Annotated in this window: 53 protein-coding genes (1 of these 53 running past the window's edge); 17 read left to right on the forward strand and 36 right to left on the reverse strand. The window is 71.3% G+C overall.

Annotation, left to right across the window (positions count from 1 at the left end; all coding sequences use genetic code 11):
- The first annotated feature begins 49 nt into the window (after positions 1-49).
- Positions 50-370 (forward strand): hypothetical protein, encoded by a 321-nt coding sequence (locus ACIPY5_RS19265; RefSeq protein WP_400973688.1) that lies wholly within the window; start codon positions 50-52, stop codon positions 368-370.
- A 30-nt stretch (positions 371-400) separates the two neighbouring features.
- Here the strand turns inward: ACIPY5_RS19265 and ACIPY5_RS19270 are convergent, their stop codons facing one another.
- Positions 401-1693, reverse strand: coding sequence for a cation:proton antiporter (locus ACIPY5_RS19270; RefSeq protein ID WP_400973691.1), 1293 nt, complete (start codon positions 1691-1693; stop codon positions 401-403).
- A gap of 31 nt (positions 1694-1724) precedes the next feature.
- Positions 1725-2696, reverse strand: a complete 972-nt coding sequence (locus tag ACIPY5_RS19275; protein ID WP_400973694.1) for a LysR family transcriptional regulator — start codon at positions 2694-2696, stop codon at positions 1725-1727.
- Positions 2697-2766: 70 nt separating this feature from the next.
- On the opposite strand from ACIPY5_RS19275, the gene ACIPY5_RS19280 reads away from it, so the two are divergent.
- A complete protein-coding gene (locus ACIPY5_RS19280; protein ID WP_400973696.1) occupies positions 2767-3807 on the forward strand; it encodes a YeiH family protein in 1041 nt (346 codons plus the stop codon).
- A 6-nt stretch (positions 3808-3813) separates the two neighbouring features.
- Here the strand turns inward: ACIPY5_RS19280 and ACIPY5_RS19285 are convergent, their stop codons facing one another.
- From ACIPY5_RS19285 to ACIPY5_RS19310, 6 genes are all read right to left on the reverse strand, one after another.
- Positions 3814-4830: a magnesium and cobalt transport protein CorA gene (locus ACIPY5_RS19285; RefSeq protein ID WP_309340078.1), complete on the reverse strand. Its 1017-nt coding sequence runs from the start codon at positions 4828-4830 to the stop codon at positions 3814-3816.
- A 76-nt stretch (positions 4831-4906) separates the two neighbouring features.
- Positions 4907-6187, reverse strand: a complete 1281-nt coding sequence (locus ACIPY5_RS19290; RefSeq protein WP_400973699.1) for a serine hydrolase domain-containing protein — start codon at positions 6185-6187, stop codon at positions 4907-4909.
- 120 nt (positions 6188-6307) lie between these two features.
- Positions 6308-7042 carry a response regulator gene (locus ACIPY5_RS19295; RefSeq protein ID WP_400973702.1) on the reverse strand — a complete coding sequence of 245 codons (735 nt, stop codon included), beginning with the start codon at positions 7040-7042 and terminating at the stop codon, positions 6308-6310.
- Complete coding sequence (locus ACIPY5_RS19300) at positions 7039-8322, reverse strand: sensor histidine kinase (protein WP_400973705.1); 1284 nt, start codon at positions 8320-8322, stop codon at positions 7039-7041. The genes ACIPY5_RS19295 and ACIPY5_RS19300 overlap by 4 nt, the downstream gene beginning before the upstream one ends.
- Positions 8319-8894: a hypothetical protein gene (locus ACIPY5_RS19305; RefSeq protein WP_309340083.1), complete on the reverse strand. Its 576-nt coding sequence runs from the start codon at positions 8892-8894 to the stop codon at positions 8319-8321. Before ACIPY5_RS19305 ends, ACIPY5_RS19300 begins: the two co-directional genes overlap by 4 nt.
- Positions 8794-10482, reverse strand: a complete 1689-nt coding sequence (locus tag ACIPY5_RS19310) for a DUF222 domain-containing protein (protein ID WP_400973709.1) — start codon at positions 10480-10482, stop codon at positions 8794-8796. Before ACIPY5_RS19310 ends, ACIPY5_RS19305 begins: the two co-directional genes overlap by 101 nt.
- Positions 10483-10733: 251 nt before the next feature.
- Between ACIPY5_RS19310 and ACIPY5_RS19315 the strand changes: the two genes are divergently transcribed.
- Both ACIPY5_RS19315 and ACIPY5_RS19320 read left to right on the forward strand, forming a co-directional pair.
- Positions 10734-10940, forward strand: a complete 207-nt coding sequence (locus ACIPY5_RS19315) for a ribbon-helix-helix protein, CopG family (RefSeq protein WP_045271475.1) — start codon at positions 10734-10736, stop codon at positions 10938-10940.
- Positions 10937-11308 carry a type II toxin-antitoxin system death-on-curing family toxin gene (locus ACIPY5_RS19320; protein ID WP_309340087.1) on the forward strand — a complete coding sequence of 124 codons (372 nt, stop codon included), beginning with the start codon at positions 10937-10939 and terminating at the stop codon, positions 11306-11308. Before ACIPY5_RS19315 ends, ACIPY5_RS19320 begins: the two co-directional genes overlap by 4 nt.
- A 10-nt stretch (positions 11309-11318) precedes the next feature.
- Here the strand turns inward: ACIPY5_RS19320 and ACIPY5_RS19325 are convergent, their stop codons facing one another.
- Positions 11319-12365 carry an endonuclease/exonuclease/phosphatase family protein gene (locus tag ACIPY5_RS19325; RefSeq protein WP_400973714.1) on the reverse strand — a complete coding sequence of 349 codons (1047 nt, stop codon included), beginning with the start codon at positions 12363-12365 and terminating at the stop codon, positions 11319-11321.
- Between the two features lie 46 nt (positions 12366-12411).
- Positions 12412-13794, reverse strand: a complete 1383-nt coding sequence (locus tag ACIPY5_RS19330; protein WP_309340091.1) for an AAA family ATPase — start codon at positions 13792-13794, stop codon at positions 12412-12414.
- A 187-nt stretch (positions 13795-13981) separates the two neighbouring features.
- On the opposite strand from ACIPY5_RS19330, the gene ACIPY5_RS19335 reads away from it, so the two are divergent.
- Entirely contained in the window at positions 13982-15100 is a 1119-nt protein-coding gene (locus ACIPY5_RS19335; RefSeq protein ID WP_400973718.1) for a hypothetical protein, read from the forward strand.
- A 116-nt stretch (positions 15101-15216) separates the two neighbouring features.
- Here ACIPY5_RS19335 and ACIPY5_RS19340 read toward each other — a convergent pair whose 3' ends face one another.
- The 12 genes from ACIPY5_RS19340 to ACIPY5_RS19395 all read right to left on the reverse strand — a co-directional run bounded on the left by ACIPY5_RS19340 (position 15217) and on the right by ACIPY5_RS19395 (position 26148).
- Positions 15217-17271, reverse strand: a complete 2055-nt coding sequence (locus tag ACIPY5_RS19340; protein WP_400973859.1) for a cytochrome c oxidase assembly protein — start codon at positions 17269-17271, stop codon at positions 15217-15219.
- 357 nt (positions 17272-17628) lie between these two features.
- Positions 17629-17916: an HU family DNA-binding protein gene (locus tag ACIPY5_RS19345; RefSeq protein ID WP_045250850.1), complete on the reverse strand. Its 288-nt coding sequence runs from the start codon at positions 17914-17916 to the stop codon at positions 17629-17631.
- A 311-nt stretch (positions 17917-18227) separates the two neighbouring features.
- The gene (rpsN, locus tag ACIPY5_RS19350) at positions 18228-18533 is read right to left on the reverse strand and encodes a 30S ribosomal protein S14 (RefSeq protein WP_045250847.1); all 306 of its coding nucleotides are present in this window, start codon (positions 18531-18533) and stop codon (positions 18228-18230) included.
- Between the two features lie 3 nt (positions 18534-18536).
- Complete coding sequence (rpmG, locus tag ACIPY5_RS19355; protein ID WP_045250846.1) at positions 18537-18707, reverse strand: 50S ribosomal protein L33; 171 nt, start codon at positions 18705-18707, stop codon at positions 18537-18539.
- Positions 18707-18943 (reverse strand): 50S ribosomal protein L28, encoded by a 237-nt coding sequence (gene rpmB / locus ACIPY5_RS19360; protein WP_045271470.1) that lies wholly within the window; start codon positions 18941-18943, stop codon positions 18707-18709. Before rpmB ends, rpmG begins: the two co-directional genes overlap by 1 nt.
- Before the next feature lie 136 nt (positions 18944-19079).
- Entirely contained in the window at positions 19080-19841 is a 762-nt protein-coding gene (locus ACIPY5_RS19365) for a DNA-3-methyladenine glycosylase (RefSeq protein ID WP_309340215.1), read from the reverse strand.
- Positions 19841-21613 (reverse strand): hypothetical protein, encoded by a 1773-nt coding sequence (locus tag ACIPY5_RS19370; protein ID WP_400973722.1) that lies wholly within the window; start codon positions 21611-21613, stop codon positions 19841-19843. Before ACIPY5_RS19370 ends, ACIPY5_RS19365 begins: the two co-directional genes overlap by 1 nt.
- Complete coding sequence (locus ACIPY5_RS19375) at positions 21603-22421, reverse strand: TIGR03943 family putative permease subunit (protein WP_400973725.1); 819 nt, start codon at positions 22419-22421, stop codon at positions 21603-21605. The genes ACIPY5_RS19370 and ACIPY5_RS19375 overlap by 11 nt, the downstream gene beginning before the upstream one ends.
- The gene (locus tag ACIPY5_RS19380) at positions 22414-23355 is read right to left on the reverse strand and encodes a permease (protein ID WP_400973862.1); all 942 of its coding nucleotides are present in this window, start codon (positions 23353-23355) and stop codon (positions 22414-22416) included. The genes ACIPY5_RS19375 and ACIPY5_RS19380 overlap by 8 nt, the downstream gene beginning before the upstream one ends.
- A 139-nt stretch (positions 23356-23494) precedes the next feature.
- Positions 23495-23896 carry a transcriptional repressor gene (locus ACIPY5_RS19385; protein ID WP_309340103.1) on the reverse strand — a complete coding sequence of 134 codons (402 nt, stop codon included), beginning with the start codon at positions 23894-23896 and terminating at the stop codon, positions 23495-23497.
- A 115-nt stretch (positions 23897-24011) separates the two neighbouring features.
- Positions 24012-25313 carry a cell division initiation protein gene (locus tag ACIPY5_RS19390; RefSeq protein WP_400973728.1) on the reverse strand — a complete coding sequence of 434 codons (1302 nt, stop codon included), beginning with the start codon at positions 25311-25313 and terminating at the stop codon, positions 24012-24014.
- A gap of 253 nt (positions 25314-25566) precedes the next feature.
- On the reverse strand, positions 25567-26148 hold the full coding sequence (locus tag ACIPY5_RS19395) for a TetR/AcrR family transcriptional regulator (RefSeq protein WP_400973731.1): 582 nt from the start codon (positions 26146-26148) through the stop codon (positions 25567-25569).
- 117 nt (positions 26149-26265) lie between these two features.
- On the opposite strand from ACIPY5_RS19395, the gene ACIPY5_RS19400 reads away from it, so the two are divergent.
- Positions 26266-26952, forward strand: coding sequence for a DUF899 family protein (locus ACIPY5_RS19400; protein WP_400973733.1), 687 nt, complete (start codon positions 26266-26268; stop codon positions 26950-26952).
- A 32-nt stretch (positions 26953-26984) separates the two neighbouring features.
- Here ACIPY5_RS19400 and ACIPY5_RS19405 read toward each other — a convergent pair whose 3' ends face one another.
- The 4 genes from ACIPY5_RS19405 to ACIPY5_RS19420 are packed head-to-tail and all read right to left on the reverse strand — an operon-like array spanning position 26985 to position 30116.
- The gene (locus tag ACIPY5_RS19405) at positions 26985-27443 is read right to left on the reverse strand and encodes a GNAT family N-acetyltransferase (protein WP_400973736.1); all 459 of its coding nucleotides are present in this window, start codon (positions 27441-27443) and stop codon (positions 26985-26987) included.
- On the reverse strand, positions 27440-28324 hold the full coding sequence (locus ACIPY5_RS19410; protein WP_400973739.1) for a metal ABC transporter permease: 885 nt from the start codon (positions 28322-28324) through the stop codon (positions 27440-27442). Before ACIPY5_RS19410 ends, ACIPY5_RS19405 begins: the two co-directional genes overlap by 4 nt.
- A complete protein-coding gene (locus ACIPY5_RS19415; RefSeq protein ID WP_309340113.1) occupies positions 28321-29187 on the reverse strand; it encodes a metal ABC transporter ATP-binding protein in 867 nt (288 codons plus the stop codon). Before ACIPY5_RS19415 ends, ACIPY5_RS19410 begins: the two co-directional genes overlap by 4 nt.
- A complete protein-coding gene (locus tag ACIPY5_RS19420) occupies positions 29184-30116 on the reverse strand; it encodes a metal ABC transporter solute-binding protein, Zn/Mn family (protein ID WP_400973743.1) in 933 nt (310 codons plus the stop codon). Before ACIPY5_RS19420 ends, ACIPY5_RS19415 begins: the two co-directional genes overlap by 4 nt.
- Positions 30117-30270: 154 nt before the next feature.
- On the opposite strand from ACIPY5_RS19420, the gene mshB reads away from it, so the two are divergent.
- From mshB to ACIPY5_RS19460, 8 genes are all read left to right on the forward strand, one after another.
- Positions 30271-31155 carry an N-acetyl-1-D-myo-inositol-2-amino-2-deoxy-alpha-D-glucopyranoside deacetylase gene (gene mshB / locus ACIPY5_RS19425; RefSeq protein WP_400973745.1) on the forward strand — a complete coding sequence of 295 codons (885 nt, stop codon included), beginning with the start codon at positions 30271-30273 and terminating at the stop codon, positions 31153-31155.
- Positions 31155-32273 (forward strand): ROK family transcriptional regulator, encoded by a 1119-nt coding sequence (locus tag ACIPY5_RS19430; protein ID WP_400973748.1) that lies wholly within the window; start codon positions 31155-31157, stop codon positions 32271-32273. The genes mshB and ACIPY5_RS19430 overlap by 1 nt, the downstream gene beginning before the upstream one ends.
- Before the next feature lie 71 nt (positions 32274-32344).
- On the forward strand, positions 32345-33442 hold the full coding sequence (locus ACIPY5_RS19435; RefSeq protein WP_400973750.1) for an extracellular solute-binding protein: 1098 nt from the start codon (positions 32345-32347) through the stop codon (positions 33440-33442).
- 8 nt (positions 33443-33450) lie between these two features.
- Positions 33451-34536 carry an ABC transporter ATP-binding protein gene (locus ACIPY5_RS19440; protein ID WP_400973752.1) on the forward strand — a complete coding sequence of 362 codons (1086 nt, stop codon included), beginning with the start codon at positions 33451-33453 and terminating at the stop codon, positions 34534-34536.
- Entirely contained in the window at positions 34536-36278 is a 1743-nt protein-coding gene (locus ACIPY5_RS19445) for an iron ABC transporter permease (protein ID WP_309340125.1), read from the forward strand. The genes ACIPY5_RS19440 and ACIPY5_RS19445 overlap by 1 nt, the downstream gene beginning before the upstream one ends.
- 35 nt (positions 36279-36313) lie before the next feature.
- Positions 36314-37819, forward strand: coding sequence for an argininosuccinate lyase (gene argH / locus ACIPY5_RS19450; protein WP_400973755.1), 1506 nt, complete (start codon positions 36314-36316; stop codon positions 37817-37819).
- A gap of 20 nt (positions 37820-37839) precedes the next feature.
- Positions 37840-38721, forward strand: a complete 882-nt coding sequence (locus ACIPY5_RS19455; RefSeq protein WP_400973758.1) for an ROK family protein — start codon at positions 37840-37842, stop codon at positions 38719-38721.
- A 183-nt stretch (positions 38722-38904) separates the two neighbouring features.
- Complete coding sequence (locus tag ACIPY5_RS19460) at positions 38905-41697, forward strand: PIG-L family deacetylase (protein ID WP_400973761.1); 2793 nt, start codon at positions 38905-38907, stop codon at positions 41695-41697.
- A gap of 116 nt (positions 41698-41813) precedes the next feature.
- On the opposite strand, the gene ACIPY5_RS19465 is transcribed toward ACIPY5_RS19460, so the two are convergent.
- The 4 genes from ACIPY5_RS19465 to ACIPY5_RS19480 are packed head-to-tail and all read right to left on the reverse strand — an operon-like array spanning position 41814 to position 46667.
- The gene (locus tag ACIPY5_RS19465; RefSeq protein ID WP_400973763.1) at positions 41814-43493 is read right to left on the reverse strand and encodes a glycoside hydrolase family 13 protein; all 1680 of its coding nucleotides are present in this window, start codon (positions 43491-43493) and stop codon (positions 41814-41816) included.
- Between the two features lie 50 nt (positions 43494-43543).
- A complete protein-coding gene (locus tag ACIPY5_RS19470; RefSeq protein ID WP_309340133.1) occupies positions 43544-44455 on the reverse strand; it encodes a carbohydrate ABC transporter permease in 912 nt (303 codons plus the stop codon).
- Entirely contained in the window at positions 44455-45366 is a 912-nt protein-coding gene (locus tag ACIPY5_RS19475) for a carbohydrate ABC transporter permease (protein ID WP_400973767.1), read from the reverse strand. Before ACIPY5_RS19475 ends, ACIPY5_RS19470 begins: the two co-directional genes overlap by 1 nt.
- On the reverse strand, positions 45363-46667 hold the full coding sequence (locus ACIPY5_RS19480) for an ABC transporter substrate-binding protein (protein WP_400973770.1): 1305 nt from the start codon (positions 46665-46667) through the stop codon (positions 45363-45365). Before ACIPY5_RS19480 ends, ACIPY5_RS19475 begins: the two co-directional genes overlap by 4 nt.
- A gap of 146 nt (positions 46668-46813) precedes the next feature.
- Here ACIPY5_RS19480 and ACIPY5_RS19485 point away from each other — a divergent pair, with 146 nt between their 5' ends.
- Positions 46814-48025 (forward strand): ROK family protein, encoded by a 1212-nt coding sequence (locus ACIPY5_RS19485; RefSeq protein ID WP_400973773.1) that lies wholly within the window; start codon positions 46814-46816, stop codon positions 48023-48025.
- 104 nt (positions 48026-48129) lie between these two features.
- Here the strand turns inward: ACIPY5_RS19485 and ACIPY5_RS19490 are convergent, their stop codons facing one another.
- The 4 genes from ACIPY5_RS19490 to ACIPY5_RS19505 all read right to left on the reverse strand — a co-directional run bounded on the left by ACIPY5_RS19490 (position 48130) and on the right by ACIPY5_RS19505 (position 53122).
- Positions 48130-49473 (reverse strand): dihydrolipoamide acetyltransferase family protein, encoded by a 1344-nt coding sequence (locus tag ACIPY5_RS19490; protein ID WP_400973775.1) that lies wholly within the window; start codon positions 49471-49473, stop codon positions 48130-48132.
- A gap of 127 nt (positions 49474-49600) precedes the next feature.
- Positions 49601-50605: an alpha-ketoacid dehydrogenase subunit beta gene (locus ACIPY5_RS19495; RefSeq protein ID WP_400973777.1), complete on the reverse strand. Its 1005-nt coding sequence runs from the start codon at positions 50603-50605 to the stop codon at positions 49601-49603.
- Positions 50602-51729, reverse strand: a complete 1128-nt coding sequence (locus tag ACIPY5_RS19500; protein WP_309340142.1) for a thiamine pyrophosphate-dependent enzyme — start codon at positions 51727-51729, stop codon at positions 50602-50604. Before ACIPY5_RS19500 ends, ACIPY5_RS19495 begins: the two co-directional genes overlap by 4 nt.
- Positions 51730-52051: 322 nt before the next feature.
- Positions 52052-53122 (reverse strand): histidinol-phosphate transaminase, encoded by a 1071-nt coding sequence (locus ACIPY5_RS19505; RefSeq protein WP_400973781.1) that lies wholly within the window; start codon positions 53120-53122, stop codon positions 52052-52054.
- A 123-nt stretch (positions 53123-53245) separates the two neighbouring features.
- Between ACIPY5_RS19505 and ACIPY5_RS19510 the strand changes: the two genes are divergently transcribed.
- Positions 53246-53647: a phage holin family protein gene (locus tag ACIPY5_RS19510; protein ID WP_400973783.1), complete on the forward strand. Its 402-nt coding sequence runs from the start codon at positions 53246-53248 to the stop codon at positions 53645-53647.
- Between the two features lie 21 nt (positions 53648-53668).
- Here the strand turns inward: ACIPY5_RS19510 and ACIPY5_RS19515 are convergent, their stop codons facing one another.
- Positions 53669-55069: a hypothetical protein gene (locus tag ACIPY5_RS19515; RefSeq protein WP_400973785.1), complete on the reverse strand. Its 1401-nt coding sequence runs from the start codon at positions 55067-55069 to the stop codon at positions 53669-53671.
- A gap of 6 nt (positions 55070-55075) precedes the next feature.
- Positions 55076-55321 (reverse strand): hypothetical protein, encoded by a 246-nt coding sequence (locus ACIPY5_RS19520; RefSeq protein ID WP_400973787.1) that lies wholly within the window; start codon positions 55319-55321, stop codon positions 55076-55078.
- Between the two features lie 173 nt (positions 55322-55494).
- Between ACIPY5_RS19520 and ACIPY5_RS19525 the strand changes: the two genes are divergently transcribed.
- Positions 55495-55522, forward strand: the 5' end (the start) of a protein-coding gene (locus ACIPY5_RS19525; protein ID WP_292717695.1) for a low molecular weight protein-tyrosine-phosphatase. 476 nt of this gene lie beyond the right edge of the window; 28 of the gene's 504 nt are visible here — the first part of the coding sequence; it begins with the start codon at positions 55495-55497; its stop codon lies beyond the right edge, outside the window.

Consider the following 55522-nt stretch of genomic DNA (forward strand, 5'->3'; position numbering starts at 1 on the left):
GCCCGCACACGACGCCCACCGGCGCACCCCCGCGGACTAGAGTCACGGCATGACCGTCGCAGCGCCCGCACCCGCTTCCGGATTGGCGACCGCGGCGTGCATCCTCGGAGCCTTCGCCTGCACCGTCGCGGTCCTCACGGTGGCACTCTTCACGGTGCCGTCGATGGGGATGGCGCTGCTCAGCACGACGCTGCTGGGAGGGCTCGCCGTCGGGGCGCTCGCGATCGTCGCGATCGTCCTGAGCGTCGTGGCTCTCCTCCGCGGCAGCCGCAAGCGCTGGGCCGTCGCCGGCATGGCGCTCAGCCTGATCGCCGTCGGAGTGGCGGTCGCCGGCTACCTGCAGGTCTTCGGTTTCGGCGGGCTCACCTGACGACCATCAGCCGAAACCTCGCCCCGCCGCTCAGGCGCGCGCCACGCGCCTGTTCTCGAGCGCGCGGAGAGCGAAGGGGGCGGCGACGCCATGCAGCAGGATGCTGCCGACGACGGTCACCACCATGATCGTGAGCACGAGGTAGCCGTCCTCCTCGGGGAGCGCGTTGTAGGCGAGCAGGCCGAAGACGATCGTGGCGGTGCCGCGCGGGCCGAGGAGTCCGATCTTGACACGGTCGACGCGGGACACCGAGCTGCGCATGAGCGACAGGTACACCGGTCCGAGGCGGAACAGGGTGAGGGCCAGAAGCACGATCACCGCGACCTGCCAGTCGAACGGCGTCGTGAAGACGAGGAGCGCCGCGCCGCCGAGCATGAACCACACGAAGCTCGCGGTGAGGGTGCCGACCTCCTCCACGAGCAGCAACTCGGCGTGCGGGATCACGCGCTCCTCCATGCCGCGCGTGCGGGTGACGCGGTAGATGAGCCCCGCGACGAACGCCGCCACGAAGCCGTTCGCCTCGAGCACCGGGATCGTCGCGATGCCGTAGGCGATGAGCGGCAGCAGCACCATGACGAAGCGCGCCCCGCCCTCGTCCGCGATTCCTCGACGGCGCGCGGCGCGCAGGGCGAGCCCGACCAGCCCCCCGAGCACCACCCCGATCGCCACGGCCACGAGCGTCGCGGGGACCGCGTTGAAGAACGCCTCGAGGAACTTCTCCTCGCTGTGCCCGAGGTCCTTGTCCTGGATCGTGAGCGTGTCGGATCCCGTCGCGGCGAACTGACGGATGATGGGCGAGAGCACGACGGCGATCGGGAGCGCCATGCCGAAGATCGGCGAGACGAGACCGTCGTTGTAGCCGCTCTCCACGTTCAGGATCGCCCGGATGCGTTCGGGGAGCAGCCTCGAGCGCAGGAGCCGGGTCGCGGGCGCGAAGTCCGTCGGCATGATCACGCAGGCGATCACGCCGATCACGGCGAACGACTCCGGCATGAGCACGCCGCTGGCGATCGCGATGAGGATGAGGGACAGCGGCAGTGCGATCAGCACGAGGCGCGCGGTGACCCGCCCCTCGCCGCCGAAGATCCCGCCGCGCACCTCGGTCGCATCGGCGAAGAGCAGGATCGCGAGAATGATCTCGACGACCTTCTCCGTGATCGGGGAGTCGAGCGTCGTCTGGTAGGCGTTCAGATTCCAGAAGGTCGATGCCGCTCCGAGCACCAGGAGCATCGCCGGTCCTGCCACGCCCCAGCGCTCGAAGCGATGCGAGACGAGCGACCACAGAAGCACGGCGACGAGGCCGAAGAGCAGGAGCGAGGGCATCCCTTTTCCTTCCGGGAGTGACGAGGCGAGACTACCGCGCCGGGCGGCCCCGTCTCACCGCCTGTTCCTGCGCGGTCGTCACGGCCACCTCGATCAGCTCCCGGCCGGCGGCGGAGAGGTCCCGCGCTCCCCCGCGCCAGAGCGCCGTGATCGGGCGGATGACCGGCTCCCCGGTCGTGCGCACCGCGCGGAGCCGGCCGAGCCGGATGTCGTCGGCCGCTTCGCGGCGGGACATCATGGCGGCGCCCAGCCCGCCCGCCACCGCCGAGCGCACCGCGGCCGAGGTCGGCAGCACCACCGCGGGCTCCGCCGCATCCCTGCCGAGCCTGCGGCGCACCTCGTCCTCCCAGGCGCGCCGGGTGCCGCTGCCCTGCTCGCGCGCGACGAGCGCCTCGTCCGCGGCCTCCGCGAAGGTCACAGGACCCTCCAGCCCCCATGCCCGTTCCGGTGCCACGACGAGCACGAGCTCGTCGTGGTCGACGGTCGTGGCACCGAGATCCGCGGGCACCTCCGACGACTCGATGAACGCGAGATCGGCCTGCCCGTCGCGCACGAGCGCTGCGGCATCCGTGCTGTTGCCGGACAGCAGCTGCACCGCCGTCGGGGTGCGTCCCGCCTCGACCTGGCGACGGCGCAGCGCGACCAGCCACAGCGGCAGCAGTCGGGCGGACACCGTCTGGCTCGCGGCGACCGTGAGCCGTGCCGTGCTCTCGCCGCGCAGTGTGCGGGTCGCCGCGCGGAACCTTCCCACCGCCGCCAGGACATCGTCGGCCCAGGAGGCGACGACCTCGCCCTCGAGCGTGGGCCTGGTGCCCGAGGGCGTGCGGTGGAACAGCGACAGGCCTAGTTGGCGCTCGACCGCACGAAGCCGTGCGGACGCCGATTGCTGGGTCACGCCGATCTCCCGTGCCGCACCCGAGATCGAGCCGGTGCGCACGACCGCGACCAGCAGCTCGAGCGATCCGATGTCCGGCATCGTCCCGTCTGTCACCGCATTCGTCACAGTCCATGACTGTACCCCTATCGGGTCCCGCGGGATACCGCGGAGCCCGAGGCCGGGCGAGTCTGGATCCATGATGTTCCGCCCGGCCCGCACGCTCCCGCTCCGCCTCGCTCTGCGAGGGGCGGACGTGCTGCCGGGGCTCGCGCTCACGGTGCCGATCGCCGTCGTCGCGACCCTGATCGGCGCGGCGGTGCCCGTGCTCGGATCCGCTCTGCCCGCGATCGTGATCGGTGTGGCGGCCGCCGTGATCCGCGGACCCGGAGCGCGCTTCCAGCCCGGGGTGGAGTACTCGGGGAAGTTCCTGCTGCAGGTCGCGGTGGTGCTCCTGGGCGCCCAGCTCTCGCTCGACGCGATCCTGCGCGTGGGCGCGGAGTCGCTGCCCGTGATGCTGTCGACCCTCACCGTCTGTCTGCTCGGCACGTGGATCATCGGCCGCGCACTGCGGGTGCCGCAGCGCCTGCGCACCCTGATCGGCGTCGGCACCGGCATCTGCGGCGCCTCCGCGATCGCTGCGGTCTCCCCCGTGATCGGCGCGCTGAGCGCCGAGGTCTCGTACGCGGTCTCGACGATCTTCGTCTTCAACATCCTCGCCGTGGTGCTCTTCCCGCTGCTCGGCCACGCCCTGGGCATGGATCCGCACACCTTCGGACTGCTGGCCGGCACCGCCGTGAACGACACGAGCTCGGTCGTCGCGGCGGCCGGGGTCTTCGGCGCGGCGGCGCTCGGCTACGCGGTCGTGGTCAAGCTCGTGCGCACCCTCATGATCATCCCGATCTCGATCGGGCTCTCCGTGATCGAGTCGCGCCGTGCCGCCGAGGGGCGGCGGATGACGCTGCGCGGCGTGGTCGGGCTCGTGCCCTGGTTCCTCGTCGGATTCCTCCTCGTCGCGGTGGTCGGATCCTTCGGGGTGATCCCCGCGGGTCCCCGTGCGGCGATGGTGCACGTCAGCGGGTTCCTCATCGCGACCGCGATGGCCGGTATCGGCCTGTCCACCGATGTCGCGGCGCTGCGCCGCGCCGGCTGGCGGCCGCTCCTGCTCGGTGCCATCCTGTGGATCCTGGTCACGGCCACCGCCCTCACCGTGATCGCGCTGACGGGCTTCGGACGATGACGCCCCCTACAGCCAGCCGCGCTTCTTGAACACCAGGTACAGCACGAACGCGCCGCCGACCATGAGGCCGATCGCCATCGGATAGCCGGCGGCCCACTTCAGCTCCGGCATGGCCTCGAAGTTCATGCCGTAGATCCCGGCCACGATCGTCGGTGCGAAGAAGATGGCCGCCCAGCTGGAGATCTTCTTGACCTCCTCGCCCTGGCGGATGCTCTCCTGCGTCATCCGGCGCATCTCCTCGTTCTGGCGCCGGGCGACGATCGTCGCCTCCACGGTCAGTGCGTTGTCGAGGTTCGCACGGAAGGTCGAGACCCGCTCGGAGAGGGTCAGGATGTGGTCCAGCACGTCGCGCAGATAGCGCTGCAGCTCCAGGTCGACGGAGTACTTGGCGGATCCGCGCAGCAGGTTCTCCAGCATCGGCTGCAGCGGCTGGGTCGCCTTCTGGAAGTCGATCACCTCGCTGGAGAGCTCGTAGATGCGCTGGGTCACGTCGGACTCCTCGAGGAACAGCTGCGCCTCGATCTCGTCGATGTCGTTCTCGAGCCCCGCGAGCACCGGCGAGTACTCGTCGACGAGCTCGTCGAGGATCGCGTACAGCACGGCCTCAGGGCCGCGGGCCAGCAGCTCGGGGTCCTGCTCCATGCGCCCGCGCACCCGGCTCAGGCTCGGCGTCTCGGCGTGCCTGATGGTGACGACGAAGTTGGGGCCCACGAACACGTGCAGCTCGCCGAACTCGACCTCCTCCGCGACATCGAGATAGCGGGCGGGGCGCAGGACGATGAAGAGGGTCTCCCCGTAGCGCTCGAGCTTGGAGCGCTGATGACCGGTCAGGGCATCCTCGACCGCGAGCTCGTGCAGCCCGAACTCCGCAGCGACCTGACGCACCTCCTCCTCGCTGGGTCGGTACAGGCCGATCCAGCCCATGCCCCCACGGGCGTGCATGAGCTGGAAGGTCTCATCCAGCGTGTGCGGGGTGTCGGTGCGGACGCCGTCCACATAGATGCCGTTGTCGACGATCGCCATGGCTGCTCCTCGGGTCGTGCGCGTGCATGGGCCTCTGCAGGCCCGCCGAAGCGCGGGGAGGCGTCGAGCGGGCCGGTCAGCCCTGCGGCAGCGGGCAGATGGCCGCGCCGTCGACCGCCTTAGCGTAGTCGTCCGACGTGAACGGCAGCGCGAACTCCGGTGCTTTCGCGCCCTTGGCGGCGGGCGCCTTGGAAGCGAGCGCCGCGAGCTCGAACGCGAGGTCGCCGATGAACGCGTCGCCGGCCGTGGAGTCGTTCAGCACCACGGCGACGGTGAATCCGGTGGCCGGGTCGGCGTAGGCCGCCGTCAGATAGCCGGGCGTGCTGCCGTGCTGCCCGATCATGGATCCGACCAGTTTCGCCCCGCCCGTGGTCTGGTACCAGCTCGGTGCGCCTTCGGCGACCTGCAGCGGCGCGCCGAAGCGCTTCGGCGTCTTCTTCAGTCGCAGCGCCTGCGCGGCCTCCGCCTGCATGTACCGGCCGAGATCCTCGATCGTGGAGACCGCTCCGGAGTCCGTGTAGCCGTTGCTCGACGAGCTCACCGTGATGTCGGTGGGCTTCGCGCACTGGTAGGCGCCGTCGACCTGGGGCGTGTAGAACCCCTTCAGTGCGGGGGACGGGGTGGGAGCCGCGGCGGCGGACCCGGGCAGCGACGTCGAGTTCAGCCCGAGCGGCGCGGTCACGTACTGACGGATGAGCTGCGCGGCGGTCTGGCCCGAGGCGCGCTCGAGCGCCTGGCCGAGCAGCAGGTAGCCCGCGTCGGAATCGCGGTAGCCGGTGCGCGGAGGGGTGCGGTTCTGCGCGAGGCCGTAGGACGCGAGCTCCTTCGGATCCCACTCGCGCGCGGGGTTGCCCAGGAGCATCGGCATCACCGTGGACTGGGAGGAACCGATCCCTCCGGTGCCGTTGCAGAGGTCGAGGAGGGTGACGTCCTGCAGATCCGGCACGCCGGAGACGTATTCGGTGATCGAGGCGTCGAGCTTGACCTTGTCCGCGTCGGCCATCGCATACAGCACGTCGCAGGTCATCAGCCGGGTGACGTCGCCGATGCGGAACGACATGTCGGTGCTCACCGGCGTCTTGTCCTCGACGGAGACCGTGCCGAGGCCGGCGACGTAGGACCCGCCCCACGGCGCCCACACGCCGACGATCGCACCGCTCGAGCCGCTCTGCGCCATGGCGCGCGTGACGGCCGCCTTGATCTGGTCCTTCATCTCGGACGGCAGCTCGCCCTGCACCTGCGGCTTCGGGGTGTACGAAGGGGTCTCCGCGCCGCCCGAGCAGCCGCTCAGCGCCAGCGTCGCCGCAACGACACCGGCGACCAGCGCCCCCACTCGACGCCCTGTGATCCCACGCATTCGCCCCCCTGACATTCCTCACGATTGTAAGCGGCCCGTCTCAGGGTGCCGTCATCCCGAAGGATGATCCCTGAGATCGGGTGAAGATCGTGATGTGCGGATCCGCGGGCGCACGACGCCTCAGGCGCGCCCCAGCCCCTTCGCGATCGCCTGCGCGCGGTCGCGGACGCCGAGCTTCGCGAAGAGCGCGTTGACGTGCGTCTTCACCGTGGCGACCCCGACGAAGAGCGTCTGGGCGATCTCCCCGTTCGAGCGCCCCTGCAGGATGAGGGCGTAGACCTCGCGCTCGCGCGCGGTGAGCGCAGGGAAGCGTGTGGCGAGGGCCTCGGGCGAGGCCGGATCCGCAACGGGCTCCGCGCCTGTCCCTCCCGGTTTCGCGTCGGATGCCGCAGCCGGGCGGGATCCTGCGGCGCCCGCCGTCCCGGCCGGGGCGTCGAGCCGTCCCAGCAGCACGTCGCGCACCGGTGCGGAGAACGTGGACTGCCCTGCCGAGACCGCGCGGATCGCGGCGGCGAGCTCCGCACGGCCGGCGTCCTTCGTGAGGTAGCCGCGGGCGCCGGCCCGCAGCGCGGAGACGATGTCGGCGTCGTCGGCGAAGGTCGTGAGCACCAGCACGGCGGTCTCCGGCGTCTCGGCGGTCACCCGCCGGGTGGCGGCCGCGCCGTCCAGCACCGGCATCCGCAGGTCCATGAGGGCGACATCGGGGCGCTCCGCGGCGATGAGCGCGACGGCCTCTGCCCCGTCGGCGGCGGTGCCGACGACCTCGAAGTCCTCCACGAGACTCAGCACCGTCTCGAGACCGTCGCGGATGATCGCCTGATCGTCGGCGAGCACGATGCGGATCCGCGCGGTCATGCGGGAGCCTCCGCCCGCAGCACGAAGCGGTCTGCGTCGTTCTCGGGCGCGCTCCCGACGGCGGTCGCGACACCTGGCACCACGCCCGCCTGCACGGTTCCGCCGAGCACGGCGAAGCGCTCGCGCACACCCCGCAGCCCGTAGCCGCCGCCCGTCGCGGCGAGCGCCCCGTCCTGCGTCGGCGTCGCGGAGACGGGGTTCTCGATCGTGCACTCCACACGGTCAGGATGCCAGACGAGGCCGACCCGCACCGCGGCACCCGGCGCGTGCTTGCGCGCATTGCTGAGCCCCTCCTGCACCGTGCGGACCAGCGCCTCGGCGAGCGCGCCCGACACCGGATGCGCGACACCGGCGACGTCGAGCCGGACGCCCTGCTCCGCGGCGATGAGCGGGCGGATCCGCGTCTCGACGGCCGCCGCCGCGACCGGATCCGCGGAGCCGGATCCGCGCTCGGACTCCGGTTCGCGCAGCGCCCGCACCGCCTCTCGGGCCTCGCCCAGGCCCTCGACCGCGAGCCCCCGCGCCGCGGCCACACGGGCGGCCGCCCTCTCGGTGTCTCCCGCGTCGAGCAGGGCCTCGACCGCGTCCAGCTGCACCACGAGGCCGCCCAGGCTGTGCGCGAGCACGTCGTGCAGGTCGCGCGCGATCGCGATGCGGTGGGCCGCGACCTGCGCCCGCAGCGCCTCGGCGCTCGCGCGCTCCCGCTCCGCGAGCAGCACGCGCTGCGCGCGTCGTCCGAACCCGGCGACCACCGAGAGCACCAGCCCGGCGATCACCGCGAGCAGGCCGAGCACGTTCACCTCGCCGGATCCGCCGAGCCCCACGAGCGCGAGCACCGTACCGACGGCGATCCCGAGCGCTCCGGCGAGCACCACGACGCCCCAGACCAGGGGTGAGGAGGCGGGATCGCTCGTCACCACGAGCACGGCGACGACGAGGAGCGCGACGCCGAGCCCCTGCGTGGGGACCGCGGTCAGCGCGCCCGCGATCACCATCACCGCGAGCAGGGCCGCTCCGAGCACGCGCCCGTCGGGGCTCGTCCGTGACGCGACGGCGGACGGCGGGGCGGAGGCTTCACCCGCCCGCGCACCCCACCGCGTCGCGAGCAGGGTGTGCGCGACCCAGGCGACGAGCCCTGCGGCCACCGCCACGACCACCCACGGTGCGAAGTGCGGGGCGCCGCGCCACAGCCCGTAGGCCACGGCGAGAGCGCCGGCGAGGTTGATGCCGGCGCTCCACGGGGTCGTCGCCGCGAGGGGCGGCAGGCGGAACGAGCTCACGAGACCATGATGCGCGCTGATGCGCCCTGCGCGTCGGTGCGGCGCAGCCCCTCCACCCTGTTGTGCAGCACGAGGATCCGCGCGGCACGGTTCGCCGCGAGCACCAGGAGGATCATCCCGGTCGAGACGCCGAGGTGGGATCCGAGGCTCTCGAAGGCGAAGGTCAGGCCCACCCGCACGCCGATCAGCACGATCCAGAGGGCGAGTCCCCACGGCCCCGTCCTGGTCTCGAACTCGGCGAGCGCCCTCGCGGCGGCCTTCCCGGACAGGGCCGACGCGTCCGCCGCGTATCCGGCAGGACGGGCGATCGGGCGGATGTGGGCGATGGCGCCCATCCCGAGACCGACGCCGAGGGCGATCGCGACCTCGACGAGGAAGGCGACGACGTCGATCACACCGAGCGCACGGCCGTTCAGGGACTGCAGGAGCAGCGCGGCCCCGACCACGGCGGCGAGGCCGGGGAACGTCCAGTCACGCCCGCCGAGCACGGGTCGCCAGGTCATCTGCCGCACGGCGATCACGCCGACGGCGACCAGGATCAGCAGGACGTTGGAGACGATCGAGAGGTTCATGTCCTCGATGCTCCTCGGATCCCGGATCCGCCGGCACCACCCCCGGGTGGAGATCCCCGGGTGGCCGGGTGGAGATCTCACCCCCGCCGCTTCCGGGTGGCGCGACGGCGCCCGCCAAGATACGGCGACGGTCGTACGGGGTGCCGCCGCGGGATCTCGGTCGATGCCAACCGCTGTAGGCGTCCCACCAGTGCGGTCCGCGGATCTCAGGGACCCCGCCGCTCATGCGGATCCGCCACCCCGACGACTCCAGCGTGCGATGGTGATGCCAGCAGAGCGCGACGCCGTTGCTCGTGTGCGTCGTTCCGCCCTGCGCCCATTCGCGGACATGGTGGATCTCGCACCATGTCGCCGGGATCCGGCAACCCGGGATCACGCACTCCCGATCGCGGAGCACGATCGCGCGACGCTGCACCGCGTTGAACAGTCGGGCACTGGTGCCGATGGATACGATCTGCCCCCGATCATCGAACAGCACCCGCTGGACCCCGCCCGCGCAGGCGGTGTGGCGGGCCACCCCGATCGACGTGTCCCATTCCGTACCCTCGATGTGCGACCGTCCCGTGCCGCGCGCGTAGTCCTCGGCCGTGACCGAGACGACGAGGGTCGGCGCAGCACCGCCCAGCTCGGGAAACCCGTCCGAGGCGGCGGCGACGTTCACGATCATCGCGAACGCATCGTGCCGCTTCTGCGCCGGCGTCCGGTCGTCGGGAGGATCCGGCTGCGCCGGCGCGTCCGGGAGATCGCTCGACCCCCGATCGGCCCCGTCTTCGGGCGCGAACGCCACCCGTCCCACCGCCGGCGGCGGCGCATCGGATGCGGCCGGATTGTTCAGCGCGTCGATCAGACGCTGCACCGCGCCCGCGACCTCGGGCAGCAACCCGCCCGACACCGGCACCACGCCGTCCCTCAGCCGCCCCAGCGTGAACCCCCGACGCCGGTTCGCCGTCACGTCATCGGGTTCCTTGCCGTCGGGATCCACCGCGAGCGCGAGCGCCGCCGCGAAGTCCGCCAATTCGTCGGTCGTCGGCGCCGGGCCCGGCCGCCCCTGCGCGTCGGGAAGATCCCGCCCACGGGCCATGTCAGCCAGCAGACGATCGATCGCCGCCCGTTCCTCGTGCCCGATCCTGTTGCCGCTCTTCGCCAGCGGCGCCGTCGCCGCAAGGAGCCCCGACACCGACACGACCCCGTCCCGCAGCGTCGCCCCGAGCTCTTCGAACTCAGACGGAAGCAGCTCTCCCGAAGACGGCGACCGGTCGCGGTGGATGAGCCGCGCCGCGTGCACGAACCGTCGCGCCGTGCCCACGTCGACCCGCAGGGCGCGGCGCAGCAGCTCGGTCGCATCCCTGCAGCCCGCACCGGGCGAGACACGATCATCCGCCGGGCGGCCATCGCGCTCGTCCACGGTGCCGGTGGCCGTCGTGATGATCGCGTCGAGCCGGCGCTGCACGCGCCCCGCCGCCTGCAGCACCTCGGTCAGGTCTGCCGCCGACAGCGCCTCGAGCTGCGCCTCGATCTCGTCCGACGCGCACACCGCGTGGAGCAGCCGGTCGAGCTGCTCCAGTACGTGCGCCGTGGTCGATGTCATACCTCGATCCAACACCGTGCCACCGACATTCGAACTCCCGATCACACGGGATTTTCAGAACTGTGCACAACTCCTCGGATCGGGCGCCTGGGGAGGAGGATCCAGCCCGGCCGGCCGCCCGAATCCAGCCCGGCCGACCTACCGGAACCCACTCGACGGGCTCGCAGGGCCGCGAACGAACAGGTACTGCCCCCGTGCCATCAGAACCGGGCGAGAGGGCCGGGGCCACGGGCCGGTGATACCATTCTGGTATGGCCATGACGGTGCGGATCCCGGCAGAACTCGACGCGCAGCTGAGTGAGCTGGCCGCGCAGCGGCACACCTCCAAGCACGCGCTGCTCATCGAGGCGGCCGACAGGTTCGTGCGCGAAGAGGTCACGACCACGGAGGCCGTGTCGATCGCGCTCGGCGTCGCCGACCGCTACGCCGAGCTGATCACCAAGCTCGAGGACGCGTGATCCGGTACGTCGAGCTGCCCCAGGCCGTGGGGATCCTCGACGCACTGGGTCTGAAGATCCGCGACATCGGGCTGCTGTCCTCCGCCCTCGCACGTCCCGCGAGCTCGATGTTCGGCGTCGAGGCGTACCCGGAGATCGAGGTCAAGGCCGCCGCGCTGATGTCCTCTCTGGCGCAGAACCATCCGCTCCACGACGGCAACAAGCGGTTCTCCTGGATCCTCACGCTGACATTCCTCGAGCTCAACGGCATCCGGATCGACATGGACACCGACACCGCATTCGACCTCGTGCTCGGGACGGCGCAGAGCCGCCTGGATCTCCTCGAGATCGCGGAGATCCTCGCCGTGCACGTCAGGGCCCGCGGCTGAGCCCTCGATCTCAGCCCTTCGCCAGCACCGCGACGAGCGCACGATGGTCGGTGCCCCCGGTCGCGTCTATCACCCGGACCTCGCGGACGGTCCACGCCGGACCGACCAGCACATGATCGATCGGCGCCGCCAGCCAGGCCGGCGCCGATGACGGCCAGGTGCCGGTCGCCGCCGCGCGCGCCTCGACAGCCGCGTCCCGGCAGGCGCCGAGATCCAGGTGGTCGACCGTGGCGTTGAGGTCCCCGGCCAGGATCAGATCCGGGTGCGGCGTGCGGCACTGGGCGCGCACCCAGTCGAGCCCCGCGCGCCAGTCGTCCATGCCGTCGGTCAGCGGTGCCGCGGGGTGGGCCGCGATGATCGTCGGCCCCGTGCCGTGCACCGGACGCCAGACGCCGCTCGGCAGCCCCCGGGTCGTGCCAGCGGAGCCGTCGAGCCGGTAGGCGCCCAGGCGATCGGCGACGAGCAGCGAGGTCGGGATCCACGACGGCGTCGACGTCTCCGCGACGGCTCTGGTCGTCGCCGCCGTCATGCGGACTCCGCGGACGCCCACGAGCCTCGCGACCTCGGCGGAGGCGTCGTCGTCCATCTCGGGCAGGCTGACGACGTCGGCCCCGGTGGCGAGCACGAGCTCCGCGACCTCGGCGGGCGATGTCGCCCCGCCCTGGGTGTTCCAGACGAGCACGGTGAGATCGCCGTCGCGCAGCCCCACCGCCCCGGTCTCCGCCGGGCCGCGAGCCAGGAGCACGGCGAGGTTCCCGCCCGCGGCGACCGCGACGACGATCGCGAACACCCCGAGCACGCGTCGCACCCGTGCCGCACGTCGGCGTAGCAGCAGCACGACGGATCCGACCACGATCGCGACGAGCGCCAGCCCGAGCGCGAGTGGTGCGCGGAACGCGATGAGCTGCGCGACGCCGACGATGCGCTGGGCCCCGAGCGCCCGGGGCCAGACCAGCAGGGCAGCGACCAGCACGCCGATCGCGATCGCGAGCCCGAGTGCAAGCGCGACGCCGAGTGCGCCCCCGCCGCGGCCACGTTCCCGTGGGCGATCGGTCATGACTGCCCCCTTCGACGACGCGGATCCCGTCCGTCCCTCAGCGACGCTACGGCAGCTGCGGCGTGGAATCGCCCTGACGGGCCTCCCATGCGGCCCGCATGAAGCGGCGAACGTCCTCGTCGACGCGGATGTCGCGGGGGCGCAGCGGGCGGGACAGATACAGGCCCTCGAGCGAGGTCAGCCGGGAGAGCGCGACGTAGGTCTGCCCGGGGGCGAACGCCCCGGATCCGAGATCCACGACCGCCCGCTCGTAGGTCTTGCCCTGGGACTTGTGGATCGTGACCGCCCAGGCCAGCCGCAGCGGGAACTGGGTGAACTCGGCGACCACCTCGCGCGAGAGCGTCTTCGTGCCGGGGTTGTAGATGTAGCGGTAGCGCTCCCAGACCGCCGGCTCGACGTCGACCTCCTCGCCGTCGATCTCCACGCGCACGGCGTCGCCGAGGATGCGCACGACCGTCCCGATCGTGCCGTTCACCCAGCGCGGCGGATCCGGCATCGCAGAGATGTCGTTGCGCAGGAACATCACCTGCGCACCCTCCTTGAGCTGCAGCTCCTGGTCGGCCGGATAGTTCGCCTCACCCCGGCCGAAGTCGCCGGAGATGTCCGCCCGCGCCTTCTGCACCTTGCCGGGCAGGGCCGCGAGATGGCGGGCGTTGATGCCGTTCACGATGTCGTTGCGCGTCGCGAGCGTGATCATCGGGATCTCGCCGGGGGCCGGATCCGGGGGCGTCCGCGCACCCGCGTCGTTGAGCGCCCCGGCGATCTCCGCGGTGACCCGCCCGTAGCGCACCGCGTTCAGCATCGCCTTGAACCCGGCGTCGGACTGCCGGTGGATGTGCACGAGCTCTCGCACGTGCAGCGTCGCGCCGTGCGTGCCGATGTCCAGCAGCCCGTCCGTGGCCTCGCCGCCGGTCCAGACCTTCGCGTCGAAGAACCAGAACGAGCGGTAGTGGTCCTGGATGTAGCGCAGCTCGTCGCCGCGGGGAGGGACGGGCGCGAGCTGATACGGATCCCCGAACATCACGACCTGCACGCCGCCGAACGCCTCGGCCCTGCGCCCTCGCGCCTGGCGCAGCGACCGGTCGATCGCGTCCATCAGATCCGCGTTGACCATCGAGACCTCGTCGATCACGAGCGTGTCGATCGCGTTCAGGATCTTGCGGGTCGCATCCGACTGGTCGATCTCGCTGTCGGCGATGAGGCCGATCGGCAGGCGGAACAGCGAATGGATCGTCTGCCCCTCGACGTTCAGCGCCGCGACTCCGGTCGGCGCGCAGACGGCGATCTGCTTCTGCGTGTTGTAGGCGAAGTGCTGCAGCAGCGTCGACTTTCCCGTGCCGGCGCGGCCGGTGATGAACACGTGCTCGCGGGTGTCCTCGATCAGCCGGAACAGTTCTTCCTGTTCAGCGGAGAGTGTCGGCGTGCTCACGGTCTACGGAGTCTACCGCGACCGCTTCCCCGCCCCCCCTCTCTGACCGCGAGACTCCAACTGGGCGACGAGACTGCGGTCATGGCGCGCAGTCTCGTCGCCCAGTTGAAGTCTCGCGGGTAAGGAGTGACGAGGGGCGCGCGGGGCACTCGGGGTTCCTGCAGGCGGCTCTTCGTAGACTTGCGCCATGGTGCAGTCGGCGGGGGTGCAGGCGCCAGGCGCGCGGTCGCGCCGGGCCCGGACTGCGCGACGCCGCGCCCCGCTCTGGTCCGATCTCGCCCTGCTCGCCGTCGTGGGCGCCGTGCTGGTCGCCGCACTCGCGGCCGGCGGGCTCACCGCTTACCGCGAGTTCTACAGTCCCTCCGCGTTCGTGACCCGCTACCTGACGCTGCTCAGCGAGGGACGCGCGGCCGACGCCCTGCGGCTGCCGGGCGTCGCGCTCTCGCACGGCGATCTCGACAGCGACACCTTCCGCTCCGCCTCCGATGCGCTGCTGCGCCGCGACGCCCTCGGCGCGCTCACCGACATCACCGTGACCGACGAGCACCCCGACGGCGACGTCACCTCGGTCACCGTGCAGTACAAGGCCGGGGGCCACCTCGGATCCTCCACGTTCCGCATCGCCCAGGACGGCTGGATCGGCGTCGCCCCCGCGTGGGAGTTCGCGCAGAGCCCGCTCGCCGTCATCTCGCTGACCGTGCGCGGATCCGACCGGTTCTCCGTGAACGGCTTCGACCTCGACCGCCGTCAGGTGGCGGCGCAGGGCGCGGAGTCCTCGCCGCTCGACGCGGTGCCGATGCTCGTGTTCTCCCCCGGGCTCTACTCGGTGTCGGTGAAGACGTCGACGGCGACCGCGAAGGGCTTGGGCGTGCTCGCCGACAAGCCGCTCGCCGACGTGCCGCTGGATGTGCAGGCCACGCCCACCGAGGGCTTCGTCAAGGTCGTCCAGCAGCGCGTCAACGAGTTCCTCAGCCAGTGCACGACGCAGCACGTTCTGCAGCCCACCGGCTGCCCGTTCGGCTACGCGGTGCCGAACCGGGTCGTCGACGGTCCGACCTGGAGCATGGTCGAGAACCCCGACATCACGCTGCAGCCGGACGGCGAGGGCTGGAAGATCTCCCCCACCCCTGCCACCGCGCACATACAGCTCGAGGTGAAGTCGCTGTACGACGGATCCGTGTCTCACGTCGACCAGGACGTGCCGTTCGACGTGGACGGCACGATCCGGTTCCTGCCCGACGGATCCGCGTCGATCAGCATCACCTCGCCCGAGCAGTCGTCGCCGCCGCCCGGCGCCGAGGGCTGATCCGCGCGTTCAGCGCCATCCCCGAGCCCGAGCCCTGCATCAGGCCGCGGGCCGAAACCCGCGGGCCGATGTCCGCGGGCCCGCGGATCCCGGACGGTCGTGCGTGATCCGGCCTCTCAGCGGCCGCGGGCGGCGGTGCGGCGGTCCTTCTCGGCGAGCTCGGCGAGCCTCGCGTTGTACTCCTCGAGCTCGGCGTCTCCCGAGCGATCGGCGGCGCGGTCCTGCCGCTTCTGCACCTTCGCGTCGCTGCGGCTCCACTGGATCGCGACCGTGATCGCGAGGATCAGGGTCGGGATCTCCCCCACCGACCATGCCACGCCTCCGCCGACGTACTGATCCTCGAGCGGCGTCGCACCCCACGTGCGGCCCATCGCGCCGAACCACTCGGCGACCATCAGCCCCGACTGCATCATGATCGCCATGCCGAAGAACGCGTGCGTGGCCATCACGGCGATGAGCGTGATGAGCCGGCCCGCGTACGGCAGCCGCCGCGGAACCGGATCCGCCCCGACCAGGGACAGCACGAACAGGTACCCGGAGATGAGGAAGTGCATCGTCATCCACTCGTGCCCGATGTGATCGGTCATCGCCCAGCGCACGAGGTCGGTGAAGTAGAACGCCCACAGCGACAGCACGAAGATCGCCGCCGCCACGAACGGGTTGGTGACCACGCGCGAGAACGGCGAGTGCACGGCCCACAGGATCCACTCGCGACCGCCGCGGGTGCCGTCGTCGCGCTTGTCGATCGCGCGCAGGGCGAGGGTGACCGGGGCGCCGGCGACGAGCAGCAGCGGGATCGCCATCGACAGCATCATGTGCCCGAGCATGTGCACGCTGAACAGGGTCTCCTGGTACGCGTTGATCGCGCCGCCGGTGACCCACACCAGACCCAGCAGTCCGAGGATCCAGAAGATCGTGCGATGGATCGGCCAGGAGTCGCCGCGCTTGCGCAGCCGCAGCACGCCGACCGCGTACAGCACGATGCCGAACACCGCGGCGGTCGCCCAGATGAGGTCGATGTTCCACGCCGTGATCCAGCGGATCGGGGTGAGCTCCGGCGGCAGCGCGGATCCGGTCAGGATCTCGGCCGGCGTCCGCACGGTCGCGACCTCGAGCCCGGTGGGCGGGGCGGTGCGCGAGAGCGCGGCGGCGAGCCCCGAGGCGATGCCCATGAGCGCGAGTTCCAGCAGCACCAGGGTCCAGAACGGGCCGGATCCGCCCGTCTCGAGCTTCGGGATCAGGCGGGTGCGGTAGCGGGCGCCGAGCGCGCCTAGCAGGATCAGCACGACCGCCTTCGCGATGATGAGACCGCCGTACGGCGTGAGCATGCCGGCCCAGTCGCCCACGGCGACGATCGAGCGGGCGATGCCCGACACGGCGACCACGACATAGGCGGCGAGGGCGAGGGAGGAGTAGCGGCGCACGACATCGGCGAACCCGATGGCGCCCTTCGTCTTCTTCGCGGGCTTCGGGGACTTGGCGGGCTTCGAGGACTTCGGCTGCTTCGCTGCGGGGTCCGCGGCCTTCACGGTGTTCGCGGCCGTGCGCGCGCGGCCGGGGTCGGCGAGTTCGCTGCGGGATCCGCGCAGCACGATCAGCAGCACGAGGCCGCCGATCCACACGGCAGCGCCGATGGTGTGCAGCAGCAGCGAGTTCACCGCGGCGTCGTGGCCGCTGAGCTCGCCCGCGTGGCCCTGGGTGGCGAGCGGGATGAACGAGGCGGCGGCGAGGATCGCGGTGAGCAGCGTGGCGGTCCAGCCGCGGAAGGCGAAGGCGGCGATGGTGATGACGGCGCCGGCCAGCACGGTCATCAGCCAGGCCTGGCCGAGCGGGAGTTCGAGGAGGAAGCGTCCCAGCTGTGCGCCGAACTCGGGTCCGGCGCTGAGCTTCACGCCCAGGGTCTGCAGGAACGTGAACAGGCCCGCCACGGCGCTCGCGACCGTGTAGACCGCGGCTCCGATCGAGGCGGTGTCCAGCGCGATCTCGAACGAGCGCGCCCCGCTGCGCAGCGAGAAGAGCGCCAGCACGAGGGATCCGAGCATCGCCGCCGCGCCCAGGTTGCTGATGGTCTTCACGACGGGCAGGCCCCAGCGCACGACCGGACCGGGGTCGAGCAGCAGGTTCGGCGCCGCGCCCCCTCCGAACGCGAGGCCGGCGACCACCGCGAGCATGGCGGCCCCGACGAGGATCACGGGTCCGGCGATGCGCAGGGTCGGGGATCCGGCGGGCAGGGCGGAGCGGGCGGCATCCGACCCGGTCTCGGGGCGGACCCCGGTGGCGGGGCGATTCACCCCTCCAGCCTATTCCGGTGCGGCTCGGGGTCTGCCGGGAGCCGGCTCGCCCGGCGCTCGCACCCCGGTTTCGGGGCGCATCCCCTCGTTTTGGGGCGCCGCACGCCGCGTTCCACGGTCCTCACGCGCCCCAAAACGGAGAAGTACGCCCCAAACCCGGGAAGTGCACCAAACGGATCCGGGGGACGCGAAAGGCCGCCCCTCCGGAGAGGGACGGCCTTGCGAGGCGGAGCCGAATTACTTGACGGCGGCCTTGAGCTTGGAACCAGCGGTCACCTTGACGCGCTTGCCGGCCGGGATCTTGATCTCGGCGCCGGTCTGCGGGTTGCGGCCCGTGCGGGCGGCGGTCGCGACCTGCTCGAAGGAGATCCAGCCCGGGATCGAGACCTTGCTGCCCTTGGCAACAGCGTCCGAGACCGTGGCGAACAGGGCGTCGAGAACGCCGGAGACGGCAGCCTGGCTCTGGCCGGTGGCGCTGGCGATGCTCGCGACGAGCTCGGTCTTGGTGATGGACTTGTCAGCCATTTCATCCTCCAGCGACGGGATCCCGTCGCTTCGTATCAGAGTTCCGGATGGGCGGATGCCCCCCGTTGGTCGAACGACCGCCTTGAATGTATCAACCAAACCCTGGTTTTCCGCGTCATTTCGCGGGTTTTGACGTTTTGCGGCGGCGTGTCGCGCCTCATCCGTCACTCCAGTCACACACCGGATCCGCCTTTCGGCGAATCGGGCTCCCGGATCCGGGCGCCCGGAAGGGTTGCGGAGGACACGCAGAAGGGGCGGGGATCCGAAGATCCCCGCCCCTTGATCCCTGAACGCTCAGGGAAGAAGACTGCTTACCAGCTCGACTTGGTCACGCCGGGCAGCTCGCCACGGTGCGCCATGTCACGGAAGCGGACACGCGAGATGCCGAACTTCGTGAGGACACCGCGGGGGCGGCCGTCGATCGCGTCGCGCGAACGGACGCGCGCCGGCGACGCGTTGCGCGGAAGCTTCTGCAGGCCGACGCGGGCCGCCTCGCGGGCCTCGTCGGTCGCGTTCGGGTCGACCAGGGTCTTCTTCAGCTCGGCACGACGCTCGGCGTAACGCTCGACGACGACCTTGCGCTGCTCGTTGCGCGCGATCTTGCTCTTCTTAGCCATGGATCAACGCTCCTCTCGGAATTCGACGTGCTTGCGAACCACCGGGTCGTACTTCTTCAGCACGAGGCGGTCGGGGGTGTTGCGACGGTTCTTCTTGGTCACGTAGGTGTAACCGGTACCGGCCGTCGAACGCAGCTTGATGATCGGACGGATGTCCTGTGCCTTCTTGGCCATTAGAGCTTCACACCCTTCGCCTGGAGGTCAGCGACAACCTTCTCGATGCCGCGGGCGTCGATCACCTTGATGCCCTTGGCGGACACGTTCAGCGTGATCTTGCGACCGAGCGACGGAACAAAATACGTCTTCTTCTGCACGTTCGGGTCGAAGCGGCGCTTCGTCCGACGGTGCGAGTGCGAAATGTTGTGACCGAAGCCGGGAACAGCACCGGTCACCTGGCACACTGCTGCCATGATGACTCCTTCTCTACCGTGAGGCCGGACGGCCCCACCCAAGATCCCTTGTCTGCACGCCTCTCCCCTCGCCGATCGCTCGGCCGCAGGGAGGGAGGCATACGAACTGCGCACAGGAGTGTGCGCAGACAAAGAGCTACTTTAGCACGGATCCGATGCCGGGCGTGTCGCCGGTGGCAGCAGCCGCAGCCGCCTCTGCGGCGCCACGGCCCCAGCGGAACGGGGACACCGTCGGATCCCCCGGGATCCAGAACCTCCAGGGGAACGCATCCGTGCCGGCGTGCCCCGCGACGCCCACCCGCGGACCGGATGCGACCTCGGCCGGCGCATCCGCGAGCCACAGCTCGGCGCGGGCGCCCTCCCACGCGGCACCGGTGAGCGCGTCGATGCCGTCGTGGCGGGGGTGCCGCAGCCCGGACGCCTGACCGAACCGGCCGGGACCGCGCGCGAGGTCGCGCCGCTGCGTCGCGCCGAGGTCGGCACGAGCCTCCGGGCCGATCCCCCGTCGCTCCGCCGCGACGTCGACGCCGAACTCGACCGCACCGGCTCGGAGCAGCACACCGCCGGCCACTCCGTCGGGTCCGCACACGACGTTCACGCAGGAGTGGATGCCGTGGCTGAGGTACACGTACAGATGCCCCGGTTCGCCCCACATCGTGGCGTTGCGGGCGGTGCGCCCCATCCGGGCGTGCGAACCGGGGTCGGGGACCGGGCCCGCGCCCTTGCCGTGATAGGCCTCGACCTCGGTGATCCGCAGCTGCACCTCCGCACCGTCCACGATCGTGCGCAGCCGGGCGCCGAGCAGCCGCGGCGCCACCTCGAGCGGCAGGGCCAGCAGGTCCTCCCGCGTCGCGGGGCGCAGGCCGTCGCCCCCGGACGGGATCCCGGTGCCGGGCATCAACGGTGCGGTGCCTGCGCGCACCAGGACGGGTCGAAACCGGCGAGCACCACCAGCTCCTTGCCGGTCCTGGTGTCGACGATGTGCGTCTGCATCGTGGTCGGCAGCGGCAGCAGCGACTGGTCGTAGGGGTTGTTCACGAGCTTCGGGGCCACCACGATCGCGCTGTACTGCCCGCTCGGCGAGGGGCAGGCCTGCATGATCGCGTCGGATCCGGTCACGCTGAACAGCTTCGTGGCCTTGCCGTCGTCGTCCACGCGCGTGACGATCTGCCCGGTCGGGAGGCCGGTCGCGTCGCGGGTGGCGACCTGGCGCAGCGTCCCTCCGGGGAAGGGGGCGATGGTTCCCGGCACCCCGAAGTCGGGGGTCGAGGCGGCCAGCGGCTTCTCGGATCCGTCGGCGAGGTTCAGTTCGACGAGGTCGTTGCCGCGGCTGACGATCGCGGTGTACGTGCCCCGGGAGATCCCCTCGACGGTCTGCGCGGACCCGAGCGCCGTCGGGGTCCCCTTCGCGGCGGTGCGGTCCTCGACGAACAGGGCCCCGCTGAAGTCGATGAAAAGGACCGAGGAGGAGTCGGGCACGAACGCCCACTGGGAGATGCTCGGCATCTTGTCGCCGACCTTGACGATCTGCGGCTCTCCGTCACCCGTGAGCGACTGCGTCACCAGGATGCTCGCCCGGCCGCTGGTGGCGCTGATGCCCTTGTCAGTGAAGGTGTAGCCGACGAGGTTGCCGCGCTCCGAGACCTGCAGGTTCGACAGGAACCCGGGGCCCGGCAGCTTCAGTTCGCGCTGGTTCTTGCCCTTCCGGTCCATCACGAGCAGCTGGGAGACGCCGTCCTTCTCGGTCGCCACCACGAGATGGTCCGCCGTCGCGCGGAAGTCGTCGATCTTCTCGTGCTGCACGACCGGGACGGCGTTCTTGCCGCCGAGGTCGGTGATGAAGATGGTGTCGTCGCCCTTGGCATTGCGCTGCAGCAGGAAGATCGTGGACTTCGGCGTCTGGAAGCTCGCCTGCAGCGTGCTCTGACGCTGCTTGTCCGTGCCGGTCGCGTCCTTCACGGTCACGGTGTAGTTCGTGTCGTCGTCGAGCGGCACGGTGAAGCGGATCCCGAGGTTCCGGCCCGACGTGTCGACCGTGAACGGCGCCTGGGGGCTCACCGAGACCTGCTTCGGATCCACCTTCGCGAGCGGCTGGCTGGCGGTGATGATCATGCGGGTGCCGGAGGCGTCGATCGCCGACTGCGCGTCGATCTTGACGCTGCTGATGCGGGGGCCCTGCAGCAGCGTGACGACGCCGAACGCGGCGACCACCACCACGAGCACCCCGATCACCGCACCGAGGACGAGCGGGAACCGGCGGCGTCGCGCGGCCGGGGCGGGCGAGGGATGCGGCTGCCATTCCGACGCCTCGAGCCGGGGATCCGGCGCGGCTTCCGCGACCGGGACGGCGTCGAAGGTCTCGGCGTCCGCGGCCTCGGCCGGGGGTCGCTCCGGGCTCGTGACCGCTTCCGCGGCCGGCACGGGGCTCAGGTCCACGTCGGCCGCGGGGACGCTCTCGGATGCGGTCGACGGACCGGATCCGCCGTTCGGGGTGCGACGAGGACCCGGTGCCCGGTCGAAGACGTCCGCGGGCGCGGCGGAGCGCGTGACGGGCTCATCCGCGGGAGGGACCTCGGGCACGGCGGGCGCGGCGGCCGCGGCCTCCTCGGCCGCGCGGCGGGCGCGCAGTTCGGCGCGGGTGAGGGGGCGATCCGCGTCGTCAGTGCTCATAGGGGTCCTTCGGCTCCGAGATCTTCGACACACTGGCCGGCACGATCGAGAGCTTGCCGTCCGCACTCGCGCGGACCGTCCCCTTCACCTGGACCCAGTCGCCCACAGCGTACTGGCCCTGCCACCCGCTGATCTGCACCGGCACCGACGCGGGCTGCGCGTCGAGCACGCAGTGCGTGATGACCATGCGCGTCAGGTGCGCCTGATCCTTCGCCGACCCGTTGGGCGTGAGGAAGCCCGTGAGCGTGACCGTGGATCCGTCGTACTTCTCCGGCCGGCTGCCCGTGGCGAACACGCTGGCCCAGCCGCCCACGCCGAAGGTGCTCGTGTCGGTGTTCGCCCCGAGCGCGATGTTGTCGGCACCGGCGAAGAGCACATTGCCCACCGGGGCGCGCTGCATCGCCATGTCGACGGAGAGCGAGGCGGGCGGCAGCAGCAGAGCACCCGCGACGACGCCGGTCGCGATCACTCCGCCGGTCGCGCCCACCACGGCGCCCAGCGTGCGGCGGCCGGATGACGCGTGAACGTGGTCGTGGTCGTCGCCGTGGTCGGCAGGACCATGGTCGTGCCCGTGGTCCTGCTCCGCGCCGAGCGGCAGCATGCACGACCACACGGCGCCGATGAGCGTCACGATCGCGGCGGCGACCGCGAACCACACCGTCTCGGGGCTGATGTAGAGGGTCAGCCGGCCGGTGAACGCCAGCGCCAGGGTCGCGACGGCGAGCGCGGCGGCCAGTCCGGCGCCGAGCCAGCGGGTGCCGAGCGCCCTGGCGCGGGAGGGCCGGTGCGCGGTCGTCGTGTCAGGCAAAGATGTTCACCCCGATCCCCAGGGCGAAGCCGAACAGGATCACGATGCCGACGATGCCGGCGAGGGTCCGGGCGGTGAAGGTCGTGCGCAGCAGCGCGATCATCTTGATGTCGACCAGCGGGCCGACGAGGAGGAACGCGACGATCGCTCCCGGCGAGAACGTCGAGGCGAAGGAGAGCGCGAAGAACGAGTCGACGTTCGAGCAGATCGCCACCGAGATGGCCAGGGCGATCATCGCGACGACCGAGAGCAGCGGGTTCGAGCCGATCGCCAGCAGCACGTCGCGCGGGACGAGGACCTGCACGGCGCCTGCTAGCGCGGATCCGACGATCAGGGCGGGCATGACGGCGCGCAGCTCGATGAGGAACTGGGCCAGGCTCCGGCGGACCCCGGATCCCTGCTCGTGCACGACGATCTCGCAGGTGTCCCGGAAGCGCTCGGTGAGCAGCGCGTCGGGATCCGGATGCCGGCTGTAGACCCAGCCGATCAGGTTCGCGACGAGGTAGCCGCCGACGAGACGGGCCACGAGGATGCCGCCGTCGAAGCCGAACGCCGCATGCGTCGTGAGGATCACGATCGGGTTCACGATCGGGGCCGCGACGAGGAACGTCAGCGCCTCCGCAGGGCCCAGGCCCCGCATCATGAGCCCGCGCGCGAACGGCACGTTGCCGCACTCGCACACCGGGATGAGCATGCCCAGCAGCGAGAGCACGGCCCTGCGCGCCCAGCCGCGTCGGGGCAGGATCCGCTCGATCACGCCCGCGGGCAGCCACACCTGCACCACGATCGAGAGCAGCACGCCGAGGATCACGAACGGCAGGGCCTCGAACAGCACGCTCAGGGACAGGGTGAGCCCGTCCTGCAGCCGGTTGGGCAGCCGCGCGGCGAAGAGGTGCGGCGCGAACGCGTCGATCGCGATGAGGACCCCCACCACGGCCGCGCCGGTCGCCGCACCGATGAGCGCCGTACGCCCGGACAGCCGCGGCGCCGGAGCGCGCAGCGCGTGCGGCGTCGCCGCTCCTTCTCGCGCAGTGGTCGTGCGGCGGCCCGGGGTCGTCAGAGTCACGCGGCGATCACTCCTGCGCGGCGGCGTTGGCGCAGCTCGCGCACAGTCCGAAGATGTCGACCACGTGCTCCGCGTCGCGGAAGCCGTGCAGGGCCGCGGTGCGCTGCGCCCACTGCTCGACGTCGGTGGCCTCGATCTCGACGGTCATCCCGCAGGAGCGGCAGATCAGGTGATGGTGATGGCCTTCGCTGCTGCAGGCGCGGTACAGCGCCTCGCCCTCGGGGCTCTGCAGCGAATCGGCCTCGCCGGAGGCCGCGAGCCCGGCCAGGGCGCGATAGACGGTGGCCAGGCCGATGCCGGTGTTGGCCTCGCGCAGAGACTGGTGCAAGGTCTGCGCGCTCACGAATCCGCGCACGTCGGAGAGCTCCTCGCGCACGCGTTCGCGCTGCCACGTGTTCCGCTGGGCCATGCCCCGAGTCTAGAGCCGCCCCCTGGTCCGCGGCTGGGAGCAGTCATTCCGGGCGCTGGACGCCCATACCCGGGGTCGTTGAGCGAAGATCTCGCTCAACGACCGCGGGGCGGGGTCACTCGGCCGACGCGCCCTCGGCGTCTCCGGAGGGCTCGGCCACGTCGGCGGCGGGCTCGTCGGCGGCGGGAGCGGATCCGGAACCCTCGCTGCCGAGAGCGCCGTCGGGACGGATCAGCTCGCGCACCTCGGCCATGAAGCTCGTGAGCTGCTGCTGCTGCCAGCGCAGCTGACGGGCACGGTCGTCCGCGTCGCGGACGACGTTGGCGGTGTGCGCGGTGACCATGTCGACGATCTTCTGCGACTTCGTCCTGGCGCGGTCGAGCGTCTCGCGGGCGCGCACCTGCGCCTCCGCCTCGATCGCGCTCGCCTGCGACCGCATGAGCCGCTCGTAGTCCTCAGCCTTCGCCGAGATCCGCTCGGCGTGGGCGAGCGACGAGGCGACCTGCTCGTTCGCGTCCGCGGTGATCCGCTCGGCGTGCGCGACGGCCTGGTTGTGCAGCACGAGGAACTCCTGCTGCGCGTCGTCCTGACGGCGCGTCAGGGACTCCTCCGTCTCGAGCACGCGGGCGTTCATCTCGCGCACCTCGCGCTCGGCCGCCACGCGCAGATCCGTCGTCTCCCGCGTGACCATCGCGCGCAGCGCGGCCGCGCCCTTCTCGGCCTCGGTGCGGATCGAGTGCGCCTCCTGCTCGGCGTGGTTCACCTTCTCGGCGGCGTGCGCGGCCTCGCGCTCGACCTGCGCGGTGTGCGCGGTGAACTCGGTCTCCATCTTCAGGCGCACCTGGTCGGCGTCCCGCTCGGCCTGCGCCGTGATCCGGGCGACGTCCGCGTCGAGCTCGGCGCGCTTCGCGGCCGCCTCGTCACGCGCGGCCTCGAGCAGCCGCTCCGCCTGCACCGCAGCGTTCTGGATCAGGACGCTGGCCTGCTCCTCCGCGACGCGCAGCACGGTCTCGAACTGCGAGCGGGAGGTGGCCTCGTCGATGTCCTCCTGGGATCCGGCGAGCGCCGTGCTCAGCGACTGGATCTGCTGCGCCGACTCGGCGACCTTCGCGTTCGCCGTCGCGAGGTCGGACTCCAGCTTCGTCGCGCGCTTCTCGTGCGCGGCGGTGGCCTTCGCCAGCTCCTGGCGGTGCTTCTCCGCCGCCTTGTCGAGTTCGCTGCGCAGGTGCGCGTCGGTCTTCGCCCCGGACTCCGTGGCGCGGCGCAGCTCCTCCTTGAGGGCGGTCAGGTGCGCGTCGACCTCGGTCTTGTCATAGCCGCGGAAGCCGATCGTGAAGGACTGCTGCGTCGTCGGGTTGTCCAGCAGCTGATCGAAGAAATCGCCCTGCTGCGCCTTGTCCTCGGTTGCCTCGGCCACGTGCCGCGCCTTTCTGTTCGCCCCTCCTGCTCACGGGCATGGGGGAGGCGCCGGGAGGGATGGATGCGGAGGGGGAATCGCGTCGTCCGGCGCCCCTGGGTGCGGGGGCCGCGATCCGCGCGAGTCCTGACGATCCTAACCCGCGGTTCCGCCTCGCCGACAGGGCGGAACCCCGGCAGGGCGCGGAACGATCGCGCCGGGGATCGGATGCGTCGCCCGCATCGCGTCCGCCGACCGGTCGCGCGCCGAACGCTCAGGCCCCGGCCGACCGGATCCCGGCGATCACGGCGCCGATCGCGACACCGGCGCGGCGGCGCTGCTCCTCCCGCTCCACGCCCGCGAGCGGTCCGCGCAGGCAGAGCTCCGCGAAGCCGTGCACGGTGGCCCAGCACGCCCAGGCGGCGTCGTCGCGGTGGGCCGCGGCGAAGTCCCCGGCGGCCACGAGATCGTCGAGCGCGGCGGTCAGAGCGACGAACGCGGGCGCCTCCCGCACCGTCGCCCGATCCGGAGGGCGGATTCCGAAGAAGACCACGGCGAACCAGCCCGGCTCGTCCAGGGCGAAGTCGACGTAGGCGGCGCCGATCCGGTGCAGCCGCTCTGCCGGCGAACGATCGGGGGCGTCGGTCATCGCGGCGGCCAGCCCCTGCTGGATCGCCGCGGCGGTCGCGTCGAGCAGTGCGGCCCTGTTCGGGAAGTGCCGGTAGGCGGCGTTCGGGGAGACCCCGGTCCTGCGGGTCGCCTCGCGGATCGTCACCGCCGCGGGACCGCCCTCCCGGGAGAGCTCGACGGCGGCCTGGACGAGAGCCGTCGCGAGATCCCCATGGTGATAGGCCATCGGATCCCCTTCCCCCTTGTCGCGACCGCGACCGATGTGTACGGTGTGAACATAGCAGATGTGGACGTCGTGAACATCGGCGCCACGGCAAGGCAGGACCGACCAACGGAGGATGTCATGACCGCTCTGCCCCCTGTCGTCGACGAGCAGACCTGGCGCGAGGAGCTCGCCAAGCTGCGCGTGCGCGAGAAGGCCGCGACCCGGGAACAGGACGCGATCGCCGCCGCACGGCGCCGCCTTCCCGCCGTCAAGCTCCCCGAGTACACCCTGATCGCCGAGGACGGCAGCCGCGTGAGCCTGGCCGACGTCTTCGAGGGCAAGAGCCAGCTCGTCACGTACCACCACATGTGGACCGACGGCGCCGGCTGGCAGTGCCCTGGCTGCACCGGCCTCACCTCGCAGTGGACCCGCACCGGCCACATCGAGGCCCAGGACGCCCGTTTCGTCCTCATCACGAACGGCCCGATGGACGAGGTCCTCGCGTACAAGAAGCGCGTCGGGAATCGGATGACCTGGTACTCGTCCGCGGAGTCGACGTTCGGCGCCGACATGGATTCGGGCCCCGGGGAGGGGTTCGGCTTCAACGTGTTCCTGCGCGACGGCGACGACGTCTATCGCACCTGGCACACGACCGGTCGCGGTGCCGAGCGGTTCAGCGTCTCCTTCGCGATCTCCGACGTGTTGCCGTACGGGCGGCAGGAGCAGTGGCAGGACGTGCCGGACGGATGGCCGCAGGATCCGACCTACTCCCGCTGGCTGAGCTCGCAGGACGTGGCCGCGATGTACGGTGACGCCGGCGCCTGAGAACCGTGCGTCGCGGCGTCCGCCGGGCGGGCTCAGTGCCGGTAGACGACGAACCCGGAGTCGTCGGCGAGCGAGTCGTAGAGGCGCCGCGCCGTGGCGTTCGTCTCATGCGTGTGCCAGTAGACGCGCTCGGCCCCCGCATCCGCCGCCCGCTCGTAGACCGCCTCGATGAGCGCCCTGCCGACACCGCGGCCCCGCGCCTCCGGCACGGTGAACAGGTCCTGCAGGTAGCAGGTCGGTCCGATGAGGATCGTGCTGCGGTGGAACAGGTAGTGGACCAGGCCGAGGATCCGCTCGCCGTCGTCGGCGACCATCGCGAAGACCGGCTCGGCGGGATCGAGGAAGCGCGCCCAGGTGCTCTCCGTGATCTCCTCGGGCAGCGCCGTCGCCCCGGAGCGGCCGTAGAACTCGTTGTAGCCGTCCCAGAGCGGACGCCAGGCGTCCAGGTCCTCTGCGACGACGGGGCGGACGACGAACGGCGCCGGGGTCATGCGGCTCCTCCCGAGAGGCGGGGAGCGAGTCGCACGACGCGCTCCTGGCGGGCGCCGACGATGCGGCAGGCGAGATAGATCACGAACGAGATCGTGGTGATGTAGGGACTCACCGGGAGCGTGCCCATCACCGCGAGGAGGATTCCGCCGACCGCGGACACCAGGCCGAAGAGGGCCGCGAGCAGCGGCACCGCGACGGGACCGGAACGGATCCGCATCGCGGCGGCCGCGGGCGTCACCACGAGCGCCATCACCAGCAGCGCGCCGATGATGTGCACGGCGACCGCGACCACGAGGCCGAGCAGCAGCATGAACGCGAACGAGACCCCGACCGTGGGCACGCCGCGGGCCGCGGCGGACTGCGGATCGAGCGACTCGAAGCGCAGCGGCCGCCAGATGAGGAGCAGCCCTACGAGCACGACGGCGCAGATCGCGGCCAGCCAGCCGAGCTGGGTCGACTGCACAGAGACGATCTGCCCGGTCAGCAGGCTGAACCGGCCGGCCGCGCGGCCGCTGTAGAGCGAGAGGCAGAGGATGCCGAGGCCGAGGCCGAACGGCATCAGCACGCCGATGATCGAGTTGCGGTCGCGGGCGCGGGCGCCGAGCCAGCCGATGATCGCCGCGGCGATGAGGGATCCCACGATCGATCCGGCGATCACGTCGACGCCGAGCAGCAGCGCCGCGGCGGCGCCGGCGAAGGAGAGCTCGCTGATCCCGTGCACCGCGAAGGCCATGTCGCGCTGCATCACGAAGACGCCGATGAGACCGCCGACCAGGCCGAGGATCGCGCCGGCCCACACCGAGTTCGAGACGAGCCCGAGGATCTCGCCGTACTGGGAGAGGCCGCCGAACATCGCCTGGCCGATGTCGTCGATGTTCATGCGCCCTCCTCGTGGTCGTCGTGCTCGTGGTGGTGCGCGGCGATCTCCGCGTCGGGGGCGCCGACGACCACGAGCCGGCCGCCGACCTCCTGCACGAACACGGGCGCGCCGTAGAGGGCGCTCAGCACCTGCGTGGTCAGCACCTCGCGCGGGGTGCCGAGCGTGAACCGCCCGTTCGCGATGTAGAGGATCCGGTCGACGATGTCGAGCACGGGGTTGATGTCGTGGGTCACGAGCAGCACCCCGGCTCCGGTGCGGCGATGCGCGTCGATGAGCGCCGTCACGGCCTGCTGGTTCGCGAGATCGAGGCTCGTGAGCGGCTCGTCGCAGAGCAGCAGACGCGGATCGTCCGCGAGCGCCTGCCCGACGCGCAGCCGCTGCTGCTCGCCGCCGGAGAGCACGCCGACCGGGCGGTCCGCGAAGGCGCGGGCGCCGACCGCGTCGATGAGCGCATCGACGTGGGCCCGGTCGCCGCGGCGCGGGAACGGAAGGCCGAAGCGGTGCCCGTCGACGCCGAGCGAGACGAGATCCCGCCCCCGCATCGACGTCTCGGCCGGCAGCGGCCTCGCCTGCGGCAGGTACCCGATCCGGCGGCTGCCACGACGTCGCACCGGCTCGCCGAGCGCGACCACGGATCCCGCGGACAGCGGCTGCAGCCCCAGGATCGCCCGCAGCAGCGTGGTCTTGCCCGTTCCGCTCGGCCCGAGCACGGCGACGAGCTCACCGGGGGCGACGTCGAGGTCGAGTCCGCTCCAGAGCTCCCGATCGCCGCGCCGGATCGCGGCGCCGCGGATCTGCAGCACCGGTGCGGGCGCTCCATCGGATGCCGCGCCGGCCCGCGCGGCGTCGGAGGAAAAGGTCACTTGTCGAGATTACGGGTCAGAGCCTCGATGTTGTCCTGCATCCAGGTCAGGTAGTTCTTGCCGTCCGGGACGAGCTCGGTGACCTCCTGCACGGGAACGCCCTTGGCCTTGGCCGTCTCGATCACCCGCGTGGTCTCGGCTCCGCCGGTCTGCGCGTTCGCGAAGAGCACCTTCACATCGCCCGAGTCGATGAGCTTGGTGGCCTCGAGCAGGGTGGCGGGCGGCACGTCCTGACCCTCCTCGACGGCGTGGCTGAACGCGTCGGGCGTGACGTTCACGAGCCCCGCCGCCTCGGTGAGGTAGAGCGGGACGGGCTCGGTGACGAAGATCTTGGCGCCGTCGTGCGCGCCCTTGATCGTGGCGAGCTTAGCGTCCAGCCCCTTCAGCCCCTGCTCGAACGTCGTCAGGTTCTTCTCGAAGTCCGCCTTGTGCGCCGGGGAGATCGTGCCCAGTTCCTCGGTGATCTTCTTCGCGACGCCGTCGACGATCGCGGTCGAGTACCAGACGTGCTCGTTGAAGCCCTCGACCGTCTTGGCGGCGTCCTCGCCCTGGGGCCAGCCGGGCGCGAACGTCACGGCGGAGACGACCGGCACCGAGTCCGCGGCCTTCGCGACGAGGTCCCCCATGAACGCGTCGTACCCGCCGCCGTTCTCCAGGACGAGCTTCGCCTTGCTCACCGTGAGCTGGTCCGCGGCGGTGACCTCGTACTCGTGCGGATCCTTCGAGATCGAGTCGATGACGGATGTGACCTCGACGTGGTCGCCGCCGATCTGCTTCGCCACGTCGCCCCAGACGTTCGTCGAAGCCGTCACGGGGATCCGGTCGCCGGAGTCGCCCGAGGGCGATGCGGCCGACGTCGTCGCGGAGCATCCGGCGAGGGCGAAGAGCGAGGCGGCGACGAGGGCGAGGGCGGCGAGGGGCTTGGTCATGCTCTCGACCCTACGTTAAATGAGAATCATTATCAAAACGGAGACGGACGGGATCCCGACATATTTTCCGGTCTGGCTCCACTTTGATTCTTGCTGTCAGAATCAAATTCGCCTCGCCGACGGCGCCGGGCTCGACGATCAGAGGAGATCACCCATGGCGAACGGATCCCATGTCCTGCTCGCGCACGCTCATCCCGACGATGAGAGCTGCGCGACGGGGGGAACGATCGCGCGGCTGCTCGCGGAGGGCCACGGTGTGACCGTCGTGACGTCGACGCAGGGCGAGCAGGGCAGGATCGCGGTCCCGGAGCTCTCGCACCTGTCCGTGGACGAGGACGACGCGCTCGGCCCCGAGCGGGCGCGCGAGCTCGCCGCGGCGATGTCCGCGCTGGGCGTCGCTGATCACCGCTATCTGGGCGGCCCCGGTCGCTTCCGCGACTCCGGGCGGATGGGGATCGCCGCGAACGACCGCCCCGACGCCTTCTGGCAGGCCGATCCGGATGAGGCGGGTCTGCTGATGGCCGCGATCATCCGCGAGGTCCGCCCGCAGGTCGTGATCACCTACGACCCGAACGGCGGCTACGGGCACCCCGACCACATCCAGACGCACCGCGTCGCGATGCGCGGCGTCGAGCTCGCCGCCGACGCCGGCGCCGCCCTCGACGGCCCGGTCTGGGAGGTGCCGTCGGTGTACTGGACCGCCGTCCCGCGCCGGCTGATCGTCGACGAGCTCACGGCCCTCGCCGCGCACGCGGAGGAGCTCGGGCTGTGGGTCGATCCGGATCCGGCCGAGTACCCCGACGGCGTGCACGAGGACGAGGAGATCGACGTCGAGTTCGACGTGTCCTCCTACGTCGACGCGAAGGCGGCCGCTCTCGACTGCCATCGCACCCAGCTCACCGTGAAGGGCCCGTACTGGGTGCTCGCGTCCGGGCGCGGGATGCGGATCCAGGACCGCGAGTGGTTCATCCGGGTGAAGGGCGGGCACCGCACCTCCGCGGCGTACGAGTCCGACCTGCTCCCCGCGGCGGTGCGCTGATGGCGCGACCGACCCTCGCGCTCGACGACCGCCGCACGCAGCGCGCCCGCATCGTGGGCGCGCTGCACGAGCAGCGCAAGAGCCGCACCGACCTCGTCGAGCAGTTCGGCGTCAGCTCCTCCCTCATCACACGGGTCGTGCGCAGCCTGCTGGACGACGGCGTGCTGCGCGAGGTCGGCAACCAGACCCAGAGCATCGGCCGGCCGCCCGTGCAGCTCGAGGTGGTCCGCGACTACGGGGCGCTGCTGTCGATCTCCTGCGCCTCGGACTCGCTGCGCGCCCGCAGCATCAACCTGCACGGCGGGGTGATCGCCGAGTCCGTCGCCCCTGCGACGTCGGGACGGGTCGAGCCCGCGGCGATCCTCGAACTCGTCGCGGAGCTGGTCGAGCGCACCCCGCATCTGCTCGGCATCGGCGTCGCGGTGCCGGGCGTGGTCGACGCCGAGACCGGCGATGTGAGCGCGGCCCCCGACCTCGGCTGGGAGTCGGTGGTGCCGCTGCGCACCATGCTGCGCGAGCGCTTCGGCACGGTCGTCACGATCGACAACGACGTGAACCTCATGATGGCGTCCGAGCGCCGCAGCCTCGAGCTGCGCGCGGGCCGCAACGCCGTCTACCTGTACCTCGGCGAGCGCGGCATCGGCGCGGGCATCATCGCGGGCGGCCGTCTCATCGAGGGCGACCACGGCGCCGCGGGCGAGATCGGGCTGTTCCCGCTCAACGCGACCGACCGCACGGACTTCGAGGACTCCACCTCGACGCTCGCCATCGCGGCCCGGCTCGAGGCCGCCGGTCACGACGTGGGCGGACAGGCGGTGGATCGCCTGCTCGCGCTGGCCGACGCCGGCGACCCCGCGGCGCAGACCCTCCGCACCGAGATCCTCGCGTCGTTCTCGCACGCGATCGCGGTGATCACGGCGATCCTCGATCCGCACGTGATCCTTCTCGGCGGGCACGCGCGGGCCTTCCGCCCGGAGGACCACGCCGAGATGCTCGCGCCCGTCCGCAAGAACCTCCCCTTCGCCCCCGAGGTCAGGGCCGCCCGCTCGAACCCGAACGCGGTGCTCGACTCGGCCGTGAACCGCTGCTGGCAGCAGCTGCTCGCGGGAGGCCTGTGATCGCATCCCCCACTCCCCCGAATCCCACCCGATCCGCGGCACCCGCCGCACCACTTCGACGAGGAAGACACATGAAGGCACACAAGATCACCCGACCCCTGCTCGCCGCCGCGGGCCTCGCCTCCGCGGGAGCGCTGCTGCTCTCCGGATGCGCCGGCGACGTCTCGGCCGCCAAGCCGACCGAGACCAAGGCATCCACGACCGACGCTCCCAGCGACGGCCTCACGATCTACACCGGGCGCGACAAGGACGAGGTCGCCTGGGTCGTGGGCGAGTTCGAGAAGAAGTTCCCCGAGTACAAGGGCAAGGTGCAGACCGTCATCGCCGGCGCGCAGGACAACCTCGACCGCGTCAGGGCCGAGAAGGGCAACCCGCAGGCGGGCTTCCTCTGGGGCGGCACCCAGCAGCAGTTCGAGCAGGCCGCATCCGAGGGGCTCCTCGACGCGTACACCCCGAAGAACGGCAAGAGCGTTCCGGACAAGTACAAGGACCCCGAGAACCGCTGGACCGCGGAGATGCTGCTCCCCGAGGTCATCATCTACAACTCGGATCTGCTCACCGAGAAGACGGCTCCGCAGGACTGGGCCGATCTCGCCAGCCCCGAATGGAAGGACAAGATCGTCATCCGCGACGTCATGCCCTCCGGCACGATGCGCACGATCTACGCCTCGATGGTCTACTCCGCGTTCGCCAAGGACGGCAAGCCCGAGGCCGGCTACGACCTGCTGAAGAAGATCGACGCCAACACGGTCTCCTATGCCGCCAACCCGGACGACATGTACACGCAGCTCGACCAGGGCACCGGCCAGGTCACGGTCTGGAACATGCAGGACGCACTGATCCAGCCGCTCAAGAACAACCGCCCCTGGGGCTACGTCATGCCGAAGTCGGGCGCTCCCGTGCTCGTCGACGGCGTCGGCATCATCAAGAACGCGAAGCAGGCATCCGCCGCCAAGTCGTTCATGGACTTCCTGATGGAGCCAGGGATGCAGGCGAAGCTCGCGGCCGACTACTACCAGATCCCCGCGATGGACATCCCGAAGGACAAGCAGCCGACCTGGATGAAGGACTTCACGCTCAACGAGATGAAGATCGACTGGAAGGTGTTCGCCGACCACCAGAGCGAGTGGATGACCTACTGGGCCGACAACATCAAGGACAAGGGCTGATCTGACGCATGGTCTCGGTCTCTCTGCACCAGCTCCGCAAATCGTTCGCCCGCTCCGGCACCGTCGTGAACGGCATCGACCTGACGATCGACGACGGGGAGTTCTTCACCCTCCTCGGCCCGTCGGGATGCGGCAAGTCGACGACGCTGCGCATGATCGCCGGGTTCGAGGAGCCCGACAGCGGCACGATCCACTTCGACGATCGTGATGTGACGTACGCTCCGGCGAACAAGCGCGACGTGGGCCTGGTGTTCCAGAACTACGCCCTCTTCCCGCACATGTCGGTGAGCCGCAACGTCGGCTTCGGGCTGGACGTGCGCGGGGTGCAGAAGGCCGAGGCCGCCCGTCGGATCTCCGACGTCCTGCAGCAGGTGGGCCTCTCGGCCCAGGCGAACGCCCGTGTGGACGAGCTCTCGGGCGGGCAGCAGCAGCGCGTGGCGCTCGCCAGGGCGCTCGTCTTCCGTCCGCAGCTCCTGCTGCTCGACGAGCCGATGTCGAACCTCGACGCGAAGCTCCGGCTCGAGATGCGCAGCGCCCTGCGCGACCTGCACGCCGAGACCGGGATCACCTCGGTCTACGTCACCCACGACCAGGCCGAGGCGCTCGCGATGTCGACGCGCATCGCCGTCATGAACACGGCCGTCGTGCACCAGGTCGGCACCCCGGACGAGGTCTACAGCCGGCCGCGCACCGCGTTCGTCGCCGGCTTCCTCGGACGCAACAACCTGCTCCGCGCCACCGTGCGCGAGAGCGACGGCGCTCGCGCGGAGCTCACGCTGTCCGACGGCAGCGCGCTCTCGGTGCGCGCCGGCTCTGCGGCTCCCGGCGTCGGGTTCTCGGTCGGATCCGAGGTGATCGCGACGGTCCGCGCCGAGAACGTCCGGCTCGCGGGCCCCGGCGACGAGGCCAACACGATCTCCGGCACGGTGGCCGACGTCGACTTCATCGGGCACTCGCTCTCCTGCGAGCTGGACACCGCGGTCGGCCGCATCAAGGTCGACCTCACGGGTGCCCACGTGCGCCCCACGCGCGGCGACGCCCTGCGCGTGGTGCTGCCGGAAGAGGCCGCGTACTGCGTGCCTGCGGAGAGCTGATGGTCACGCTCACCAACGCCCAGCGCGTCGTCGGGCCGTCGAAGCGCCCGTCCTGGATCCGCCGCCGCTGGTCGACCGTCCTCACGCTCGCCCTGCTGCTCGTCGTCCTGCTCGGCTACGTGATCGGGCCGATGATCGCGACCGCGCGACGCAGCGTCTCGCAGGACAAGGCCGAGATCCTCGGGTTCTCCTTCAAGGCCTGGGGCGACTTCTTCGCGAACCCCACCCAGACCTCCGCGATCGGCGGATCGATCGTGCTGTCGCTGCTGTCCGTGCTGTGCGCGGGACTGCTCGGCACCGGCGTGGCGATCCTGCTCACGCGCTGGGAGTTCCCCGGCCGGCGCGTCTTCCAGGTCCTCGCACTGCTTCCGATCGCGCTGCCCCCGCTCATGGGCGTGTGGTCGTTCAAGCTGCTGTTCGGCGTCGGCGGACGGATCCCGTTCGCGCTGCACGAGCTCTTCGGCGTCGATCAGAAGGCCTTCTGGCTGCAGGGCGTCGCGGGCGTGCTCATCGTGCACGCCATGACGATGTACCCCTACTTCTTCCTCACGGTCTCGGCCGCGCTCGCCAACGCGGACGCGTCGCTCGAGGAGGCGGCGGCCTCGATGGGCGCGAAGACCGGCCGCATCTGGGCCAAGGTCGTGCTGCCCATGCTCACGCCGGCGCTGGTCGCGGGCTCGCTCATCACGTTCATGTCGGCGATGTCGTCGTACACGGCGCCCCTGCTCTTCCAGTACACCGACGTGATGACCCAGCAGATCGTGATCGCCAAGACCAACGGCGACATGAGGCTCGCCTCGATCATCTCCACCACGCTCGCGGTGATCTCGATCGTGTTCCTCGCGATCATCCGCTCCTACGAGCAGCGCAAGGTGTACCGCACCCAGTCCAAGGGCGGCGGACGCAAGCGCTCCACCGTGGCGTCCACGCCCCTCCGGGTGCTGCTCTTCGTGGTCGCCGTCCCCGTGACGGTGTTCCTGGTGCTCCCGATCCTCATGATCGCGGTGCTCTCGGTCACGGCCAAGGGCGGCTGGCGGATGAGCGCGCTGCCCACCCAGTACACGCTCGAGTGGTGGGGCCAGCTGTTCAGCGGCTTCGAGTTCTGGCGCCCCGTGACCAACTCCCTGCTGATGAGCGTGATCGCCGTCGGCGGCGCGATGATCCTCGGCGCCGGCGCCGCCTACGTGATGAGCCGGATGCGGTTCCGCGGCAAGCTCGCGCTCGACATCGCGATCATGCTGCCGTGGGCGCTGCCGGGCACGGTGGTCGCGATCAACCTCATCACCGCGTTCTCGAGCCCCTCGCCCTTCGCGTTCGGCCAGGTGCTGGTCGGCACGTTCGCGATCCTGCCGCTCGCGTACTTCGTGCGGTTCAACCCGCTGATCTTCCGCTCGACGGTCGCGTCCTTCTCGCAGCTCGATCCGCACCTGGAGGATGCCGCCCGCAGCCTCGGCGCGAGCTGGTGGTACGCGTTCCGCCGCGTGGTGCTTCCGCTCATCTCGCGCGGCATCATGGCCGGCGCGCTGCTGGCGTTCGTCGACGGCGTCGGCGAGTTCGTGGCGAGCATCCTGATCTACACGCCCGAGTGGATCCCCTTGTCGATCGCGGTGAACAACGAGAACTACCAGGGCAACATCGGCACCGGTTCGGTGTACGGCATGATCCAGGTCCTCCTGGTGCTCGTCGTGCTGATCGTCACCCGGCGCATGGAAGCCAGGGAGGCGGCGACGCCCGCCTTCTGACCGCCGCCCCCAGACCCCTCAGAGAGAGATAGAGAATGAACCGCGACGAGATCGTCCAGCGCGACGGCGCATCCTTCCCCGGCGAGAGCTACACCACGGCCGTGCTGCGCCCCGCGTACAACGAGGCCAAGCGGATGCTGCTGCCGTCCATGATCCAGATCCACCGGGCGCACCTGGTGATGCTGCACGACGCCGGGATCCTCGGCGATGCGGAGGCGGCCACGATCGCCTCCGCGATCGACGGCCTCGACCTGGCGGCCCTGGCGGCGAGCGAGTACACCGGCGAGTTCGAGGACCTGTTCTTCACCGTCGAGCACGAGCTCATGCGGATCGGCGGGGAGGTCACCGGCAGCCTGCACACCGCGCGCAGCCGGAACGACATGGGCATGACCCTGTACCGCATGGTCATGCGGCGTCAGCTGCTGAAGGTGCTCGACGCCGCCGGCGAGCTCTACGAGACGCTGGTCCGTCTCGGCGCCGAGCACGCCGACACGCTCACGCTGGAGCACACCCACACGCAGCCGGCCCAGCCGTCCGTGCTCGGGCACCGTTTCCTGGCGATCGCCGACGTGCTCGGCCGGGACATCCGCCGCGTCCAGCAGGCCTACGAGAGCCTCGACTTCTCTCCGATGGGGGGTGCGGCGCTCACCGGCACCGGCTTCGCGATCGACCGCGAGAACATGGCCCGCCTGCTCGGCTTCGGCGGGCTCGTGGAGAACTCCTACGACGCCGTCGCCGCGACCGACTACATCGCGCACTCGGCGATCGCGCTGCAGCTCATGGCGATCGACACCGGACGCAGCTGCGTCGACTTCCTCACCTGGTGCACGGCCGAGTTCGGCCTGTACCGCGTGGCCGCGCCCTACGTGCAGATCTCGTCGATCATGCCGCAGAAGCGCAACCCGGTCTCCATCGAGCACTCCCGGTCCCTGCTGTCGGCGGCGTCGGCGAGCGCCGCGACCGTGCTCACCATGATGCACAACACCCCGTTCGGCGACATCGTCGACACCGAGGACGACCTCCAGCCCTATGCGTGGCGCGCGGTCGACACGCTCACCGACGTCCTGCACCTGCTGACCGGCGTGCTCGGGACGATCCAGGTGAACACCGATGTGATGCGCGAGCGCGCGCTGGCGTCGTTCGCGAACGCCACCGAGCTGGCCGACACTCTCGTGCGCGACGGCGGGCTCACCTTCACCCAGGCGCACACCGTCGTCTCCCGGATCGTCCGCGAGGCCGACGCCGCGGGCATGACCGATGTGCGATCCGTGTCCACCGACCGCGTGCGCGAGGTCGCTCAGGAGGCGACCGGCCGCGAAGTGCCGCTCACGACCGACGACGTCGCCCGCGCGCTGGACGCCGACAACTTCGTCGCCGTGCGCACCTCGACCGGCGGCGCCGCCCCGAGCGAGGTCGCCCGCATGGCCGCAGCCCGGCAGGAGACCGCGCAGGAGCTGCGCCGCTGGCGCGATGCGAAGCGCGATCACCTCGACGCCGTCGCCGACCGGCTGGTCGAGGCGACGGCAGCCCTCCAGGCGTGATCGGGCGGATGTCGCGCCGGATGAGCGTGCTCGGGATCGACTTCGGCGGCACGAAGGTCGCCCTCCGCGTGGAGGCCGCAGACGGCTCACGCCGGGACGAGCGCCTGCGGATCGGTCCGGACGAGCCCGCCGTGAGCGTGCTCGAGCGGACCTTCACGGCAGCCGCGCGCCTGGCCGGTCCGGACGCCGCGGTCGAGGCCGTCGGGGTGTCGACGCCGGGGATCGTGTTCGACGACCGGGTCGATCTCGCCCCGAACGTCGTCGGCTGGTCCGAACTCGATCTCGCCGGCCGCTTCCGTGAGGTCTTCGGCGCCGTCCCGGTCGCGATCGAGAACGACGTGAAGGCCGCGGCCCTCGCCGAGGGACGTGAGGGCGCGCTGCAGGGGACGAAGGTGGGACTCTACGTCAACCTCGGCACCGGCATCGCGATCGCCCCGGTGCTGGACGGACTGGTGCTCCGCGGCGCTCACGGCGCGGCCGGTGAGATCGGATACGGGATCGTGGGCGCGGTCTCGCAGTGGCGGGCGGGCGCACCGACCCTGGAGGAGTACGCCGGCGGCAGCGGCCTCGAGCGGCGCGTCGCCGCCGACGTCCTCGTGCCCGCCTCCGACGTCCCGGAGCTGATCGCGGCGCTCGGCACCAGCCCCGCGGCCGATGAGATGTGGTCGGGCACGATCGACGAGATCGCCCGCCATCTCGTCACCGCGGCGCTCACCTGCGACCCGTCGCGGATCGTGGTGGGCGGCGGGATGACCCGGGCGGGATCCGCGCTGTTCCAGCCGCTGTCCGCGCGCCTCGGCGCCGCCCTCCCCTATGCGCCGGAACTGCTGCTGTCGGAGTTCGGACCGGACGCGTCGCTGCGCGGCGCGGTGATGCTCGCCGACGACGCCGCTGCGGCCTGACCTCCGCCGCCCGTCCCGCAAGGGACGCGGCGGCGGAGATATTTTCCGGCGTTGACGCCTCTCCCGTGCACCTGTGGAATTGCTATCAGCGGTTATTTCTACACAGAAAGAAAGTACCGCCTCCCCTCTCCACCGAATGCGCGGGGCGCGACGTCGACGTCCGCCCGCGCGGAAGGACGACTCATGGACGACCGACTCCCCCTGTCCCAGCGCGCGATGTCCCGCCGCACCCTCTTCAAGGCCGGAGGCGTGCTCGGCGCCGCCGCCGCGGCCGGCGCCGCGTTCCAGATCTCGCCGCTGAGCGCCGCCGAACAGGCGCTCGCGGCTCCGGGTGGCGCCGTCAAGCTCAACGTGCTGTTCATCGGCGCGCATCCGGACGACGAGGCGGGCAACCTCGGCGTGTTCGGGCAGTGGAACGAGTTCTTCGACATGAAGGCCGGCGTGATCACGGTCACCCGCGGCGAGGGCGGCGGCAACGCCGTCGGGCTCGAGGAGGGCCCGCCGCTGGGCATGATGCGCGAGGCCGAGGAGCGCAAGGCCGTCGGCTACGCGGGCATCGAGCACGTCTTCAACCTGGACGGCCTGGACTTCTACTACACCGCGAGCGCGCCGCTGTCGCGCCAGGTCTGGGGCGGCGACGCCGTCCTCGGCCGCATCGTGCGGGTGGTGCGGGCGACCAGGCCCGACGTCATCGTCACGATGAACCCGTCCGCCGTCGAGGGCAACCACGGCAACCACCAGCAGGCCGCGATGTTCGCCGTCGAGGCCTACCTCGCGGCCGGCGACCCGAGCCGCTTCCCCGAGCACCTCGCCGAGGGCTTCGCGGCCTGGCAGCCGCGGCGCATCCTCCGTGCCGGCGCGAACGGGACGGGCGCGAACGGCGAGGGCGGCATCGCCGCCGGCTACACCCCGTCCGTCGCCTCCGACGTCGTCTTCGGCTGCTGGAACGGCACCCCCAGCGCCCGCAACGGCCGCCGCTGGTCGGAGATGCTCGACCTCGCGCGCTGGGCCTACGTCACGCAGGGCTGGGCCGAGATGGCCGCGAGCCCGACCGACCCCGCCAAGATCTCCACCTCCTGGTTCACGGTCATCCACTCCCGCACCCCGCTCGCGGACCCCCGCTCCGGAGGCGACGCCGCGCTGCGCGGCGCGGCTCTCCCGATCGACGGCGGGCTCCCCTTCGGCACGCTCATCGACGTGCGCCCCTCGCGGTTCGAGGCGGTCGCCGGGAGGAGCCTCGCCGTCGACGTGACGATCACCGCGCCGGACGACGCGAAGCTCGCCGCCGGCACGGTGACCCTCGCGGTCCCGAGCGGGTGGACGACGGGCGGATCCCAGTCCGTGCGCGCGCTCAAGAAGGGCGCCTCGCAGCGCCTCACGTTCCAGGTCACGGCCGGATCCGATCCGGTGGGCACCCAGGCGCGCGTCGAGGCGACGCTCGCCGCGGGAGGCGCGTCCGGCACCACGTTCGCGCAGCTCCGCGTGGCCGGAGCGGTCGAGGCGACCATCAGCCCGCTGCCGGAGATCCGCCTGTTCCGCGAGTGGACGGCCGGGCTCGGGATGAAGCACCTCGACGTCCTCGTCCCCGAGCTCTTCCCCGTCGGCCAGGGCCGCACGCGACCGCTCGACGTGGTCGTGCAGAACTTCTCCGACCGGGTGCGCTCCGGATCGGTCTCGCTCGAGCTCCCCGCCGGGTTCTCCGCCTCCCCGGCCGAGCTGCCCTATGCGGGACTCGGCGCCGGCGAGACCGCCACCCTCACGTTCGACGTCGCCAACACCGACGCGACGATCCCCACGGCGAACCGCGCGAGCAACGGCGGCAACTGGCCCGTGACCGTCCGCGCGGCGAGCGACGCCGGCACCGCGGCCCGCACGGTGACGATGAACCTCGTCCCCGCCTACGCCGTGCAGCGCGCGGCGGTCGCCCCCGTGCTGGACGGCGTCCGCCGCGAGGACGAGTACCCCGGCGAGCCCATTCCGGTCGAGACCATCTGGGACGGATCCCCGATGGGCGGCACGACCCCGTCGATCAGCGCGAAGACCTGGATCACGCACGACGACGCGAACCTCTACCTGTTCATCTCGGTCGCCGACGACATCCGCGGGACGATCCTCCCGGCCGCCGACAACAAGCGCCAGCGGCGCACCGACTCGGTCGAGATCTACGTCGACCCCCGCGGGGACGCGCCCAACACCGCGCACACCTTCATCGGCGGCATCATGCCCTCCATGGACACCATGACCGGCGCCCCCGGCGTGGGACGCGACAGGGACAACTGGCAGGGCGAGGCGGCCGTGACGGCTCCGGGCATGGAGGTCGCGGTCCGGATGGCGCCGACCGCCGCCGAGTACACCGGCTACGACCTCGAGGTGAAGATCCCGTTCGCGGTGCTGCCGGACAACCTCGACCCGGCCCACGTCGGGTTCAACGTCGTCGTGAACGACTCGGACACCCAGAACAAGGCCGCGCAGAACCGCGTCGGCTGGTCGACGTTCCCCGGAATGCGGGCGGATCCCTGGCGCTGGGGCGTCATCACGCTCGACGGCATCGCCGATGCGGGAGCGAGCCCCAAGGATCCGACGCTGCCCGACACCGCGGCGCGGTCGGTCGCCTCGCCGCAGTCGATCCTGCAGTCCGCGGGCGACCAGGTTCCCCTCGGCGGATCCTCGAAGGCGGATCACGAGCTCAAGGTGCTCTCGTCCTCCGTCTCGGGCGGCATCGCGAAGGTCGCGCTGCAGACGCCGCGGGCGGGCACGGCCCGGGTGTTCCTGTGGGACGGCGCGCAGGTGCTCGGCAGCACCGAGAAGAGCGTGAGCTCGGGGCGGACCGATGTCGGCTTCCCGGTCCGCACCACGGCGAACGGCTCGGGCGACAGCCTCACCGGCACGCCGGCGTCCCCGGTGCTGGCCGTGTCCTTCGAGTCGCAGAGCGGCGTCTCCGCGACCCGCGCACCGCTGGGCGGCCGCTCGCGCTGACCGGGGAACCCCCTGAACGGAGGAGGGGCCGACGCGAAGACTCGCGTCGGCCCCTCCTCTTCGCCCGCCGCCGGTCGCTCATCCCTCGGAGCGGAGCCTCTCGGCGGCGGATCCGCTCAGCCGCGCAGCCAGACCGTGCTCTCGCCGGCCACCGCGCCGTCGACGAGGGCGCCGAGCACCGGCTCCTCGCCCGCGGCGAGCGCGAACGGCTCGGTGCCGAAGTTCGTGACGACCTGCCAGCCGTTCGGGCGCACGAAGCGGAGCACGTCGTCGCGGCCCGTCTCGATCCAGTCCAGGCTCTCGCCGGTCTGCAGCTCGTGCCGCAGGGCGAGGGCGCGACGGTAGGCGTTGAGCGAGGACGCCGGATCCGCGTCCTCGGCCTCGACCGCGTAGTCCGCGAACCAGGCCGGCTGCGGGATGTGGGCGCCCGCGGCGCCGAACCCGAACGAGGATCCTGAGCGCGCCCAGGGCAGCGGCACGCGGCAGCCGTCGCGGCCGAGCCCGTCGCGATCGGGGTCGGCCCCGCGGAAGAACGCCGGATCCTGGCGGTCCTCCGGCTTGATGTCGGCGACCTCGTGCAGGCCGAGCTCCTCGCCCTGGTACAGGTAGGTGCTGCCGGGCAGGCCGAGCAGGAACAGCGACGCGGCGAGCGCGCGGCGTCCGCCCCGCTCCAGGTCGACCTGGTCGGCGGGACCGCCCGCGAGGATCCATGCGGACCCCTGCTTGACGTCGCGCCCGTTCAGCGGCGCCAGCCCGTAGCGGGTGGCGTGGCGCACCACGTCGTGGTTCGAGAGCACCCAGGTCGAGCTGGATCCGGTCGCCTCGCTCTGCGCGAGGTTGTCGGTCACGATGTGCCGGAACTGCGCGGCATCGAAGTCCGCCTCGAGCAGGTCGAAGTTGAACGCCTGGCCGAGCCCGTCCGGGGTCGCGTACTTCGCCCGGCGCTCGGCCGTGGCCACCCACGCCTCGGCCACCGCGATACGCGGCGGGTCGTACTCGTCGAACACCTGCCGCCACTCGCGGTAGATGTCGTGCACGGCGTCGCGATCCCACATCGGGTGCTGCCCGTCCGTCGTGTCCATCGCGTCGAGCTCCGCCTGGCTCGGCAGCACCTCCGGGAGGTCCTTGCTCAGGCCGTGCGCGACATCGATGCGGAAGCCGTCGACCCCGCGATCCGACCAGAAGCGCAGCGTGGCGAGGAACTCGGCGTGCACGTCGGGGTTGTCCCAGTTGAAGTCGGGCTGCTCCCTGGCGAAGAAGTGGAAGTACCACTGGCCGTCGCCGACCGGCTCCCAGCCGGCGCCGCCGAAGACGCTCGTCCAGTCCGCGGGCGGCAGCTCGCCGTTCTCGCCGAGTCCGTCGCGGAAGATGTAGCGGTCGCGCTCCGGCGAGCCCTTGGGCGCGGCGAGTGCGGCCTGGAACAGGGCGTGCCGGTCGGACGAGTGGTTCGGCACGATGTCGACGATCACCTTGATGCCGCGACCGTGCAGGGCCGCGATCATGTCGTCGAAGTCGGCGAGGGTGCCCAGGCGCGGATCCACATCGCGGTAGTCGGCGACGTCGTAGCCGCCGTCGGCCAGCTCGGACGGATAGAACGGGCTCAGCCACACTGCATCGACGCCGAGGCCGGCGAGGTAGTCGGCCTTCTCGACGACGCCGCGGATGTCACCGAGCCCGTCGCCGTTCGTGTCGGAGAAGCTGCGCGGATAGACCTGGTAGACGACGGCCTGGCGCCACCAGGCGGCGTCGGCGGATCCGGTCACGAGGGCGTCGGTCGTGAGGACTGCATCGGTCATGGGGTTCCCTTCCGGGGTTTGCGGTTCGGTGGTCTCGGGCGCAGGCGCGGTCAGCCCTTGACGGCGCCCTGGGTCACGCCCTCCATCACCCAGCGCTGCGTGAACAGGTAGGCGACGATCGCGGGGGCCATGGCCATCAGGTACGAGGCGAAGGACACGTTGTAGTTGTTGCTGAACTGGGTCTGGAACAGGTTCTGCCTCACGGGCAGCGTCTGCAAGGCCGGATCCGAGATGATCAGCGACGGCATCATGAAGTCGTTCCAGGCGTAGAGGAACGCGAAGATGCCGACCGTGGCGCTCATGGGGCCGAGCAGGGGGAAGATGATCCGCCAGAACGTCTGCCAGGTGCTCGCCCCGTCGATGCGGGCGCTCTCCTCAAGCTCGAGCGGGATCGAGCGCAGGAACGCGGTGAACAGCAGCACGCTGAAGCTCAGCTGGAACATCGTGGCGAGGATGACCACCCCGAACGGGTTGTCCAGGTGCACGAGCCCGGTGAGCTGGATCTGCGGCAGCGCGACCACGGGGAACGGGATGAACATCGCGGCGAGCAGGTAGAAGAACGAGTACCGGAACAGCTTCCGGTCCCAGTTGCGCACGATCGCATAGGACGCGAAGGCGGCGAGCACGATCGTGAGCACCACGGTGCCCGCGGTGACGAACAGCGAGATCCCGGCGCCGACGGGGAACGTCGTGAGGTTCCAGGCTTGCACGAAGCCGTCGATCGAGAACGGTGCGGGCAGCGAGAAGGCATTGCCGTCGACGGCCTGGTTCGTGGTCTTGAACGCCATCGAGATCGTGACGTAGAGCGGGAGCAGCACCGTGATCGCGCACAGGATCAGGATGATCGTGCCCGACCAGTTGACGCGCTCCCGGCGGATGCGAGGCCGGCGGCCTCCGGTGGATCCGGCGGTGAGCGCCTCGGTCGTGATCGCTTCGGTCGTGAGCAGGGTCTGAGCCGACATCAGAGGGCGTTCCTTCCGCGCGTCAGCGAGAGCTGGAGGAGGGAGATGAGGATGGCGACGACGAAGAAGATGGTCGCGTTCGCCATCTGGTAGGCGTAGTCGCCGCCGTTGAAGCCGGCGATGATCGTCATCGCCACGCTGCGCGTCGCGGTGCCGGGGCCGCCGTTGGTGAGGCCGACGATGATGTCGTAGGCGTTGAGGAAGCCCTTGAACCCGAGGATCACGTTGATCACCACGTAGCCGAACACGAGCGGCACGGTGATCCTGGTGAGCTGCTGGGCCTTCGAGGCCCCGTCGATCGCGGCCGCCTCGTAGACCTCGCCGGGCACCGAGAGCAGGCCTGCGATGTAGATGAGCAGCGTGCCGGGGATCGCCTGCCACGCGGTGACGATCACGATCGCGACCCACGCGAGGTCGGGGTTGGCGAGGATGCTGGTCTGCAGCCACTCCAGGCCGGTCGCGTTCCCGAGCCCGGGGATCGAGTTCGAGAACAGGAAGTTGAAGACGTAGGCGATGATGATGCCGGAGATCACCATCGGGATCACGAAGATCGTGCGCAGCCCCGTCGTGAACCGGATCCGAGAGGTGAGGCCGACCGCGAGCAGGAAGCCGATCACATTCACCACCACCACCGTGGCGAGGGAGAACCCGAAGGTGAACAGGTAGCTCTGCAGGATGGCCGGATCGCTGAACGCCGCGACGTAGTTCGTCACGCCGTTGAAGCTCCAGTCGCCGATCCCGATCGAGTCGGTGAAGCTGAAGAAGATGCCGATGACCGCGGGCACGGTGATCGCGAGCGTGAACAGGAGCAGGCTCGGGAGCAGGAACAGGTAGTAGATCGGCTCGACGCGGCGCGTGCTGCGGCGCACCGTGCGGTCGCCCTGGGTGACGATCGTGGTCGTGGTGCTCACTGCGCGGCCCCCTTCGTGTCGCGGGCGGCCGGTGCGCGGAACGCGAGCCGCGCCCAGTCGGCGTCCATCGTGGCGAGGGTCGTCTGCGGCTTCGCGCCGAGGGCCATGGCCTGCGCGTAGTTGAAGACGGGGATCGTCTTGGGCACGAGCACGGACGGCCCCTGGTAGACGTGCCCCTCGTCGACGTACGGGATCATCCCGGCGACGCGGGGGTCGTCGGGCGCCGGCGCCGACGTGGTGGGCGCGAAGCCGAGCTGCGACGCGTTGTACGCCTCGATGTTCTGCGGCTGATACAGGTACTCGAGGAAGTCCCGGGCGGCGGCCTTGTGGTGCGAGCCCTCGGGGATCATCGCGGCGAGGTCGAGGTTGACGCGCACCTTGAGGTCGGAGGCGCTGTCCGTCATCGGCAGCGGGAACGTCCCGAGCGGCAGGTCGGGCGCGGTCTTCGCGATCTCGCTGAACGCCCAGGGGCCCTGCAGGTACATCGCGGCCTGGCCCTTCGAGAAGGCCAGGTTGCCGTCGCCGTAGCCGCGGCTCGCCGCGTCCTTGTTCGCATAGGCCCCGAGCAGCTGCTGCATCTTCGCCATCGGTGCGGCGAACTCCTTCGAGAAGGAGGTCGCGGAGTCGGGTCCGACCTTCGCGCCCTCGGCGTTGAGCCTCTGGAACACGTCGAGCACGTCGACGGATCCGCCCGCCGCATAGTCGTACCAGCCCTGGCCGACGGTCCAGTCGTCCTTGAGCGTCGCGTAGAACGGCGTGACACCGGCGGCCTTGAGCGCGTCGCAGGCGGCGATCAGCTCGTCCCAGGTCGTCGGCACCGCGATGTGGTGCTCGGCGAAGATCTGCTTGTTGTAGATGACCGACGCCGCCATGACCGAGTAGGGCAGCGCGCTGGTGCGGCCGGCGCAGGTGCCGTACTGATCGAGCAGCGGCTGGTACGTGGCGGCGATCTCGCCGGCAGCCTTCGTGGCGCTGAGGTCGCTCAGCGCGCAGCGCGAGACGAAGCGCGCGACCTCCATGTTGTAGTTGGCGAGCATGAGGTCGGGCGGGTTGCCGCGCACGAAGCTCGCCGAGACCACGTCGACGCCCGAGGTGTCGATCACGACGCGGACCCGGTCCTGCGAGGCGTTGTACTCCGCGACCTTCTTGGTCATGAAGTCGATCGCCTCGCGTTTGCTGAACGTGAAGCGGATCGTCTCGCGCCCGTCGGCCGGGGCGCAGCCGGCGAGGGCTCCCCCGGCGACGGCGAGCGCGGCGACGGCGGCGAGCGCCCTCGCGATCCGCGTGCTTCTTCCAGACACCCTTGTCCTCGTCCCTTCCGGCGGCCCGGCTCGTCGTGCGCTTCTCGGCACGACCGGCGGATCCTTGTTCCGGAGATTAGATTTTGTTCCCGAATTAACTCGGGCAAGGGTTACTCTGACAGAGGTCCACCGAGAGGTCAAGCATCATGTCGACATCCGCCGCCGACGTCGGCGCCACCCGGCCGAGCCTCGGCCAGGTGCTGGACTTCGCCTGGGGCCGCGGCCCGTTCACCGCCACGGAGGCGATGGCGGGGGCCTCGCTCACGCGCTCGACCACGATCGACGCGATCGACACGCTCGTCGAGACGGGCGTCGTCCGCGAGCTCGCGAACGCCCGCGACGCCGGCGAGTACTCGGCAGGCCGCCCGGCCCGGCGCTTCGAGCTGCCCGCCGACCTCGGCGCCGTGATCGCGCTCGACGCGGGCGACACGCACCTGGGCGTGACCGTGACCGACCTCGCGCGCACCCCGCTCGCGCAGGTGCGCGCCGACCTGGATCCGCAGCACACCGTGGGGCAGCGCCGCGCCGCGATCCTGCGCCACCTCGACGCGGCGCTCGCCTCGAGCGGCGTGCCCCGCGACCGCGTCCTCGCGCTGTGCGCGGGCGTCGCCGCCCCGGTGGCACGGAACGGCTCCTCGCCGCCCCACCCCGACGGCTTCTGGGAACGCACCAACCCCGGCCTCGCCGAGGTGCTGGCCGGGTGGGCGCCGGTGGTCGAGATCAAGAACGACGCCGTGCTCGCCGCCGCCGCCGAGGGCGACCTCGGTCAGGCCACGGGTTGCCGCGACTACATCGCGCTCATCGCGGGCGAGCGGTTCGGCGCGGGGGCGGTGGTCGACGGCCACATCCTGCACGGGGCGCACGGCGGGGTGGGCGAGATGGTGCTGCTGGACCACGTGCGCGGCGTCGGCTCCGCCGAGGGGCTCGGACCCGCGATCACGCGGATCGCCGAGGAGCTGCTCGCCTCCGAGGAGGCCGCGGCCGGCGGAGCGCTGGCCGCGCTCGCTGCGAGCGGCCTGAGCGCGGAGCCCGTCCTCGCCCTCGCCGCGTCCGGGGATCCCGACGCGGCGCAGGTCGTGCGCGGCGCGGGCGACTACCTCGCGCGCGTCGTGGCGGTGCTCGGCAGCACCTACGACCCCGAGCGCGTGATCGTCTGCGGCGCGATCGCCGATGCCATCGAGCCGGTGCTCGACGCCGCGCGCGATGTGCTGCGCCCTCTGCTCCACCTGCCCGCGCCGACCATCCTGCGCTCGCACCTCGGCGCCGACATCGTGCTCACCGGCGCGGTGTCCACGGCTCTTGCCTCAGCCAGGACCGTCGGCCTGCCGCGGCTCGTCGCGCAGCGCCTGCACCGCTGAGCGTTCCCGGTCCACCCCCGGTCGTCGAGCGAGGACGCCGAAGGCGACCGAGACGAAACGCCATGCCCTCACGGATCGACCCCGGACGACGCGGTGATCCGCGGTCAGTCCACCAGCAGCGCGGGCTCCTCGAGAACGGCGGCGACGTCGGCGATGAAGCGGCTCATGCCGTCGCCGTCCACGACGCGGTGGTCGAAGGATCCGGCCACGGTCGTGACCCAGCGCGGGCGCACCTCGCCGTCGACGACCCACGGCTTCTGGCTGATCGTTCCCATGGCGACGATGCCGGCCTCGCCGGGGTTGATGATCGGTGTGCCCGCATCCATCCCGAACACGCCGATGTTGGTGATCGTGATCGTGCCGCCCTGCTGGTCGGCGGGCGTCGACCTGCCCTCGCGCGCCGTCGTGGTGAGTCGGTTCAGAGCACGGGCGAGGTCCTTCATGCCCATCTCCTGCGCGTCCTTGATGTTCGGCACGAGCAGGCCGCGCGGGGTCGCCGCGGCGATGCCGAGGTTCACGTAGTGGCGCACCGCGATCTCGGCACCGTCGGCGGTGTCGATCCACGCGGCGTTGACCATCGGGGTGCGACGCACGGCCCAGATCACCGCGCGGGCGACGATCAGCAGCGGCGACACCTTGATGTCGGCGAAGTCGGGCGATGCCTTGAGGCGCTTCACGAGCTCCATGGTGCGGGTCGCATCGACCTCCTTCCACACGGTCACGTGCGGGGCCGAGTAGGCGCTCTGCACCATGGCCGAGCTCGTCGCCTTGCGCACGCCCTTGACCGGGATCGACTCGGTGCGGCTCTCATCGGCGCCGGCCCGGGCCGGCGAGATCCCGCGGGCGAGGCCCACGGGGGCGGACTGCGGCGCCGGAACGGTCTCCTCGCGCACATCGCCCCACTCCGGGGTCTGGATGTTGCGGAACACGCTCGCCTGCTCGGCGTGGCGCATCACGTCATCGCGGGTGACCTCGCCGTCCGCGCCGGTCGGGGCGACCTGGGTGAGGTCGACGCCGAGGTCGCGCGCGAGCTTGCGGATCGGCGGCTTCGCGATCACGCCGACCGTGGAGCGCACGGGGCGCTCGGCGGGGCGGCGGCGCCGCGACGTGGCCTCCGCGCCGGAGCCGTATCCCACGAGCACGGATCCGGATCCCTCCTCCGCGGCCGGAGCCGGGGGCGCGGCGGCCGGGGCGGCCGGCTCGGCCGCTCCCGTCACGAACGTGATGATCGGGGTGCCGACGTCGATCGTCCTCCCCTCGGGCACGAGCAGCTCGCCGACCGTGCCCGCATGCGGCGAGGGCAGCTCGACGAGGGACTTGGCGGTCTCGATCTCGCAGATCACGTCGTTGACCGCGACAGCGTCGCCCGGGGCGACCCGCCACGTGACGATCTCGGCCTCGGTCAGGCCCTCGCCGACGTCCGGGAGGGTGAAGGTCTGGGTGCTCATGGTCGGGATCCTTTCACACGGGGTCGTTGAGCGAGGAGGCCGAAGGCGACCGAGACGAAACGGGGAGACCTCGCAGGAGACCGCGTTTCGTCTCGCTTCGCTCGCTCAACGACCACTGGCTGGGGCATCAGTATGCGAGGGACCGGTCGACGGCCTCGAGGATCCGATCCGGATCCGGCAGGTAGGTGCTCTCGAGCTTCGCGGGCGGGAACGGGGTGTCGTAGCCCGAGACGCGCAGCACGGGGGCCTCGAGCGCGTAGAAGGCGCGCTCCATGACGGTCGCGGCGATCTCGCTGCCCAGGCTCACGAAGCCCGGGGCCTCCTGCGCGTAGACCATGCGGCCCGTCGAGCGCACCGAGTCGAGGAGCGGCCCGTAGTCGACCGGCGAGAGCGAGCGCAGGTCCACGACCTCGCAGCTCGTGCCCTCGGCCTCGGCGAGCGCGGCGGCCTGGAGCAGCGTCGAGACCATCGCACCGTGCCCGACGAGGGTGACATCGGAGCCGCGGCGGACGATCCGCGAGGCGTGCAGCGGGAGCGCGGGGGCGGACAGGTCGACCTCGCCCTTGGGCCAGTACCGGCTCTTGGGCTCGAGGAAGATCACCGGATCGTTCGAGGCGATCGCCTCCTGGATCATCCAATAGGCGTCGTTCGGGGTGGACGGCGAGACCACGCGCAGGCCGGGAGTGTGCGCGAAGTACGTCTCCGGGCTCTCCTGGTGGTGCTCGACCGCGCCGATGTGCCCGCCGTAGGGGATCCTGATGACGATCGGCATCGAGATCCGGCCCTCGTGGCGGGCCGTGATCTTCGCGAGCTGCGTGGTGATCTGGTCGAAGGCGGGGAAGACGAAGCCGTCGAACTGGATCTCGATGACGGGACGGAATCCGCCCATCGCGAGGCCGATCGCGGTGCCGACGATGCCGGACTCGGCGAGCGGGGTGTCGAGCACCCGCTGCGGGCCGAAATCGCGCTGCAGGTGCTCGGTGACGCGGAACACCCCGCCGAGGCTGCCGATGTCCTCGCCCATGAGGAGGACGCGATCGTCATCCTCCATCGCCTTGCGCAGGCCCGCGTTCAGGGCCTTGCTGAAGGGCATCGTCTCGATGCCGGTCCTGGTCGTGTCCACCGTGGTCATCGGTCACCCTCCTGGAAGGAAGCCTCGTACTGCGCCTGCCACGCCTTCTGCTCCGCCATGAGCGGGTGCGGGTCGCTGTACACGTTGTCGAAGATCGCCTCGGCGGTCGGCGAGACGAGCTCGAGGGTGCGCACGCGCAGATCCTCGGCGGCATCCGCCGCCTCCGCCTCGACGTCGGCGAAGAGGGATCCGGCGGCTCCCCGGTTCTCCAGGAACGCGCGCATGCGGGCGATCGGATCCCGCAGCGCCCACTCCTGCTCCTCGTCGCTGCCGCGGTACTTGGTGGGGTCGTCGCTCGTGGTGTGCGCGCCCATCCGGTACGTGACGGCCTCGATCGCGCGCGGCCCGTCGCCCGTGCGCGCCTCGTCGAGCGCGCGGCGGGTCACGGCCCAGCTCGCGAGCACGTCGTTGCCATCGACGCGGATCGACTCGATCCCGTAGCCGGTGCCGCGCTGGACGAGCGGCACGCGCGACTGGGTCTTGACCGGCACCGAGATCGCCCAGTGGTTGTTCTGCAGGAAGAACACCTCCGGCGTCCGGTAGCTCGCGGCGAACACCATCGCCTCGTGCACGTCGCCCTGGCTCGACGCCCCGTCGCCGTAGTAGACCATCACGGCCTGGTCGCGATCGACGTCGCCGGATCCGCACTTCCCGTCGAAGACGATCCCCATCGCGAGGCCCGTCGCGTGCAGGGTCTGCGACCCGAGCACGAGCGTGTAGATGCGGGTGTTGCCGTTGCGGGGATCCGTCGGATCCCAGCCGCCGTTCGAGGTGCCGCGCATGAGCTTGATGATGTCGACCGGATCCACGCCGCGGATGCGGGTGACGGCGTGCTCGCGGTAGGAGGGGAAGATCGTGTCCTGGGCGCGGGCGGCGCGGGCCGATCCGACCTGGGCGGCCTCCTGCCCGCGGCTCGGCGGCCACAGGGCGAGCTGGCCCTGGCGCTGCAGGTTGGTGGCCTGGGTGTCGATCGCGCGGATCACGACCATGTCCCGGTAGAACTGCTCCAGGTCGCCGTCGGGCAGGGCCTCGATGAGGGGCAGATACTCCTCCGCGGCGGGGTTCGGGGCGAAGCGGCCGTCGGCATCGAGGACGCGGACGGTGGGGATATCGGCGTCAGTCACCTTGTCTACGCTAACCGAGGATTCCGGCTTCGCAGTGGAGGGTGCGCACAAACGATCAGCGGGCCGCTGTGACGATCCCCACGGACTCATGCTGGCTCGAGGATATCCAGGTGTCCCATGCATTAATGCCAGGTCCCCCTAGCTTTTTGCGTGGGACGCCTTGCATCGGATCGGCCCTCCGCCCAGCCCGTCGAGCGACAGATGCAGGATCCTGACACGGATGCACGACGGATCCGCCGGATCGGTCGTGCATCCGTGCCCGCGTCGTGCATCCGTGCCGGGCGTCCCGGGCGTGCGGGCGCCCCGCCGGGCGCGCGACGCGTCAGGGGCGCTGTGCGGCGGCGACGGCGAGCACGCGGGGCAACGACTCCGCCTCGCCCACGGAGATGCGGATCCCGTCGCCGGGGAACGCGCGCACGATGAGGCCGGCCTCCTCGAACGCGGCCGCGACGTCGGCGGTCGCCTCGCCGGTCGGCAGCCAGACGAAGTTGCCCTGGGCGTCGGGCACGTCCCAGCCCTGGGCGCGCAGGCCCTCGACCAGCTCCGCGCGGCGCTCGACGATCACGGCGACGCGAGCGCGCAGCTCGTCCTCGGCGTCGAGACTCGCGATCGCGGCGCGCTCCGCGGCCGCGGTCACCGACAGCGGGATCGCGGTCGTGCGGGCCGCGTCCAGCACGCGCGGGTGGCCGATCGCGTAGCCGACGCGGAGGCCCGCGAGCCCGTACGCCTTGGAGAACGTGCGCAGCACGACGACGTTGGGGTGCGCCTCGAAGATGCGCTCGGCCAGGCCGTCGACGGCGTCGGGCGCGGTGACGAACTCGGCGTAGGCCTCGTCGAGCACGATCAGCACATCCTGCGGCACCTTCTCGACGAAGGCCGCGAACTCGGCGCTCGTGACGATCGGACCGGTCGGGTTGTTGGGCGTGCACACGATCACCACGCGGGTGCGCTCGGTGATCGCGGCGGCCATGGCGTCGAGGTCGTGACGGGCATCGGCGGTGAGCGGCACCTGCACCCCGGTCGCCCCGGCCACGAGCGGCAGTCCGGGATACGCCTCGAAGGAGCGCCACGCGTAGACGACCTCGTCGCCGACGGTCGCCGCGGCCAGCACGAGCTGGTACAGGATCGCGACGCTGCCGGAGGCGACGTGCACGGCATCGGGCGCGACGCCGTATCGCTCGCCGAGGCGCGCGCGCAGCGCACCCGCGGTCGCGTCGGGGTAGCGGTTCATCGGCGTCGCGTCGGAGAGCGCGGCGAGGACCGAGGGCAGCGGGTCGAAGGGGTTCTCGTTGCTGGACAGCTTGAACGCGTCGGCACCGGCCTGCTTGCCCTGGCGGTACGGCGGAAGGGCCGCGATCTCTTCACGGATGCGGGGCAGGATCTCATCGCTCACGCGTCGAGTCTAGATCCGGCGCGCCGGGCCGTTCCGGCCGAGGACGCGGCAGCGGATCGACCTGCCCGCAGGACCCGGCGGATTCCTGGGCGGATCCCGGGTGCGGATGCGACAATCGGCACCATGAGGTTCCTCATCCGCGTCATCGTGAACGCCTTCGCCGTCTGGGTCGTGAGTCTGATCACGGTCCTGGAGGTCTCGGTCACCCCCTATCCCCCGGGCGGCATGGTCCCGCTGCTCGTCACGCTGCTCGCGATCGGCGCCGTCTTCGCGATCGTGAACACGATCGTCGGCACCGTGGTGAAGATCGTGGCGATCCCGCTGTACATCCTCACGCTCGGCCTGATCTCGCTCGTGATCAACGGCTTCCTGCTCTGGCTCACCGCCTGGATCACCGGCTTCTGGGGCTGGGGCCTGGCGCTCGGCGGCTTCGGCTGGACGATCGTCGCGGCGTTCCTCATCGCGGTGATCAACGCGATCTTCAACGCGATCCTGCGCCCGCAGCGGCGGGACCGCGACCGCTGAGGCCGCGGCGCGGACGCCTCCTCATCCGGTGACACGACGGGCCGTGTAGTCGGTGGACGTCATCGACGTCGCGGTGTCGAGCACCGCGAAGTGCTCGACGATCGCCTGCATCCGTGCGTCTCCGGACGCCTCGGCGCGGCGCACGGTCTCGCTGTAGCCGTCGAGCAGGTGCGCCGGGATCCGCGGATCCGTCCCGTGACCGGCGGCGAACGTGCGGCTGATGACGAGGCTGTCCGGGGATCCCGTCCCGTTCGCACTGCCGCCGCCCGCGAGGCCCGCGACGGGATCGTCCGTGTGCCGGACGGCGACGCTCAACACGTCGCCCGGCAGCACGGGTTCGATCGGCGATCCCACCGTGACGACGCACCGCACGTCGAACTCGCCGGACTGCGCGACCAGCCCCGCGATCATGCCGCCCTGCGAGTAGCCCACCAGGTCCACGGGGGTCTCTGCGCTCGCGCCGGCGTCGCGCAGCGCCTCGACCACGGCCCTGGAGGAGTCGGCCTCGGCGTGCTCCGCGTACATCCGCAGATTCGAGGCGTAGGACCACGGCTCGGCGGCGGACCCGCCACGGGTGCCGTCGATGTAGGCCACGAACTGCTGCGTGCCGTCCTCCATCCGGTAGGTCTCGACGCGCACCTGTGAGGACCGCCCGGCGGGGATCCGCGACACCGCCCCGGCGAGCGACGCGGGACCGGCCGGGATCGCGGCGGCGGGGCCGCGGTCGACCACCACGTCCCCGGGCCGGGGGCCGACACCCGCCGGGCTGCGCGCATCGGCCATCATCACGAGACCCGGCGCGGGCGCGAGCGGCGCCGGGCGCACCACGCCGTTCTCCGCCGCGACCGAGGTCATGAGGCGCTGCGCCCCCTGAGCCCACACCCGCGCGTTCCACCCGCGCAGTCCCTGGAGCAGGAGCAGTGCGGGACTGGACCCGAGCAGGAGCGCGTCGCCCGCGGATCCGGGCGGGGTTCCCGGCGCGCCGGGGACGAAGCCCTCGCCGACACCCTGCCGCCAGTTCCGCCGCAGCCGCTCGTCGAGCGCGGACAGTGTCGCGTCGCCGGCCAGGAGCCGCTCCTCACGGCGACGGAGGTCGCGGGCGGCCGCGACATCGTCCGCATCGAGCATCGCCCGCCGGGCGCGCAGATCGGCCAGCTCGAAGACGTCGGCCATCGTGCCGATGCCGCCGGCGAGCCGTTCCAGCGCGTCCCGGACGTCCTGCAGCTGCGTCACGACCGACCACAGCGCGGGGATCCCGCCGGCGAGAGGGACACGATCGACGAGACCGGGGATCGCGAGCAGATCCTGTCGTGCGTCCGCGACCTCCGCCGCCTCGACGCGCACCCGGCCGGCCGTCGCCCGCAGCAGGTCGGGATCGACGGCGATCACACCGCCGTGCGTGATCTCGATCTCATCGGCCATCCGCGCTCACCCCGCCCTCAGCGCCGCTTCGATCGACGGCAGCGACGCGCGCGCGGCGGCGAGCGCCCGCCCCTGGACGTCCAGCTCCCGCTGCAGGAATGCGACGCTCCTCGCGCGCCAGCCGCAGCCCGCTTCGATCGCCTGCAGTGCGACGGCGGCCGCCTCGAGGCGCTCGCGGGCGCTCTCGCAGCGCAGCAGGGCCTCGGCGAGCAGCCAGGATCCCGGCGCGGCGTCGGGTGCGATGGTGATCATGCCCGCCAGCCTGCCGACCGCGGGAGCGCCCCGCGGGCGGTGCCGCGCAACCCGTGCGGACCAGGAGCGCGCCCCGGCCTGTGGAGGACGGGCCGCCCCGCGCATCGTGGGATCCGATGCCGCGGCGGGAATCCGCGCGCGGGACGGCGGATCCGGTGCGGCACAATGGAGGGATGACCGAGTCGGATCCGTTCCGCGTCA

The sequence above is a fragment of the Microbacterium sp. NPDC089698 genome, assembly GCF_044749045.1.
In the GTDB taxonomy this organism is placed as follows: Bacteria; Actinomycetota; Actinomycetes; order Actinomycetales; family Microbacteriaceae; genus Microbacterium.

Excerpts from the sequence above, each read along its gene's own strand:
- ACIPY5_RS19370 (WP_400973722.1), bottom strand. The coding sequence starts at position 21,613 with ATGAGCACTGACGACGCGGATCGCCCCCTCACCCGCGCCGAACTGCGC.
- ACIPY5_RS19270 (WP_400973691.1), bottom strand. The coding sequence starts at position 1,693 with ATGCCCTCGCTCCTGCTCTTCGGCCTCGTCGCCGTGCTTCTGTGGTCG.
- ACIPY5_RS19280 (WP_400973696.1), top strand. The coding sequence starts at position 2,767 with ATGATGTTCCGCCCGGCCCGCACGCTCCCGCTCCGCCTCGCTCTGCGA.
- rpsN (WP_045250847.1), bottom strand. The coding sequence starts at position 18,533 with ATGGCTAAGAAGAGCAAGATCGCGCGCAACGAGCAGCGCAAGGTCGTC.
- ACIPY5_RS19385 (WP_309340103.1), bottom strand. The coding sequence starts at position 23,896 with ATGGCCCAGCGGAACACGTGGCAGCGCGAACGCGTGCGCGAGGAGCTC.
- ACIPY5_RS19490 (WP_400973775.1), bottom strand. The coding sequence starts at position 49,473 with ATGAGCACCCAGACCTTCACCCTCCCGGACGTCGGCGAGGGCCTGACC.
- ACIPY5_RS19395 (WP_400973731.1), bottom strand. The coding sequence starts at position 26,148 with ATGGCCTATCACCATGGGGATCTCGCGACGGCTCTCGTCCAGGCCGCC.
- ACIPY5_RS19345 (WP_045250850.1), bottom strand. The coding sequence starts at position 17,916 with ATGGCTGACAAGTCCATCACCAAGACCGAGCTCGTCGCGAGCATCGCC.
- argH (WP_400973755.1), top strand. The coding sequence starts at position 36,314 with ATGAACCGCGACGAGATCGTCCAGCGCGACGGCGCATCCTTCCCCGGC.
- ACIPY5_RS19290 (WP_400973699.1), bottom strand. The coding sequence starts at position 6,187 with ATGCGTGGGATCACAGGGCGTCGAGTGGGGGCGCTGGTCGCCGGTGTC.
- rpmG (WP_045250846.1), bottom strand. The coding sequence starts at position 18,707 with ATGGCCAAGAAGGCACAGGACATCCGTCCGATCATCAAGCTGCGTTCG.
- mshB (WP_400973745.1), top strand. The coding sequence starts at position 30,271 with ATGGCGAACGGATCCCATGTCCTGCTCGCGCACGCTCATCCCGACGAT.
- ACIPY5_RS19435 (WP_400973750.1), top strand. The coding sequence starts at position 32,345 with ATGAAGGCACACAAGATCACCCGACCCCTGCTCGCCGCCGCGGGCCTC.
- ACIPY5_RS19495 (WP_400973777.1), bottom strand. The coding sequence starts at position 50,605 with ATGACCACGGTGGACACGACCAGGACCGGCATCGAGACGATGCCCTTC.
- ACIPY5_RS19485 (WP_400973773.1), top strand. The coding sequence starts at position 46,814 with ATGTCGACATCCGCCGCCGACGTCGGCGCCACCCGGCCGAGCCTCGGC.
- ACIPY5_RS19335 (WP_400973718.1), top strand. The coding sequence starts at position 13,982 with ATGGTGCAGTCGGCGGGGGTGCAGGCGCCAGGCGCGCGGTCGCGCCGG.
- ACIPY5_RS19265 (WP_400973688.1), top strand. The coding sequence starts at position 50 with ATGACCGTCGCAGCGCCCGCACCCGCTTCCGGATTGGCGACCGCGGCG.
- ACIPY5_RS19315 (WP_045271475.1), top strand. The coding sequence starts at position 10,734 with ATGGCCATGACGGTGCGGATCCCGGCAGAACTCGACGCGCAGCTGAGT.
- ACIPY5_RS19520 (WP_400973787.1), bottom strand. The coding sequence starts at position 55,321 with ATGATCACCATCGCACCCGACGCCGCGCCGGGATCCTGGCTGCTCGCC.
- ACIPY5_RS19460 (WP_400973761.1), top strand. The coding sequence starts at position 38,905 with ATGGACGACCGACTCCCCCTGTCCCAGCGCGCGATGTCCCGCCGCACC.
- ACIPY5_RS19325 (WP_400973714.1), bottom strand. The coding sequence starts at position 12,365 with ATGACCGATCGCCCACGGGAACGTGGCCGCGGCGGGGGCGCACTCGGC.
- ACIPY5_RS19310 (WP_400973709.1), bottom strand. The coding sequence starts at position 10,482 with ATGACATCGACCACGGCGCACGTACTGGAGCAGCTCGACCGGCTGCTC.
- rpmB (WP_045271470.1), bottom strand. The coding sequence starts at position 18,943 with ATGGCAGCAGTGTGCCAGGTGACCGGTGCTGTTCCCGGCTTCGGTCAC.
- ACIPY5_RS19365 (WP_309340215.1), bottom strand. The coding sequence starts at position 19,841 with ATGCCCGGCACCGGGATCCCGTCCGGGGGCGACGGCCTGCGCCCCGCG.
- ACIPY5_RS19405 (WP_400973736.1), bottom strand. The coding sequence starts at position 27,443 with ATGACCCCGGCGCCGTTCGTCGTCCGCCCCGTCGTCGCAGAGGACCTG.
- ACIPY5_RS19455 (WP_400973758.1), top strand. The coding sequence starts at position 37,840 with ATGAGCGTGCTCGGGATCGACTTCGGCGGCACGAAGGTCGCCCTCCGC.
- ACIPY5_RS19410 (WP_400973739.1), bottom strand. The coding sequence starts at position 28,324 with ATGAACATCGACGACATCGGCCAGGCGATGTTCGGCGGCCTCTCCCAG.
- ACIPY5_RS19515 (WP_400973785.1), bottom strand. The coding sequence starts at position 55,069 with ATGGCCGATGAGATCGAGATCACGCACGGCGGTGTGATCGCCGTCGAT.
- ACIPY5_RS19465 (WP_400973763.1), bottom strand. The coding sequence starts at position 43,493 with ATGACCGATGCAGTCCTCACGACCGACGCCCTCGTGACCGGATCCGCC.
- ACIPY5_RS19305 (WP_309340083.1), bottom strand. The coding sequence starts at position 8,894 with ATGAACCTCTCGATCGTCTCCAACGTCCTGCTGATCCTGGTCGCCGTC.
- ACIPY5_RS19430 (WP_400973748.1), top strand. The coding sequence starts at position 31,155 with ATGGCGCGACCGACCCTCGCGCTCGACGACCGCCGCACGCAGCGCGCC.
- ACIPY5_RS19445 (WP_309340125.1), top strand. The coding sequence starts at position 34,536 with ATGGTCACGCTCACCAACGCCCAGCGCGTCGTCGGGCCGTCGAAGCGC.
- ACIPY5_RS19510 (WP_400973783.1), top strand. The coding sequence starts at position 53,246 with ATGAGGTTCCTCATCCGCGTCATCGTGAACGCCTTCGCCGTCTGGGTC.
- ACIPY5_RS19340 (WP_400973859.1), bottom strand. The coding sequence starts at position 17,271 with ATGCTCGCGGTGGTCGCCGGCCTCGCGTTCGGAGGGGGCGCGGCGCCG.
- ACIPY5_RS19400 (WP_400973733.1), top strand. The coding sequence starts at position 26,266 with ATGACCGCTCTGCCCCCTGTCGTCGACGAGCAGACCTGGCGCGAGGAG.
- ACIPY5_RS19420 (WP_400973743.1), bottom strand. The coding sequence starts at position 30,116 with ATGACCAAGCCCCTCGCCGCCCTCGCCCTCGTCGCCGCCTCGCTCTTC.
- ACIPY5_RS19440 (WP_400973752.1), top strand. The coding sequence starts at position 33,451 with ATGGTCTCGGTCTCTCTGCACCAGCTCCGCAAATCGTTCGCCCGCTCC.
- ACIPY5_RS19295 (WP_400973702.1), bottom strand. The coding sequence starts at position 7,042 with ATGACCGCGCGGATCCGCATCGTGCTCGCCGACGATCAGGCGATCATC.
- ACIPY5_RS19470 (WP_309340133.1), bottom strand. The coding sequence starts at position 44,455 with ATGTCGGCTCAGACCCTGCTCACGACCGAAGCGATCACGACCGAGGCG.
- ACIPY5_RS19285 (WP_309340078.1), bottom strand. The coding sequence starts at position 4,830 with ATGGCGATCGTCGACAACGGCATCTATGTGGACGGCGTCCGCACCGAC.